Origin of the sequence: Actinospineispora spinosispora DSM 44797 (genome assembly GCF_000429025.1) — a bacterium.
In the GTDB taxonomy this organism is placed as follows: Bacteria; Actinomycetota; Actinomycetes; order Mycobacteriales; family Pseudonocardiaceae; genus Pseudonocardia; species Pseudonocardia spinosispora.
This window is the reverse complement of the sequence record NZ_KE386835.1, coordinates 628,159-669,877: the sequence shown is the minus strand read 5'-3', so window position 1 is coordinate 669,877 and position 41,719 is coordinate 628,159. Positions and strand designations below refer to the sequence as shown.

Here is a 41,719-nt window from a genome sequence, read left to right as displayed (position 1 = left end):
GGAGGCTGTGGCAGAGCCGACGCCAGAGGCGGGTGCTGCGCCGGTCGCAGAGCCAGCTTCGGCGGCCGACGCGGAGTCAGCGCCAGAGACAGCGGCAGACGAGCCTGAGGTCGGGAAGCCGGGCGCGGCGGCCCAGGCGCCGGAGGAGATCGGCGCGGCGGCCGAGACCGTCGTGGCGGTGCCCGAACAGAACATCGGAGAGGGCACGCCGGAGACCACGGAGGACGACGCGGACCCACCCTCCGACACTGAGCCCGCGCCGGAGCAGAGCCTGAAGGACCTGTACGAGACGGCGCCCGAACCACGCCAGGGCCCGGACTCCGCGCTGGCGTTCCTGGATGCGGGACAGTTCCTGTTCGGCCCGGACGACCTACCGCACCTCGGCACCGCGGGTCGCACGTCGATGACCGAGGCGGTGCCCACGCCGCGCCCCGCAGTCGAGGACGTCGAGGAACCCGAGATCGAGGCCCCGGAGCCGGAGCCGCCGAGCGAACCGACGCCGCCCTATCCGGGCGCGGCGCTCGCGGCGGAGGACGGTTCGGCACCGTCCGAGGAGTACACGGTCAAGGCGGACCTGGAGTCCAAGCGCTACTACAGCGGTGACCTGCCCGGAGTCACGGCGCAGGTCTGGTTCCGCACCGCCGAGGAAGCCGAACGCGCAGGCTTCACACCAGCTCAGGAGCCGTGAGTGGCGAGTGGTCCGATAGGACCACTCGCCACTCACGGGTGTACTAGGCCTCTACGGTCCAGGTGTCCTTGCCGCGCAGGAGCGTGGCCAGGTCGCCCGCGCCTGCCGCCTTCGCGTCGGCGACCTGCTGGCGGGCGCCGTCGTCGTAGGTCGGCCGGTCGACGTTGCGGAACACACCGGTGACCGTGTGCGACAGGTCCTGGTCGGACAGCCGGGACAGGGCGAACGCGAAGCTCGGGTCATCGCGCTTCTCGTCGTGCACCACGAGCGCGTCCTCGCCCACCTCGGCGACCGGCGCGACCCGCAGGCCGTAGCCGTCCTCGGAGCGGACCACGCCGAACTCGCCGTCCACACCGAACCGGATGGGCTCGCCGTGGGTGAGCGGGATCAGGCGCTGCTTCGCGTCGTCGCCGCCCTTGCGAATGACGTCGAACGCGCCGTCGTTGAAGATCGGGCAGTCCTGGTAGATCTCGACGAACGACGTACCCCGGTGGGCCGCGGCCGCGGTGAGCACCTTGGTCAGCTCGGCCCGATTCGCGTCGATCGCGCGTGCCGCGAACGTCGCCTCGGCGCCGAGAACCACCGACAGCGGGTTGAACGGCTGGTCCAGCGAACCCATCGGGGTCGACTTGGTGATCTTGCCGATCTCCGAGGTGGGGGAGTACTGGCCCTTGGTCAGCCCGTAGATCCGGTTGTTGAACAGCAGGATCGTCATGTTGACGTTGCGTCGCACCGCGTGGATCAGGTGGTTGCCGCCGATGGACAGCGCGTCGCCGTCGCCGGTGACCACGAAGACCGACAGGTCGGGACGGCTCACCGCGAGACCGGTGGCGATCGTCGGTGCGCGCCCGTGGATCGAGTGCATGCCGTAGGTGTTGAGGTAGTACGGGAACCGCGAGCTGCAGCCGATGCCGGACACGAACACGACGTTCTCGCGGCGCAGCCCCAGCTGGGGCAGGAAGCCGCGGACGGCGGCCAGCACGGCGTAGTCACCGCACCCGGGGCACCAGCGCACCTCCTGGTCGGAGGTGTAGTCCTTCGCGGTCTGCTTGTCCTCGGTGGTGGGGATTCCGTCGAGCCCGCCGAGAGTCGGCAGACCGAGGTCGGTGGCGGTCACAGGAGATCACCCTTCAACGCGTCGATGAACACGTTCTGCAGCTCTTCGGCCTGGAACGGAAGGCCGGAGACCTTGGTGTAGGACTTGACGTCGACGAGGAAGCGGCCGCGCAGCAGCAGCGAGAGCTGCCCGAGGTTCATCTCCGGCACCAGCACCGTGCGGTACTGGCCGAGGACGTCCGCGAGGTTCGACGGCATCGGGTTGAGGTGCCGCAGGTGCGCCTGCGCGATTGACAGTCCACGCGACCGCACGCGACGGCAGCCCGCGCCGATCGGGCCGTAGGTCGAGCCCCAGCCCAGCACGAGCAGCTCCGCGTCGCCGTCGGGGTCGTCGACCTCGATGTCCGGCACCGTGATGTTGTCGATCTTGGCCTGGCGCAGCCGGACCATCCGCTCGTGGTTGTCCGGGTCGTAGGAGATGGAGCCCTTGCCGTCGGCCTTCTCCAGACCACCGAGGCGGTGTTCGAGACCGGCGGTGCCGGGGACGGCCCACGGGCGGGCGAGGGTGTCGTCGTCGCGGACGTAAGGCCAGAACTCGCCGGACCCGTCCGTGGCGTTGACCTCGGTGGCGAAGTTCGGCTCGATCGTCGGCAGGGTGTCGACGTCGGGCACCTTCCACGGCTCGGAGCCGTTCGCCAGCGAACCGTCGGACAGCAGCATCACCGGCGTGCGGTAGGTGACCGCGATCCGGGTGGCCTCGAGCGCCGCGTCGAAGCAGTCGCCGGGCGAGCGGGGCGCGATGACCGGGATCGGCGACTCGCCGTTGCGGCCGAACATCGCCTGCAGCAGGTCGGACTGCTCGGTCTTCGTCGGCAGACCGGTGGACGGGCCACCGCGCTGCACGTCGATGATCAGCAGCGGCAGCTCCAGCGCCACGGCCAGGCCGGCGGCCTCGCTCTTGAGCGACACACCGGGGCCGGACGTCGTGGTCACGCCGAGTGCGCCACCGAACGAGGCGCCGATCGCCGAACCGATGCCGGAGATCTCGTCCTCGGCCTGGAACGTCGTCACGCCGAAGTTCTTGTGCTTGGACAGCTCGTGCAGGATGTCCGACGCGGGCGTGATCGGGTACGAGCCGAGGAACACCGGCAGACCGGACTGCTGCCCGGACGCCACGATGCCGTACGCCAGCGCCGTGTTGCCGGTGATCTGGCGGTACACACCGGTCTTGAGCTTCGCCGGCGCCACCTCGTAGGTGACCGCGAACGCCTCGGTCGTCTCGCCGTAGTTCCAGCCCGCGCGGAACGCGAGGACGTTCGCCTCGGCCAGATCGGGGCGACGGGCGAACTTCTCCCGCAGGAACCGCTCGGTGCCCTCGGTCGGCCGGTGGTACATCCAGCACAGCAGACCCAGCGCGAACATGTTCTTCGAGCGCTCGGCGTCCTTCTTGGACAGCCCGGTCTCGGCGAGCGCACCCTTGGCCAGGGTCGCCATCGCGACCTCGTGGACCTCGTAGGCGTCGAGCGAGTCGTCCTCGAGAGGACTGGTCTCGTAGCCGACCTTGACCAGGTTGCGCTTGGTGAACTCGTCGGAGTTGACGATCAGGATGCCGCCGTGCGGCAGATCCTTGATGTTGGCCTTGAGCGCCGCCGGGTTCATCGCGACGAGCACGTCGGGCCGGTCGCCCGGCGTCAGGATGTCGTAGTCGGCGAAGTGCAGCTGGAACGACGACACTCCGGGAAGGGTGCCCTGAGGTGCCCGGATCTCGGCGGGGAAGTTGGGCAACGTCGCGAGGTCGTTGCCGAACGCGGCCGCCTCGGAGGTGAATCGATCACCGGTCAGCTGCATGCCGTCGCCGGAGTCTCCGGCGAACCGGATCACGACTCGCTGACGGTGTTGCACCTCGACGTCGCGGTGCTGGACAAGTGCTCCGTCAGCCTCGACGGGGGTGTCCGAGATGGTCATATTCAATCTTCCGTCGATCGCGGATAACGAGCGCAGGTACCCGAATTCAGGGTAGTCCCACTACTCATGCCTATCGGTCAAGACCAGGTCTACGTCACATCGTTGTTCCGTTATCCGGAACGGCCGCTGAATGTCCGATGTCATCGTTTCGTCGAGACTTTGGCCTTCAGCGCAGCGAGCCGCTCGGCGAAGGCGGGTGACTCGAGCGACGCGACCTGAGATCGGATCTCGACCTCGACGGCGTCCGCCTGGCTGTCGAGGACGGACGTCACCTTCATGGTGCGCTTCGTCGTCATGACGAGGTCCTTCGGGGCATCGCCGGCGCGCGCCGCCATCTCCAGTGCCGCGGCCACCGGGTCCTCGACCGAGCGCCAGACGAGACCGATGCGCTCGGCCTCCGTCGCGTCGATGATCTCGCCGAAGAGAGTGGCCGCCGCGGCGCCCTGCGGACCGAGGATGCGCTCGACCATCCAGGTGTAGCCGCCGCCCGGGTGCAGGCCCAGCTGCATGAACCGGGAGTCGAAGCGTGCCTTCGGGCCGGCGAGACGCACGTCGCAGGCGAGCGCGAGGTTCATACCGGCGCCCACGGCGGCGCCGTCGACGGCCGCGATGGTGGGCAGCGGCGTCTCGGCGACGGCGAGGAAGCCGCTGTAGATGTTGCGCAGCCCCTCCTCCTTCGACGCGCCGAGCTGACTGAGGTCGGCGCCGGCGCAGAAGCCCGGCTTCGCGCCGGTGACCACGATCGCGCCGATCTCCGGGTCCTTCTCGGCCCTGCGGACGGCATCGACCAGCTGCTCGGCGAGGTCCAGGGCCAGCGCGTTGCGTTTCGCGGGGTCGGACACGGTGATCAACGCCACCCGGCCGTGCGGCTCGTAGTGGACCCCGCGCGCAACACTGGTAGCGGATTCGTCAGTCATGCGAGCATCTTGCCTGCCGAAAGATGCTCGTGACGTTCGGGTCACGGAGGTCACACGGGAGATCACCGGCACACCTCGGGATCACGGGTGCGGAACCAGTGCTCGGCCTCGCTCGTTCATCGGGTGCGGAGAGGAAGTGAATGCTCGTGCACAACCATTTCAACGGGCTGAAGACCGCGGTACTGCTCGGTGGGCTGAGCGCATTGGTACTGCTCGTCGGCGGCCTGTTCGGGCGAGGTGGCCTCGTCCTCGCCCTGTTCGTCGCGCTCGGTATGAACGCCTACGCCTACTTCAACTCGGACAAGCTCGCGCTGCGCGCCATGCACGCGCGCCCGGTCACCGAGGCGGAACAGCCCGCGATGTACCGGATCGTGCGTGAGCTTGCCAACACCGCACGCCAGCCGATGCCGCGACTCTACGTCAGTCCGACCAGCGCGCCGAACGCTTTTGCGACCGGCCGCAACCCACGCAACGCGGCGGTGTGCGCCACGACCGGCATCCTGGAGCTGCTCGACGAACGTGAGCTGCGCGGCGTGCTCGGCCACGAGCTGTCCCACGTCTACAACCGCGACATCCTCATCTCCTGTGTCGCGGGCGCACTGGCCAGCATGATCAGCTTCATGGCGAACATCGCGATGTTCGCGTCCTTCTTCGGCGGCGGCGACGAGGACCGGCCGAACCCGCTGGCGATGATCGTCGTCGCGCTGATCGGCCCGATCGCGGCGGGCGTCGTGCAGATGTCGATCAGCCGCTCGCGGGAGTACCAGGCCGATGCGAGCGGCGCGCTGCTCACCCGGGACCCGCTGGGGCTGGCCTCGGCACTGCGCAAGCTCGAGCGCGGCACCCAGCTGGCGCCGTTGCCGCCCGAGCCCGCGCTCGTCTCGCAGTCGCACCTGATGATCGCCAACCCGTTCCGCTCCGGGGAGAAGCTGGCCCGCATGTTCTCCACACACCCGCCGCTGGAGGATAGAATCCGCCGACTGGAGCAGATGGCACGCGGCTGAAACGAGCTGGTCGTGGACGAGAGCACGGTGGTGGACGCGGTCGCCGCGAGCTGCTCGACGTCCGCCGTCACCAGTGCCGAAGGTCTGCTGAAGGTCTTGCTGGACGCGGCGCACGGTGCCGCCGCCGCGGTCACCTACGTCGATGGGCGGACCGGGCGGCACCACGAACTGGCGACGGTCGGGTACGCGCCCACCGTCGCCAGGTATCTGCTCACCGACTTCGTCGACCGGGACCCCGGCTACCGCCTGGTCGCTCGCAGCCCGGGCGTCCCGATGTGCTGGGCCGACCTGCCGTCCTACCGGGACGGCTACTCGGCGCGGGAGATCCTCACCCCGCACGGCTATCGGGAGGGCAGCTCGACCTGTCTCGCCCGGGACGACGGCAAGGTGGTGGGCGCCGTGCACCTGAGCGTCGTCGACGAGGTCTTCCCGGCCGCAGGCAAGCGTGGCCTCGACGTGCTGCGCGGCGTCCTGACCGAGAGGGTGGCCGAGATGGCCGCTCGTGCGGCGATAGCGCTGACCCCGCGTGAGGTCGAGATCCTGCGGCTGATCACCCAGGGCCGGACCAACACCGAGATCTGCGCGGAGCTGGTCCTGTCCCGCAGCACGGTCGCCACCCACGTCGAACACATCCTGCGCAAACTCTCCGCGACGAACCGGGTGGAAGCCGCCGTCAAGGCAATCCGCCTCAGCCTCTGCCCGTTCTAGCCGGGGCGATGCTGGGACCAGGGGCGGGCACGCTCGAAGTTGGCTGCCGCGCGCAGGACCGCGGCGTCGGCGTGCAGGCGGCCGGCGATCTGCAGACCGACCGGCCGGCCGTCCGAGGTGAAGCCGGCGGGCACCGTGATGGCCGGGGTGGTCATCATGTTGAACGGGTAGGTCAGCAGCCAGCCCAGCAGCTGGTGGCGCAGCGACGAGCCGAGCAGGCCGTCCGGCGTGAACTGGGTGATCGGGAACGCCGCCTCGGTGCAGGTCGGGGTGACCAGGAGGTCGTAGTCGGCCATGAACGCGGCGAACGTGTCCCACATGGCGCCGCGGAACGCGTCCGCGCGCCCCACGTCGACGCCGGTCAGCCTGCGGCCCTCGTGCATCAGCTCGATGAGGTTGTCGTCGACCTGGCCGTGCAGGTTGTCCCAGTCCAGCATGTCGTGCTCGCTGGCGAAGCCGGGAACCCACACGCCGTTCCACATCGCCTCCTCCGGATCGCCCCAGGCCGGGGTCGCCTCGGCGACGTGCGCGCCCAGCTCTTCGAACGCGCCCAGCGCCGAACGGCAGATCTCGGCGACCTCGGGGTCGACCTGCGCGTAGCCGAGGTCGGGGGAGTAGGCGACCCGCCAGCCGGTGATGTCGCCGTCCAGCTCGGCGACGTAATCGACGCCGTCGGCCGGCAGGCTCAGCGGGTCCGAAGGGTCGGGCCCGGCGAGGACGTTCACCATCAGCGCGTTGTCGGCGACGGTACGGGTGATCGGGCCGTGGTAGGCCCAGTGGTAGTAGCGGCCGGCGAGGATCGTCTGCGGGATCCGGCCGGTCGAGGGCTTGAGGCCGACGACGCCGCACAGCGACGCCGGGATACGCACCGACCCGGCGCCGTCGCTGCCCTCGGCGAGCTGACCCAGCCCGGCCGCGACCGCCGCCGCCGCGCCGCCACTGGACCCGCCCGGTGTCGTGCCGTGCTTCCACGGGTTGTGCGTCGGGCCGAACAGGTGGTTGTCGGTGCCTCCGTAGTAGCCGCTCTCCGGGGTGTTCGTCTTGCCCAGGAACAACCCGCCCGCGTGGCGCAGCCGCGCGACCGAGGTGGCGTCGCGCTCGGCGACGTTGTCCTTCAACGGGGACATGCCGAACGTCAGTGGCAGTCCGGCGACCGCGGTCAGGTCCTTGATCGAGTACGGCACACCGTGCAGCGGTCCGAGCTCCTCGCCTCGGCCCTGGGCGGCGGTCAGCTCGGCGGCGTCGCGCAGCACCTGGTCACGGTCGAAGTTGACGAATGCGTTGAGCTCGGGATTCACCGCCTCGACCCGGGACACGACCTGCTCGGCGACGTCGGTCGGGGTCACCTCACCGGCACGGATGCGCCCGGTCAGTTCGGTGGCGGACAGCCAGCACAGATCGTCGGAACTCGCCATGGTGATCAGGCCCCTTTGCCTCATGGTGCGGTCGTTGTGCACGACCGTAGGAAGGGACACACAGCGGCACCATCGGTGAGATGACCGATATTCAGCCGATCGCGCCGGCCGCCTTCGCCACCGACATGACGTACTCGCCGTATCGGGAGCTACCCAGCTTCTCCCCGAGCAGGTAGCAGCTGTCCGGGTCGATGTAGCCCATGTCCAGGGCGATCTCCTCGAGACACGCGATGCGGATGCCCTGCCGATGTTCCAGCACCTGCACGTATTGCCCGGCCTCCAGCAGCGAGTCGTGCGTGCCGGTGTCCAGCCAGGCGAAGCCCCGGCCCAGGTCGATGAGCGTGGCTGTCCCACGTTCCAGGTACACGTGGTTGACGTCGGTGATCTCCAGCTCGCCGCGCGCCGACGGGGTGATCTGGCGTGCGATGCGGAGCACGTCGTTGTCGTAGAGGTACAGCCCGGTGATCGCCCGGTTGGACCTCGGTACGGCCGGTTTCTCCTCGATGGAGATCAGCCGGCCGTTGTCGTCCGCCTCGCCGACGCCGTAGCGGCCGGGGTCCTTCACCGGGTAGCCGAACAGGACGCAGCCGTCCAGGTCGGCGATGCTGCGGCGCAGCTGCGCCGGGAAGCCGGGCCCGTGGAAGATGTTGTCGCCGAGGACCAGCGCGACGCTGTCGTCACCGACGTGGTCGGCGCCGATCAGGAACGCCTCGGCGAGCCCGTTCGGCTGGGCCTGCTCGGCGTAGGTCAGCCGTAGCCCGAGCGCGGATCCGTCGCCGAGCAGCCGCTCGAACTGCGGCAGGTCTGCCGGCGTCGAGATGATCAGGATGTCCCGGATGCCGCCGAACATCAGCACCGACAGCGGGTAGTAGATCATCGGCTTGTCGTACACCGGCAGCAGCTGCTTGGAGACCGCTCCGGTGACCGGGTACAACCTGCTGCCCGAACCGCCTGCCAGCACTATGCCCTTCATCGCCAGCCAACCTACCGTGTGCCGCGCGAGTGAAACTCGGTCGCGTTCCCGAGGCGCGCGGCCCTACGCTGCCGGGCATGTTCCAGAAGCAGCTGTACGGCTGAGAGGCACCTCGCCCCGCCGCCCGGGCCACTGAGGCCCGAGGCACCGGCGGGGCTTTGTCATGCCCTGAAACCCGTACGAGCTCTGGAGAACCCTCGTGTCACACATCCTGATGGCCAGCGTCGGTGCGCACGGCCACGTCAATCCGAACCTGCCGGTGATCGCCGAGCTGGTCGAGCGAGGGCACCGCGTGTCCTACGCGATCCCGGCCTCCTTCGCCGAGGTGGTCGCCTCGACCGGCGCGACTCCGGTCGTCTACCGGACACAGCTGCCCGACGAGTCGGCGGGCGAGCAGTGGCCGACCGACCCGCTCGACGGGATGACGATCTTCTTCGAGGAGGCGACCCGGGTCCTGCCGCAGCTGGAGGCAGCGTTGGAGGACGACCGTCCGGACGCCGTGCTCTACGACATCACCGGCTACCCGGCCCGGGTGCTCGCGCATCGCTGGTCGGTGCCGTTGCTGCAGCTCTCGCCGTCGATGGTGGCGTGGCAGGGCTTCGAGGAGGACATGGCGGATGCGTTCGCGTTCCTCTCCGAGCCCGCCGGTCTCGCGTACCGCGCCCGGTTCGACGAATGGCTCGCCGAGCAGGGCGTCCCGCTGCGGTCCGATGAGTTCACCGGCCGCCCGCCGCGCTGCGCCGTCCTCATCCCGAAGGCGCTGCAGCCGAACGCGGACCGGGTCGACGACTCGGTCTACACGTTCGTCGGTCCCGCGCTGGACCGGCGCCCGCACCAGGGCGGCTGGCCGTCGGGTGACCGGCCGCTGCTGCTCGTCTCGCTCGGCTCGGCCTACACCGATCACCTCGACCTGTATCTGGCGTGCATCGAGGCGTTCCGGGACACCGAGTGGGACGTGGTGATGTCGATCGGGGTGCACGTGAACCCGGCCGACCTCGGTGAGCTGCCGCCGAACATCACCGTGCACCGCTGGGTACCGCAGCTCGCGGTGCTCGGACAGGCCTCGGCGTTCGTCACCCACGCGGGCATGGGTGGGTGTTCGGAGGGTCTCTACCAGGGCGTTCCGATGGTGGCGTTGCCGCAGGCGGTCGACCAGTTCGGCAACGCGGCCATGCTGGCGGAGCTCGGCGTCGGTGCGCAACTGGCGGAGCCGGTCACCGCCGACGCCCTGCGCGAGGCGGTGCTGTCGCTCGCCGCCTCACCGGAGGTGGCGGCCCGCCTCGCCGAGCTGCGCGCGGAGCTGCGTGCGGCCGGTGGCGCCTCGGCCGCCGCGGACATCGTCGAGCAGCTGCTCGCCTGACCCTCGTGAGTGGTACGGGCGCCCCGGGGCGCCCGTACCACTCACGAGCCGGAAATGTCGGTGGTTGCCTTTAGCGTGCTCGGCATGACGACGTTCGTGCTGGTTCCGGGTTTCTGGTTGGGTGCGTGGGCGTGGGACGAGGTGGCCGCGCCGTTGCGCGCCGCCGGGCACGACGTCCACCCGGTGACGCTGCCCGGTCTCGCCGAACGCGCCGGCGAGCCGGGTGTGACGCTCGAATCGCAGGTCGACGACCTGGTCGCCACGTTGGACGGCCTGCGCGATGTGGTGCTCGTCGGACACAGCGGCGCTGGCCCGGTCGTCGCGCCGGCCGCCGAGCGGGCCCGCGACCGGGTCGCCCAGCTGGTCTTCGTGGACACCGGGCCCCTGCCGGAGGGCATCTCGCACCTGGATTTCCTGCCGCCCGACCTGTGTTCCTGGGTGGAGCAGCGGATGGCGGAGAACGGCGGCGACTACCCGATGCCGGACCGCGCGACGCTCGGTCGACACGGTGCCAGCACCGACGGGCTGGACGACGACACGTTCGCCGAGGTGCATCGGCGCAGCACGCCCGAGCCCGGCGGCGCGGTCACCGGATCGGCGCGACGGGCCGAGCCCGACCCGTCGCTGCCGAAGACGGTCATCGCGTGCAGCTTCACCAGAGCGCAGGTCGTCGGCCTGATCGAAGCCGGTGTCCCCGGGTTCGCCGAGATGGGCGGATCGGAGTGGACATTCGTCGAGCTCCCGACCGGTCACTGGCCGATGTTCTCGGAGCCGGAGAAGCTGGCCGCCTTGTTGGCCGGAGTGGGGGCTGGGGCAAGCTGACAGCCATGACCGCAGAGACCACAGCCGTCACCGAGTGCACCCGGTGCGGCCAACCGTTGACGCTGATCTCCCCGGGCCGCGACGTCTGCGAGCGCTGCCGGCTCGGCCGGACCGCCGAAGCGGGTCAGGCGGCCGAAGTGGCCAAGGCGGCAGCGGCCGCCGAAGCCGAGGCGAAAGCCGCGATCGCGGGCGCCCGCCAGCCCTGCAAATCCTGCGGGCGCTCGGAGACCGACGCCGGGCACGTCCTCGGCGTCGCTGACGGCTACTGCCTCAGCTGCCGTGTGGAGGGCAAGCACCTGCAGCCCTGAGCTGGGCTAGCCCAGGTTGAGGACGTGCAGCGCGAAGAACTCGCAACCGTCGAGGTGATCCCGCACCGCTGCGCTGGCGACGTCCGGGTCGCGGGTGCGGAACGCCGCGATGAGCCGTTCGTTCGTGTCATCGCACCCGGAGAGTTCCTTGGGGTGCGTACCCAACCGTCGGTAGTGCGCTTCGAAGTGCGCCGTCACCCGGTGCTGCAACGGCACCACGGTGCTGGTCTCGATGTGGGAGACGCCGGGCACGATCAGCCCCCCGCGCAGCGCCGTGTACAGCTGGTTGACCTCCGTCGGGCTGAACCTGAGCGACGCGATGAGGTCCGCGTTGCGCTCCACCCGATCGAGGTGCTCGCTGCTCAACGACACGGCGGAGCGTCGCGCCAGCGCCGGTTCGATCCGCCGCAGCAGCTGGAAGATAGCGTGGATGTCCTGCTGGGTCAGCCCTTCGCGGCGCTCGCCGTCAGGCGACTGCCTTGCGACTGCGGCGACCCACGAGCCAGTGCCCCCGGTGATGCCCCAGGCGCGCGGGGACGTGAGTGGTCCCGGTGGGTCGGCAGTCGGCGAGTCCTTTGCCAACGGCGGGACGAGATAGAGGGTCATGCGCCTCCGATCTCAGCGCCGAAGAATGTCGATCAACCCGCCCGCAGCAGTACTTCGTGCATCAATTATATCTGACCGCTGGGATTCGACATGAGCGCCGCAGGCCTCCCCGGCCGGTTCGGCCACCGGGACCTGCGGCACCGTCCTCCCACTACCGGTAGTTCGTGAACTGTAGCGCGATGCCGAAGTCCTTACCCTTGAGCAGCGCAATGACGGACTGCAGGTCGTCCTTCTTCTTGCCCGACACCCGCAGCTGGTCACCCTGGATCTGCGCCTGAACGCCCTTGAGCTTCTCGTCCCGGATCGCCTTCGAGATCTCCTTGGCCTTGTCCGACGCGATGCCCTGCACGATCGTGCCGGTCACCTTGTGAATGCGCCCGGACGGCGTCGGGTCGCCCACCTCGAACGCCTTCAGTGAGATGTTGCGCTTGATCAACTTCTCCTTGAAGACCTCGACGGCGGCGCGGCACCGCTCCTCCGTCTCCGCCTCGATCGTGATCGCTTCCTCGCCGGACCAGCTCACCCCGGCGCCGGTGCCCCGGAAGTCGAACCGCTGCGAGAGCTCCTTGGACGCCTGGTTGAGGGCGTTGTCCACCTCCTGCCGGTCGACCTTGCTGACCACGTCGAATGAAGGATCTGCCACGTCTACGCCTCCGATCATCGAGCCCGGTGCGATCGCCTCTGACCGCTGTCGTATTATCTTCACTACGCGATCACCCCGGTGAAGCGCACCCCGGCAGATTGCCCGAGCGGCCAATGGGAGCGGACTGTAAATCCGTCGGCGAAAGCCTTCCTAGGTTCGAATCCTAGATCTGCCACCAGGGTCGGAACAGCCCCTGACCAGCACAAACTGGTCAGGGGCTGTTCTCGTTTCCATGATCACCACGGTGTGGTGGCTGATTTCCCGCGCGGATTCAGCTACCACACCGTGGTGATCATGTTCGAGGCTTCGGGCGGAGCCCGCGTGCCCGACCCGCGGCCGGGGACTACAGCGCCGGGCGTGCGAACAGCGCCGGTTCACGACCGGTACGCGCCCCGCAGGTACTGCACCGGATAGGGCGCGTCCGGCACCGGGAGGCCCAGCTCGTGGGCCGCGCGCACCGGCCAGGTCGGCTCACGCAGCGCGGCTCGGCCGAGGAGGACCGCGTCGGCCGCACCCTCGTCCAGGATTGCCTGGGCCTGGCTGGGTTCGGTGATCAGGCCGACCGCGGCGGTGCGCAGCCCGGTTTCGGCTCGGACCGCTCGTGCGAACGGCACCTGGTAGCCGGGGCCCACGGGAATCCGCTGGCCGGGGTCGTTGCCGCCGGAGCTCAGGTCGACGAGGTCCACCCCGTGGTCGGCCAGCAGGGCCGACAGGGCGACCGTGTCGTCCAGTGTCCAGCCTCCGTCGACCCAGTCGGTCGCGGACAGCCTGACGAACAGGGGCCTGATGTCGGGGATGGCAGCGCGGACCGCGTCGACGACCTCGATGAGCAGTCGCGCGCGGTTGCGGAACGAGCCGCCGTAGGAGTCCGTCCGGCCGTTGGACAGGGGAGAAAGGAACTCGTGGAGCAGGTAGCCATGTGCCGCGTGCACCTCGACCACCTCGAAACCCGCGTCCACCGCGCGCGACGCGGCAGCGGCGAAGGCCCGGACCGTTGCGTCGATGGCGGCCTGAGTCATGGCGATCGGACTGGTCAGGCCTGGGTACGGCGACGGCGAGGGCGCGAGCGGCGTCCAGCCGCCCGCGTCCGGGTCCACCGGAACCCCGCCGCGCCACGGCCGCGTGGTCGAGGCCTTGCGACCCGCGTGAGCCAGCTGCACCGCCGGGATGGCGCCCTGCGAGGCGAGGAAACCGGTGATGCGTTCCCATGCGGTCGCCTGGGCGTCGTTCCACAGCCCCGTGTCGTGCGGCGTGATCCGTCCTTCCGGGGTGACCGCGGTGGCCTCGGTCATCACGAGACCGAATCCGCCGGTCGCCCTCGCGCCCAGGTGGACGAGATGCCAGTCGGTGGGCACGCCGTCCCGCGCGTCGACGGAGTACTGGCACAGGGGAGCGAGCCAGGCCCGGTTGCGTACTCGCGTGCCGCGAACGGTGACGGGCTCGAAGATGCTGGTCACGGTGGAACCCGGTCAGGAAGGGTCGGGATGGGCGGCCGTGGCGCGGATCTCGACGAGCAGCCCGGGGCTGGCCAGCCCGCTCACTCCGATCAGTGACCAGGTCGGGTACGGAGGGGTGATCAGGCGCGCCTTGGCCTTGGCGAAGCCGGGCAGGTTCCGGTGGATGTCGACGTGGTAGCTGGTGACATCGACGAGGGCGGGCAGGTCGAGTCCCTCCAGGCGGAGGATCTCCTCGATGCGCGCGATGGCGATCTCGGTTTGTTCCTCGATGTCGTCGGGGATGGTGCCGTCGGCGCGACGGCCGATCGTGCCAGCGATGAAGAGCAGGCCGTGGGCGCGGACCGCGGCGGAGTAGCCGAAGTTGGCGAAGGCGGTGACGGTCGTGCCGAAGACCTCGGAGTCCTCGGGAACCTCGACGGTGTGGATGGTCATTGCACGGTTTCCTTTCGTGGTGACGGGGGTTCAGCTGCCCCAGCGGGACGAGCCGCAGGCATGCTCCATCCGGGTCCGGCCGTAGGCCTCGCGTTCACGGAGGAACTCACCGGGGATCGAGTAGCGGGGCGCGTTCTTCGGGTTCTTCGCGGCGTGCGCGACGATCGCGTCGGTGAGTGAACGGACCATGTCCAGCCTCGGGTACACCAAGTGCACGGCGTCGGCCTGCTCGTCGGTGAGCGCCTCGACGTGGTTCGCCCCCATCGGGCCGCCGAAGTCGAGTGCGACACCTTCGCGGACGAGCACGCACAGCGTGCCCCGGCGTTCCGCGATGCCCGGCGAGCTGTGCAGCGCGATCGCCTGCCACACCTGGTCGGCGTCCGATGTGGACACCCCTCGACCAGTCAGGAACTCGGCGGCGCGGTCGGCGCCCTCGACCTCGAACCGTTGGCGGTGCGGGCCGTCTGGGGCCACCCCGAGGTCGTGCATCGCGCATGCGGAGAACAGCAGGTCATCGTCGTAGTCGCTACCCCCGGACAGGCCGAGGCGACCGGCGACCAGCCGGGCGAACAGGTAGCTGCGGATGCTGTGGTTGAACACCGACGGCGTCTCCACCGGGTGGATCAGGTTCAGCACGGCTTCGGCGAGCGGTGTACCGGGCAGCGTGATCAGGTCGGCGGTCGCCTTTGGGGTAGGTCCGGTCATGTCTTCAGCTTGCCGAGTCAGCTCTGACCTGGCGATAGGCGAAATTGCCCCACTTCGTTAGAATATTGCCATGGCGGCTCATCGGATCGTGATCCTGGCCCTGGAGGGGGTCATGCCCCTGGATCTGGCGATCCCCGCGCAGATCTTCTCCGCTCGGCCGGAGACCCCGTACGAGACGACCGTGTGCACCGTCGGCGCGACCGTGCACACCACCGGAGGCTTCGCGGTGCTCGCCGATGTGGGCCTGGAGCAGGTGCGCACTGCCGACACCGTGATCGTGCCGGGGGCCGACCCGCCCTGCCGGCGGCCGGCGGCCATGATCGCCGCGTTGGCCGAGGCGCACGAGCGGGGCGCGCGGATGGTGTCGATCTGCACGGGAGCCTTCGCGCTGGCCGAAGCGGGCGTCCTGGACGGTCTGCGCGCCACCACCCACTGGCAGTACATCGAGGATTTCGCGCGCGACTACCCCTCGGTGTCCGTGGAGCGCGACGTGCTCTACGTCGACGAGGGTGAGGTACTCACCTCGGCCGGGGTGTGCTGCGGCATCGATCTGTGTCTGCACATCGTGCGCCGCGACCTCGGGGCGACGGTGGCCAACCGGATCGCTCGAGGTCTGGTCGCCGCCCCGCACCGCGAGGGCGGGCAGGCCCAGTACGTGCCCGCTCCCGTCTCGGTGGCGGGCGATGCGTCGCTGTCCGACACGCGCGAATGGGCCCTGCACCGCCTCGGCGAGCAGGTCACGCTGCGCGAGCTCGCCCGGCACGCGGGCGTCTCGCAGCGCACACTCATGCGCCGGTTCACCGAGGAGACCGGAACGACCCCGCTGCAGTGGCTGCTCGACGCGCGGCTGGGTCGGGCCCGGGAACTGCTGGAGACCACCGACCACTCGATGGACCGGGTCGCGCGTGACTGTGGGCTCGGTACGGCGGCCAACCTGCGGCTGCACTTCCGGCGAGTCCTGGACACCACGCCCACCGCCTACCGGCGCACCTTCGGCGGCTGACGCCACCGAGGACGGCCGACGGGTGCTGGTGGTCGGGCATCCGGGCGTGCACGGCACCGAGCTGTTCGGGGTGCGCGACATGTTCGAGATCGCCTCCCACCTAGCGGTGTCGCAGGGAGGGCCCGCCGCCTACCGGGTGGGGGTCGCCACCTCCGAGGGCATGCCCCTCGACCTCGGCCGGGGCCTGACCCTCGGCGGGGTGACGGCTCTGCGTGAGGGGACCGGCCGGATCGACACGCTCGCGGTCATCGGCGGGATGTCCGCGTGGGACGCCGCCCGCGACGCCGGCCTGATCGACGCGATCCGCGCGTCGGCGGGGCGCTCCCGGCGAGTGGTCTCGACCTGCTCCGGTGCGTTTCTGCTGGCCGAGGCGGGTCTGCTCGACGGACGGCGCGTGACGACGCACTGGGACTGTGCCCAGCGGCTGGCGGCCGAGTACCCGGCCCTCCGGGTGGAACCGGACTCGATCTACCTACGGGACGGCGACGTCTGGACCTCCGCGGGCGTGACCGCCGCGTTCGACCTCACCCTCGCGCTCGTGGAACACGACCTCGGGCCGGAGAGTGCGCTGGAGCTGGCCCGCCAGTTCGTCGTGTACCTGCGCCGCCGCACCACGCCTACCAACCGACGATCAACGCGGTGCGGCGGCCCGCGACCGGTGCGTCGTGAGACCGGTCCAGCGGCGGCGTGCCCGGAGTGAGACGTAGACCAGCGCGACCAGCACCGGGACCTCGATCAGCGGGCCGACCACACCGGCGAGGGCCTGGCCGGAGGTGACGCCGAAGGTGGCGATGGCGACGGCGATCGCCAGCTCGAAGTTGTTGCCCGCCGCGGTGAACGCCAGCGTCGCGGAACGCTCGTAGCCGAGCCCGACTACCCGGGCCAGTGCGAGCGAGCCGAACCACATGACGGCGAAGTAGACCAGCAGGGGCAGTGCGATCCGGGCGACGTCGAGAGGCCGTGCGGTGATCGCGTCGCCCTGCAGCGCGAACAGCACGATGATCGTGAACAGCAGGCCGTACAGGGCGAACGGTCCGATCGCGGGCAACAGCCGGGTCTCGTACCAGTCGCGGCCCTTGGTCCTCTCCCCGATGCGGCGGGTGAGGTAGCCGGCGAGCAGGGGGACACCGAGGAAGACCAGGACCGAGCGGGCGATCTGCCAGGCCGAGACGTCCAGGTCCGTGCGGGGCAGACCGAGCCACCCGGGCAGGACCGACAGGTAGAACCAGCCGAGCGCGGCGAACGCCACCACCTGGAACACCGAGTTCAGGGCCACCAGCACGGCGGCGGCCTCGCGGTCGCCGCACGCGAGGTCGTTCCAGATGATGACCATGGCGATGCAGCGGGCGAGCCCGACGATGATCAGGCCGGTGCGGTACTCGGGCAGGTCCGGCAGCATCAGCCAGGCGAGCGCGAACATCAACGCCGGGCCGACGAGCCAGTTGAGCACCAGCGACGTGATGAGCAGGCGCCGGTCGCCGGTCACGGTGTCCAGCCGGTCGTAGCGGACCTTCGCCAGCACCGGGTACATCATGACCAACAGACCGACCGCGATCGGCAGTGAGACGCCGTCGAGCGAGATCGCGTCCAGCGCGGTGCCCAGGCCGGGGACCAGGCGTCCGCAGGCCAGGCCGATCGCCATGGCGGCGAGGATCCACAGCGGCAGGAACCGGTCGAGCGTGGACAGCTTCGTCACGACCGCGGGGGCCGCGTCGGCCCGGTCGGGGCTCATCCGCCGACCGCCGCCACGTCCGGGACCAGGATCGCTGACAGCCGGCCCAGCGCATCGGGCTCGACCCGGTAGTAGACCCAGGTGCCTCGTCGTTCACCGGTGATGAGACCGGCCTCGCGCAGCACCTTGAGGTGATGGCTGATCGTCGGGCCGCTCAGCTCGAACACCCCGGTCAGGTCGCAGACGCAGGCCTCGCCGCCCGCGTGCGAGGCGATCAGCGACAGCAGTCGCAGGCGCACCGGGTCGCCCATCGCTTTGAACAGCCGCGCCAGCTCGACCGCCTGCTCACTCGACAGCGGCTCCCGCACCAGCGGGGAACAGCACCCCACGGCGTCGGTCGGCACCCGTTCTTGGTTTGACACCCATCTACCTTGACAGCTATCGAATCAACGCGCAAGATCTGTCTAGACAGCCATCGAAACAACAGGGAGTGAAGCAGTCATGTCACGTGTCCAGCTGGCCTTGCGTGTGTCCGACCTCGAAGGCTCGATCGCGTTCTACCGGTCGCTGTTCGGCATCGAACCCGCGAAGCTCCGCCCCGGTTACGCCAACTTCTCCGTCACCGAACCGGCGCTCAAGCTCGTCCTGATCGAGGGCGAGCCGGACCGGCCGACGGTGCTGGACCACCTCGGCGTCGAGGTCGAGACCAGCGGTGAGGTGGACGCCGCGACCGACCGGCTCTCCGAGCTGGGCCTGTTCACCCAGGTCGAGAACGACACCGCCTGCTGCTACGCCCTGCAGGAGAAGGTCTGGGTGCACGGCCCCGGCGCGGAGCCCTGGGAGGTCTACACGGTCAAGGCGGATGCACCCGAGGCGACCACCATCCACACCCTCGGTCAGGACGCGCGATAAGGCCACTCACGTGAGGTGTGTCGCGTGGCTCGTGGGGTAGTCGGTGTAGCCCTCGGCGCCGCCGCCGTAGAGGGTGTTCCGGTCGGCGTCGGCCAGTGGGTGGCCCCCGGCGAAGCGGGCGACGAGGTCGGGGTTGGCGATGAACGGCGCCCCGAAGGACACCGCGTCGGCGAGACCCCGCTCGACGATGTCGTTGCCGGAGTCCCTGGTGAAGCCCACGTTGGCGACGATCGTCCCGTCGTACAGCGAACGGTAGCGGGCGAACGAGGTCAGCCGCTCCGGCGCGGAGGCGGGCCCCATGATGTGTAGGTAGCCCAGCCCGGCCGAGGTGAGCCGGGCGATCAGCCGGTCGTAGTCGGCGAGGGTGTCCTCGTCGGCGGTGAAGGCGCTGCCGTTGGTCCAGTAGGGCGAGAGCTTCACTCCGATCCGCCCGCTGCTCCACACCTCGCCGACCGCCGCGATGACGTCGAACAGGAACCGGGCCCGCCGGTCCTGGCTGCCGCCGTAGGCGTCGGTCCGCTGGTTGAGCCGGGGGTTGAGGAACTGGGCGACCAGCTGGCTGCCCTGCGCGTGCAGCTCGATGCCGTCGAAACCGGCGCGGCGCGCGTTCGCGGCCGCCGCCCGGTAGTCCTCGATGGTCGCGGCGATCTCGTCCGCGCGGAACGCCCGGGGGGTGCCGGTGTCGGTCAGCCCGAGGGTGGGGATGAACGTCTTCTCGCCGGGGTTGACCGCGGACGGGCCGACCGGCTGACGACCGCCGAGATGGTCGGGGTGCGACACGGAGCCGACGTGGCCGAGCTGGGAGACGATCCGTCCGCCCGCGTCGTGCACGGCTCGGGTGACGGCGGTCCAGCCCGCTACCTGCGCCTCGCTGTAGATGCCGGGGACGTTCAGGTAGCCGATCGCCCGGTCACTCACCCAGGTGCCTTCGCTGACGATGAGTCCCGCACCGGCGCGCTGCGCGTAGTAGGCGGGGTGGAGCCGGGTCGGTGCGAGGTCGGTGTTCGCCGCCCGCGCCCGGGTCAGCGGAGCCATGACGACCCGGTTGGGCAGCTCAAGGTCGCCGAGCCGGACGGGGGTGAGCAGAGGTTGCTGCACGGTGGTCATGTGCGGTGCTCCTCAGTCCTGTTTCAGCGCGTGCAGGCCGGACAGCGGTCCGCCGAGCTGCATCAGGCGGCCGCCCTCGCGCAGCGGACCGAGGTCGATCGAGGCGAACCCGAACTCTTCGGCCAGTTCCCGGACGGTGGCCCTGGCGTCGGCGTCGTCGCCGGCGAGGAACAGCAGCTGACGGCCCGCTTCGTGGCGCGGATCGGCGGCGATGTAGCTGCCGTACAGGGTGTTGAAGGCCTTCACGACCCGCGCCCCGGGCAGGAGCGAGGCGATGTACTCGCTGCCGGTGAGATCACCGAGGTCCGCGATGACCGGATGGGGCGGCAGCGAGGTGAACTGGTTGGTCGCGTCGATGACGATGCGCCCGTCCCAGTCCGGCAGGTCGGCCACCGCGGCCGGGACCTGGGTCCAGTGCACGGCGAGCAGCACGACCTCGGCCCGCGCCGCCTCCAGCCGGGTTCCGGCGGTGGCCGGTGGACCGATCTCGGCGACGACGTCGCCCAGGGTCTCGGGCCCGCGACTGTTGCTGAGCACGACCTCGTGCCCGTGGCGAGCGGCGTGCCGGGCGACGGCGCGCGCGATGGTGCCCGCTCCGATGGTTCCGATCTTCATGGTTTTCCTCCGTGAGGTCCGAGTTGGTCAGGATGCGGGGCTGGTGAGCAGGACCGTTCCGGTCCTGCCCGGACGGCGGACGTGGGCGAGCGCGTCGAGGTAGTCGGCGAGGTCGTGGGTCCCGGCGACCGCGAACAGCTCCGGGTCGGTCTGGGCGAGGCGGCGGGCGAACGCGACGTCCTCGGCCCGCTCGGCCGGCTCGCGTCCCAGCCAGTGGCCCACCGACACGCCCCGCACGGTCAACCCGCGCGGCGTCAGCGCCAACGAGTCCAGCGCCGTCGTACCCGCGCCGAGCCGGCCGTAGGTGATCAACGTGCCGCCGTCGGCGAGCAGCGCGACCAGGTCGCCGGTCAGCTCGCCGCCCACCGCGTCGAGCACCGTCGGCGGTCCCTGTCCGCCCGCCGCGGCCCTGACCTGCTCGCGCCAGCCGTCCCACGACGTCGAGATGGCCGGAAGGGCGGGGAAGCGGTCGCGCAGCGCGGCCGCCCCGGCGTCGCTCCGGACCAGGTTGATCACCGGAAAGCCGTGGCGCAGCGCGGCGGAGCTGACCAGTGCGCCGATCGAGGAACCTGCCGCGGTCTGCAGCAGCGGGCGACCGGGAACGCCCGCGCCCGCGTCCCGAACCGCTCGCAGCAGCATCGTCAGGGTCAGCGGGTTGACCAGCATCAGCGCGGCCACCGAGTCGCTGACGTCGTCGGGGACCGGGACCACCAGGTCGGCCGGTGCCGTGACGTACTCGCTCCACGCCCCGGGCACGGGGAAGAACGCCACCCGCGTGCCCGGTGCGAGTCCGTCGGCGGCGGTGGCCTCGACGACGCCGTAACCCTCCAGGCCCGGCGAGCGCGGCGGGTCGAAAGTGGCACTGGGCAGGCCGGGGAAGCCCTCGATACCCGCGAGGTCGCCCGGGTGGACCGGTCGGGCGAGGACGCGGATCACCACCTGCCCCGGTGCCGGGGCGCCGGGCGGATCGGTGGTCTCCAGGCGCAGGACCCGCGACGGGTCGCCCTGACGGTCGCACACGATGGTGCGCATGGCGGTCACAGCCTTATTAATGTTGCTCGTCATTAATAGTATGATTACAGCCATCATCAAAAGATGGCAAGCCGGGAGTGGGACATGCCACGCATCACCCAGACGGAGAAGGCGCACAACCGCCAGCGGATCGTGGACGCCGCGAGCCGCCTGTTCCGTTGCCGAGGCATCGACGCGGTGGGCATCGCCGACCTGATGAAGGCCGCCGGGCTCACCCACGGCGGGTTCTACAACCACTTCGCGTCGAAGGACGCCCTGGTGACGGAGGTGTGTGACGCGGCGTTCGCGGACTCGCTCGGCCTACTGGCCGACCTGCTCTGTCAGGACGCCGAGGGCGAGCCCCTGGCGCGGGTCGTGGACGACTACCTGTCTCCCGCCCACCGGGACGCCGTCGACGGCGGCTGTCCCTCGGCGTCCCTCGTGGGCGGTGTCCGTATCCAGAGCGATCAGGTCCAGGCCGCCTACGCGCGGGGCGTGGAGGGCTATCTGACCGGTTTCGCCGACCAGATCACCCGGGATGCGGCGCGGAACGGGCAGGACCTCGACCCCGCCGAAGCCCGGCATCAGGCCGTCCGGCTGTTCAGCGAACTGGTCGGCGCGATGGTGCTGTCCCGCGCCGTGCGCCGGGTCGAGCCCACGCTCTCCGACGAGTTCCTCCGCCTGGCCGAGTACACCCGCACAGCGGCGCGGGCCTGACTGTGTCGCCTCGCAGAGCGTCGCGACATGAAGCTCTGCGAAGCCGGGCTCAGCGGGGCCTCTGCGCGAGGGCGGTCTGGGCGGGCGGGGCGCCTGCCCAGCTGGTCAGGGCTGCGGTCAGGCCGGCCGGGGTCGTGTCGTCGGTCGCCCAGGCGATGACGCCGTCGGGGCGGACCAGCACTCCTGCCGGTTCCGTGCTGGTGTCGGTCACACAGGTCACCCGGTCCGCCCAGGGCGAGGCGATATGGGTGAACGTGGCGCCGGGGGTGCGGTCCAGCAGCAGGAACCCACCTGCGTGGCCGTGGTCGGCCAGGCGGGAGCCGTCGCGTAGCCACAGGTCGGGGACGTAGCGGCCGACCAGGGGATGGTTGCCGGGCAGGTCGATGCGCTGCGCCACGCCGGAGATCTGCTTGACCGCGTACGTCGTGCCGTTCCGGGTGCTCAGCAGGTCGGCGACGACCGCCCGCAGCGCAGCGGACTTGGCGTCACCGCGCAGTACCCCGATCTGCGCCCTCGTCCAGTCCAGCACCCAGGCGCCGAGGGGGCGGCGCTCGGCGTCGTAGGTGTCGAGCAGCCCTTCGGCGGCCCGCCCGGTGACGACGGCGCCGAGCTTCCAGCCGAGGTTCATCGCGTCGCCGAACCCGAGGTTCAGCCCCTGACCGCCGAACGGCGGGTGCACGTGCGCGGCGTCGCCGCCCAGCAGGACTCGCCCGGACCGGTAGGTCGCCGCCTGGCGGCAGTTGTCGGACCAGCGGGTCGCGGGCCCGCGCAGCGCGGTCAGCGTGACGTCGGTCCCCGAGACCCTGCGCAGGCTGGCCTGCAACGCGTCGAGGGTGACCGGCGCGGAGCGGTCCGAGGGGCCGCCGTCGAACTCCGCGGTGACCACCCGGCCCGGGCCGGGGCCACAGCGGTACGTCCCGAGGGGAGACCACGACCACCCGTCCGCGAGCTTCTCCGGGTCGGCGATGTCGACGACCGCCAGGTACCCGGTCAGCTCGGGATCGGTGCCGGGGAAGTCGATGCCGGCCAGCCGTCGCACGGCGCTGTGCCCGCCGTCGCATCCGACGACCCATCCGGTGCGTACCGAGCCCTGGGTGGTGCCGACGAGCACGTCGTCGCCGGTGTCCTCCAGCGCGGTGACCTCCACCCCGCGACGCACGGTCACGCCCAGTCGCGCGACGTGCTCGGCCAGCAGCGCCTCCAGGTCGGGCTGCGGCACCATCCGGGCGCCGTCGACCGAGGTGTGCGCCGCGAGGTCGGGGTCGGCCCAGTCCACGAGGTCGGCGTCGAGGGTCATGCCGGCGAAGTGCCCGGTGAACCGTGCTCCCGATCCGGGCGCGAACGGCCCCACCCGCTCCAGCGCCCGTCGCTGTACCTGTTCGGCCGCGGCCAGCAGCCCCCTCCGGTCGAGCGCCTCGGCAGTCGGCACGTTGATCGACATCGCCTTGACCGACATGTCCGGCTCGGTCCGTCGCTCGACGATCTGCACCGTCGCGCCGGCCAGCGCCAGCTCAGCGGCGAGCGCGAGGCCCACCGGTCCGGCGCCGACCACGGTCACGTCCACATCAGTCATCACGAACACCGTTCTATCTACGAACAGCGTTCGTGTCAAGCTAAGGTGACGGGGTGAATCCGAGAGAGCGGCGCGCGGCGCGCCACCGGCCGTCGACCTCCGAGAGTGATGTCAGGCCGCGGCGCCGCACGACTCCGATCACTCCCGCGCAGGTCATCGACGTCGCTCTCGGTCTCGTCGCGGGGCAGGGGTACGAGGCGCTGACCATGCGCAGGCTGGCCGACGCGCTCGACACCGGACCCGCGTCGCTGTACGCCCACGTGGTCAACAAGGCCGACCTCGACGAGCTGCTGATCGGGCGGCTGTGTGCCGAGCTCGTACTGCCCGAGCCCGAGCCCGCCGCCTGGCGGGAGCAGGTTCGCGACGTGTGTACCCAGCTGCGTGACCGGTATCTGGCCTACCCCGGGATCTCCCGCGCGGCGCTCGCCATGGCGCCCACCGACCTGGAGGTCCTGCGGGTCAACGAGGGGCTGCTGGCCATCATGCTGGCCGGCGGGGTCACGCCCCGGAGTGCCGCGTGGGCGATCGACGCGCTCCTGCTGTACGTGGCGGCGTACTGCCTCGAGGTGTCGATCGCGCGCCAGAGGTCGACCGGTGACGACGACGCGTGGGTGCACGACCGCGCTGAGCTGCTCCGTCGATTCGCCGCTCTACCTGCCGAAACGTTCCCGCACACGACCCGCAACGCCGCCGACCTCACGGCGGGCGAGGGGCACGAGCGGTTCGAGTTCACGCTCGCGCTGATGACCGACGGGCTCTAGCCGACGGCTGTGGCGGGTCACAACGGGAGGGTGGCCCAACTGTGCGGTGGGCCTAACCCGCGGGGCCGTTCGGGGGGACACAGCTGTGATCAGAATTAAACTAGAATTTAGCGGATATATCTTCTAGCGACAGAGTAAATCGTCGCATGGAATTGAGGTCCCGCACATGAGTCGGGCACACAGTATGGAGGCGACCGGCGAAAAGCGGGCAGCCGTGACGCCGAAGATCAGTAAGGGATTGCGCTCTCTGCAAGGAGCGGCGAGCCGGCCGCTGCAGCAAGCGGGGGAGATGTTCCAGCTTCTCCTCGAGGTCGTCGTCAGCGCGGTCACCAAGCCGACCGGCTACTGGGGCGACGTACGCGAGCAGATGTTCGACATCCTCAAGCTCTGCTGGCTGCCGATGATCATTTCGACCACCGCGTTCGGGTTCGGCGCGCCCGGTCTGCAGGGTGGCAACATCTTCCTGCTGTTCGGCATGCCTGAGCGGCTGGGCTCGTTCTTCCTGATGGCGAGCGTGCGCGAGTTCGCGCCGTGGATCAACGCCATGGTCGTGGCCGGCGTGATGGGTACCGCGATCGCGGCGGACCTGGGCGCCCGGCGGATCCGCGAGGAGTTCGACGCCATGGAGGTCCTCGGCGTCGACCCGGTCCGGTCGATCATTCTTCCGCGCGTCATCGCGCTGACGATCATGACCGGTCTGATGGACGTCGTGGCGCTGTCGTTCGGCGTGTTCGGTGGCCTGTTGGCGTCCTGGGAACTTGACGCCAACCCCAGCGCCTATTTCGGCAATTTCTGGAACAACGCGACCACGACGGACATGTGGTGCAGCGTCGTCAAAACAGCATTGTTCGGCGTCATTATCGGCGTTGTCTGCTGCTACAAGGGCTATCGCGCCGAGGGTGGTCCGATCGGTGTGGGTCGAGCGGTGAACCAGGCCGTGGTCGTCGCATTCGCCGGTATCTGGATGTTCAACTTCGCGTTCACGGCCCTGATGCTGGGCCTGAACCCCGACATGCAGGTCTACCGGTAGAGGGGCTGAATTCATGACGGTCACAGACGAAGGCCCCAAGACACCGGGCCCGGACAACAAGGCAGCCGCTCCCAAGACGGTCAACACGTCGAACGGAATCGACGGCATCAAGAGCGTCCTGGCCTCGGTCGGTGAGATCGCGCGCTTCTCCGGCAGCGTGATCCGCACCCTGCCGATCGTGCGCAAGTACAGCACCGAGGTCCTGCACCAGGCAGGCGTCCTGATCCTGTCCAGCGGCCTGATCATCTGGGTCATGCAGTTCGTCATCGGACTGCAGTGCGGCACGGAGGCGGCGTACACGCTCAAGCAGATCGGCGCGCCGATCTACTCGGGTGTGTTCAACGCCTGGTGCGGCATCCGGGAGATGGCCCCGTACATGTGGGGCTACATCTTCGCCGCGAAGGTCGGCTGCGGCATGGTCGCGGAGATCGGCTCGATGCGGATCTCCGACGAGGTCGACGCACTGGAGGTCATGGGCGTCGAGTCCAAGCCCTACCTGATCGGCACTCGCGTGCTCGCGGTGTGGATCGCCATGCCGTTCCTCTACACGGTCGGCCTCGGCGTCATGTACACCGCCGAGTACCTGATCACCGTGGTGAACCTCGGCGGCGTGTCCTCGGGTGGTTACCTGTACATCTTCTGGCTCTTCCAGAACCCGTTGGACTTCCTCTACTCGATGATCAAGATCATGTCGATGGGTACGGTCATCACGTTCGTCGGCTGCTACTACGGCTATACGGCCCGGGGCGGCTCGGTCGGGGTGGGGCGAAATACCGCGAAATCGATGATGCTCAACATGGTGTTGATCCACATCATCGGTGTGCTCGGGACCCAGCTGTTCTGGGGTCTGTCGCCGAATGCGCCGATCGCCAACTGAACACGGCCCCTGCCCGGCGCGAGCCGGGCAGCCTTCTCGGCCGGAGGCGTCTCCGGCGACTGTGCACACCTTCGTGCTGCGTCGCACATGTTCGGACATGTGCGACGCAGCACGAACGCATGCAAAGTGGGCACCGCTGGTTGCCGACTAGCTGAACAGGGCGCCGATCCGCTCGGCGGCGAGCTGGCCGCTGCGCACCGCGCCCTCGACCCAGGGCGCGGTCATGTGGTCACCCGCCAGGTCGATCCGCCCGGCCGGTAGCTGTGTCCGGGCCGAGGCGAGCCGGCGGATCGAGCCGGGTCCGAAGGTCGGCGTGTACGGATGATGGCGCATCACGACCCGCTCGGTGACCTGGCCGACCAGCTCGGGATGCAGCTTCTCGGCCTCGGTCTGCAACCGGTCGGCGAGCTCGGCGTCGTCGAGCCGCTCCGCTCCCGCCGACGGGGACGCGGTGACCAGCAGCAGCCCGCCCCGCTCCGCCCATGTGTTGGCGTAGTAGATGCCACCGAGGACACCGCCGTTGACCTCGGGTTCGGTGACGACCTCCATGCCCACCGGCTTTCCGCCCGCGTTCATCCAGACCCGGCCCTGGGTGCGCAGGTAGACGTAGTCGATGCGGGAGTAGCCCATGGACGTGAGGTGCGCGCGCACGGCGTCAGGTGCGTGCGGCCACAGTCGCGCGGCCTCGTCGGCCGGGACGGCGAGGATGCACGCGCCCGCGCGCACCGGTTCCGCTCCTTCGAGGTGGACCGTGACGCCCTCGGCGGTCTCCTCGATCCGCTCGACCGTCGTGCCGGTGCGGACCTCCAGCTCCGACGCGATCGCGTCCGTCAGCCTGCCGATGCCGCCGCGAACCTCGCGCAGCTCGCCCTTGTACATGTGCAGCTGCATGGCGAGCATGGCGAACGAGAGCCGGTCGGTCGGGGTGCCCCAGAGGAACTCGTGGGGTCCGGCGGTGAAGTAGGTCGCGGCGCGCCGGGTCAGCCCCGCCGAGGCCGAGCGGGTGTCGAGCCGGGCGAGCGTGGTCAGGTCGCCGAGGTCGGCTGGTCGGGTGAGCAGTGCGGGCGCCGCGGCACGCAGGATCGACAGGCGGTCTTTCCAGGTCAGCGCCCCGAACCGGAGCGGCCCGGTCAGCGAGCCGTAGTCGACGTGTTCCCAGCCGCCGTGGTGGCGGACCGCGCAGCCGAACCCGGTCTCCGTGGCGACCACGTCGTCGGCGAGCCCGACCTCGTCGAGCAGCCCGAGCATCGCGCGATAGCCGTGCGTGTGGAAGATGCCGCCGTGTTCGAGGTACACGCCCGGTCGTCGCTCGGTCTGGATCCGCCCGCCGACGTGCGCGTCGCGTTCGAGTATCAGCGTGGACAGACCCCGCGCGGCCAGCCGCCGCGCGGCGCTCAGGCCCGCGATTCCCGCGCCCACCACCACGACGTCGACGTCCCCGGGAGCCGTGTTCATGACAGAACAACCTACGAGGCCCTGACCTCGGTCGCGCCTGCCATGGGGGCGGTATTTCCCTCCCGATGGGAGGGCACGCTCACGCCGGGAGGACGTCCGCGTACACGAAGCCGTCGCGGTCGGTGATGTCGCCGACCCGGACGTCCAGCGGGTGAGCGAAGTCCGGGCCGTCGACGACGAACGTGTGGAACTCCCCGTTCTCGCCACACGGATCGACACCCGGCGGGAGGCCGTCCACCAGCGTCCGGTCGTACCAGCGCCCGGCCAGCTCGCGCGGCGCCTGCCTCGGATCGACGCAGGTGATGACCGCCCGGATGCCACTGCGCAGCACCTGGCCGGCCAGCTCGGTGGTCGGCCGTTCCCACAGCGGGAAGACCGCGGTCAGACCGGTGCCGGCCAGCGACTGCTCACGGTAGGCACGGATGTCCGCGAGGTACAGGTCCCCGAACGCCAGCAGTCGCGCGCCGGAGTCCTTGGCCGCCGCGAGCGCCGGGGACATGCGTTGTTCGTAGACCTCGTTCGGGCACGGCCACGGCAGCTCGACCAGATGCAGCGGCAGCCCGAGCGCGTCGGCCTGCGCCTCCACCAGCGCGCGGCGCACCCCGTGCATGGCGACGCGGTCCGCCTCGACGTCGAGCGTCGTGACCAGACCGGTCACCTCGCGGTCACCCGAGGCGCGCAGCTCGTGCAGCGCCAGCGCGCTGTCCTTGCCGCTCGACCAGCTCAACCAGGCCTGCTCCACGCGTCACTCCGTCCCCGCGAGCGCGCCGAGGAGCAGCGCCTGCGCGGCGGCGTAGGTGAGCAGCACGAACGCCTCACCGGCGCGGCGTCCCGCCGAACCCGGCGACAGTCGTCCGCTGAGCATGATCGCGCTGTCCGAGGCGAAGAACAGGGCCGCGCCCGCCCTGGCCGGGCCGCCCGCGTCGATGCCGAGCGACACCATCGCGGCGAGCGTCAGCCCGTAGCCGACGAGCACGGGGTCCGGTCCGTCCTGGCCTGCCGAGTCGACCGCCGCGAGGCCCAGCAGTACGGCGAGCACCGGGACGGCGACGCGGGGCCGCACCCGTGCCCCGGCTCCGGCGAGCAGCGCGGAGTAGCCGATCTGCTGGACCGTGAAGCCCGCCGCGCCCAGCCGCAGGAACCGGTGGGCGTCGGTCTGCCCGGCGACCAGGCAGCGCTCGTCGTAGCGCAACATGAACCAGTCGCCGACCGTGGCGCCGGCGCCCGCGACAACCAGAGCGCTCCGGCGGCGTCGAGACCGAGCCAGCGCACCGGCCAGCAGCGACGGCACGATGATCGGCTTGCTGAACCGCTGCCGGTCGTGACGATGGGTGGCGCCCGCGATGACCGCCGCCGCGGTCAGTGCTCCGGTGAGGAGAAGCTCCGTGCGCCGTGACGTCATCGGTCTCAGCGTACTCGGCCTGACTTATCGCGATAAGTACTGTTATGCTGTTCGGGTGATCGGATACCGGGAGATCGCGGACTCGCTCCGGGCACGGATCCGCGCGGGCGAGTTCCCCGTCGGCGCGAGGCTTCCCGGCATCAGTGCGCTTCAGGCCGAGTACGGCGACTCGGCGCTCAACACCGTCCGGGCGGCTCAGCAGGTACTGGTCAAGGAGGGCATGCTGGCCACCAGGCGTGGCGTCGGTGCCTTCGTGACCAGGGTCGATCCGGTCGAGGACGTCGATGTCCTCGGCACGCTCCGGCAGGCGGGCGCCGCGCTCGGGCTGGCGATCGCCGCGTTGGAGGCCTCCGGTGTTCAGCCGGCGGCGGTGGTCGCGCCTGGCGACCAGGACGAGCCCGAGCCGGAGGCGGGCCTGACCACGCGCCGGGGTCAGATTCTCGCCGCCGCGTGCCGGGTGATCGCCCGGTACGGGGTGCGCGGGCTGCGCATCGAGGCGGTAGCCGAGGAGGCCGGGGTCTCCACGGCACTGATCTACCACCACTTCGGTGACCGATCCGGGCTGGTCACCCACGCGATGATGGACATCAACGAGCGGCTGGCCACCCGGTCGGAGTCGCCGGCCGGCGGCACCGGCAGGCAGCGGCTGATGCGCCGGATGGTCAACGAGTTCAGCGACGAGGGCCGGACGAGGGAGAACTCGGCGGTCTGGGGCGAGATTCGAGGGGCCGCCGTCTTCGACGAGAAACTGCGCCCCACCAGCCGCGACGCGACCGAGCACTGGGTGGGTCAGCTCGCCGAACTCATCGCGCAGGGGCGGGCCGACGGCAGCCTCGCCCGCGAGGTCGACCCCCGGGATGTGGCGACCAGGCTGACCGCGATGGTCGAGGGACTCAGTAACCGGTGGCTGGCCGGGCTCATGACCACCGAGGAGGCGCACCGCCACATCGCCGCGACCGTGTCCGTCGAGCTGGACTGAAACGGAGTATTGACTGAAATTTTAGTTAGTGCCTACACTCCTGAGGTCCCAACGCCGGGAGAGACCGAGGTAGGCCATGCTCGAGCGACCTCACAGCACCCCTGACCGGTTCGGCACGGTGGAGCAGGCCGGAGTCGAGTTCATCCCGGACGGCGAGCGCGAGTCGGGCCCGCGCAACCTGTTCACCGTCTTCTTCAGCGCGAACCTCGCGTTCGGTGTCATCCTGTTCGGCTGGCTGCCGGTCACCTACGGGCTGAGCTTCGTCGACGCGGTCAGCTCCAGCCTGGTCGGCATCACGATCGGCGTGCTGCTGGTGGCGCCGCTCGGGCTCATCGGGCCGCGAACCGGTACCAGCACCCCGGTGTCGAGCGGTGCGCACTTCGGTGTCACCGGGCGGCTCGTCGGGTCGAGCCTGTCGCTCATGTTCGCGCTCGCCTACGCCGCCGTCGCGGTCTGGATCTCCGGGGACGCGCTGGTCGCTGTCGGTCATCGGCTGCTCGGGCTGTCCTCGGGTGAGGGCGTGCGGGCCGTCGCGTACGGCCTCATCGTCATCGAGATCGTCGTCGTGGCGCTGTACGGGCACGGGACGGTCGTGGCGATGCAGCGTTTTGTCCTGCCCGTCGTCGGCGCGATCCTGCTGCTCGGCGTGTTCGCGTTCGCATCCGGATTCCGGGCGGTCCCGGAAGGCACCGGCCACTACCTGCTGGGCGGGTTCTGGTCGACCTGGGTGTTCGCCGTCGTCATGGGCATCGGCGGCCCGCTGTCCTACGCCGTGGCGATGGGGGACTACTGCAGGCGGGTCAGCCGCCGCCACGGCGACCGGCGGACCCTGCTCGCCTGCGGCGGAGGGCTGTTCCTCGGACTGTCGTCGACCTCGGTGTTCGGGTCGTTCACCGCGACCGCGTTCGGCGGCCTCACCGGCTCCTACGTGGAGAACCTGGTGACGGTCGCGCCCACCTGGTACGTGCTGCCGATCCTGGTGATCGCGCTGGCCGGGGGACTGGGGCAGGGCGTGATGAACGTGTACTCCAGCGGGCTCGACCTCACCGCCTTCATCCCCCGGCTGCGCCGCGTGCACACCACCCTGATCACCTCGGTCGCCGCGCTCGCGCTCGTGTATCTGGGCGCCGTCGCCACCGCCGCGGTCGACTCGATCACCGCGATGACGGTGGTGCTCAACGCGTTCACCGGGCCCTGGGTGGTCATCGTGCTGATCGGGTTCCTGCGTACCCGTCACCACGGCTACGACCCTGCTGACCTGCAGGTCTTCAACGAGCGGCGGCGGGGTGGCCGGTACTGGTTCACCGGCGGCTGGAACCTGCGCGCGATCGTCCCGTTCTTCCTCGGCTCCGGCTTCGGGCTGCTCGCGGTGGACAGCACGCTCTATCGGGGACCCCTCGCCGGGCTCGCCGGCGGGATCGACCTGTCGGTGTCCGGCTCGCTGATCATCGCCGCCGTCGGCTATCTCGTCGCCATCCGGCTGTGGCCGGAACACACTGTCATCGGGCAAGGAGTACGCACATGAGGACCATCACCAACCTGAACCCGCCCGAGTCGCTCGCGCGCGGCTCGCGGTCGCGGAGGGCGCCGTTGCGGGTCGGGCTCGTCCAGCACCGCTGGGACGCCGACGTCGATGCTCTCGAAGAACGGCTGACCGAGGCCGTCGGCGCCGCGGCGCGCGAGGGCGCGGCCGCGGTGTTCCTGCCCGAGCTGACCCTGTCGCGCTACCCGGCGTCGGTACGGGGCGGCTCCGAGGCGTGGCGCGGCGCGGAGGATCTGCACTCCGGACGGACGTACGCGTTCGCCGCCCGCGCGGCCAAGCAGCACGGGGTCCTCGTGCATGTCTCGCTCTACGAACGGGCCGACGCGGGCGACGGCCTCGGGCTCAATACGGCGATCCTCGTCGGCGCGGACGGTGAGCTGATCGGACGGACCAGGAAGCTGCACATCCCGGTCAGCCCCGGCTACCACGAGGACACCTACTTCCGTCCCGGGGACGCCGCCGACCCGTACCCGGTCTACCGCCCCTCGGCGCTCGACGGCACCGCGATCGGCCTGCCGACCTGCTGGGACGAGTGGTTCCCCGAGGTCGCGCGCAGCTACTCGCTCGCGGGCGCCGAGGTGCTCGTCTACCCGACCGCGATCGGTTCCGAGCCCACCTTCCCCGCGTTCGACACGCAGCCGCTGTGGCAGCAGGTGATCGTCGCCAACGGGATCACCTCGGGGACCTTCATGGTCGTGCCCAACCGCACGGGCGACGAGGGCGACCTGACGTTCTACGGTTCGTCGTTCATCTCCGACCCGTACGGCCGGGTCCTGGTAGCCGCCCCGCGCGACGAGGAGGCGGTGCTGGTTGCCGACCTGGACCTGGACGCACGCAAGGACTGGCTCGACCTGTTCCCGTTCCTCACCACCCGGCGCCCGGACACCTACGGTTCGCTGACCGAGCCGGTGGACGTCGAGCGTCCGTACGGACGGCAGCCGTCATGACCTGGCGCATGCCCGCCGAGACCGAGCTGCAGGACCGCGTGTGGATGGCGTTCCCCACCTCGGGCTACACACTCGGGGAGACGGCCGCCGAGGCCGAGGAGGCGTACCGGGCGTGGAGCGCGGTGGCGCTCGCCGTCGCGGAGTTCGAGCCGGTCACCATGCTCGCCGACCCGGCTGACCTGGCGGTGGCGCGCCGCTGGGTCGGCACCGCCGTCGAGCTGGTCGAGCATCCGCTGGACGACGCGTGGATGCGCGACATCGGCCCGAGCTTCGTCGTCGGCGAGGACGGCGGGCTCGGCGCGGTCGACTGGCGGTTCAACGGCTGGGGGCAGCAGGACTGGGCCCGCTGGGATCTCGACGCGCTCGTCGGGGCGTCGGTCACGAAGCTGGCCGACGCCGAGCTGGTGGCGTCCGACCTGGTCAACGAGGGTGGCGGAATCCAGGTCGACGGGCTCGGCACGGTCCTGCTGACCGAGACCGTGCAGCTCGACCCGTACCGCAACCCCGGGCTGTCGAAGGCACAGGTCGAGGCCGAGCTGGCACGCACGATCGGCGCGACCAACCCGATCTGGCTGCCCCGGGGCCTGGCCAGGGACGCCGAGCGCTTCGGCACCCGCGGCCACGTGGACATCGTCGCGGCGATTCCCGCACCGGGGACGCTGCTCGTGCACACCCAGCGCGACCCGGCGCACCCGGACCACGAGATCTGCGGTCGTGTCCGGGACACGCTCGCGGCGTCCCGGGACAGTGCGGGCAAGCCCTGGACTCTCGTCGACCTGCCCGCGCCGAGCGTGCTGCGCGACGAGGAGGGCTGGGTCGACTACAGTTACGTCAACCACCTGGTCGTCAACGGGGGCGTGATCGCCTGTTCCTTCGACGATCCGGTGGACGCCGAGGCGGCCGAGGTCCTGGCCGAGGTGTATCCGGGCCGCGAGGTCGTGACGGTCGACGCGCGCCCGATCTTCGCCCAGGGCGGCGGTATCCACTGCATCACCCAGCAGCAACCCCGGGCGAGGTGAGCAGTGCGCTACGTCAACGGACGGCTGTTCACCTGCGACGACGGGCAGCCGTGGGCGCAGGCTCTCGTCGTCGAGGGCGACCGCATCGGGTACGTCGGCTCGACGGCGGGCGCGCGGGAGTACGCCCCGGCCGCCGCCGAGGTCGACCTCGGCGGCGCGACCGTGCTGCCCGGGTTCGTCGACGGCCATGCGCACCTGCTGATGACGGGTGAAGCGCAGCTGCGTGCCCATCTGACCGACGCAGGCGACCTCGGTGAGATTCAGCGCAGGCTGCGCGCCTGGGCGAAGGAGAACCCCGACGCGCCCCGCGTGCTCGGCCGGGGCTGGCTGTACGACGCGGTTCCGGACGGGACACCGTCCCGGCACATGCTCGACGACGTCGCCCCCGACCGGCCGGTCTACCTCGATGCGAACGACTACCACTCCGCCTGGGTCAACACCGCCGCGCTGGCCGAGCTGGGCATCACCTCGGCCACCCCCGACCCGGTCGGTGGCCGGATCGCGCGGGACCCGCTGACCGGCGAACCGACCGGGCACCTGATCGAGACCGCCGCGCTGGAGATCGTGTGGCCGTTCCTGGACTCCGTCCGGAGCGATACCGACGCCGACCGCGCTCTCGCCGCCGCCGTCGACGCCTTCCTCACGGCCGGTGTCACCGGTGCGGTCGACATGGCACTCGACGAAGCCGGACTGGCGGCGATGGTGCGGGCCGGTGACCTCGGCCTGCGGGTCGCGGCGCACTGGCTGATCCAACGCGGCGGCGACGCACTCGCGCAGGTCCGTAGGGCGGCCGAGCTCGCGGCCGAGCACCGCTCGCCGTGGCTGCGGGTCACCGGGGTCAAGTTCATCGTGGACGGGGTCATCGACGGCTGCACCGCGAGCATGACCGCGCCGTACGCCGACGGTTCGAACGCCGACCCGATCTGGGACCTCGACGCGCTCGCGCCCGCGGTGGCCGCCGCCGACGCCGCCGGGCTGCAGGTCGCGCTGCACGCGATCGGTGACCAGGCGGTCCGCATCGCGCTCGACGCTCTCGAATACGCCGCCGGGGTCAACGGCCCGAAACCCAGGCGTCATCGCATCGAGCACCTCGAGTACGTCGACGAAGCCGACGTGCCCCGGCTCGCCGAGCTGGGGGTCACCGCCTCGATGCAACCGGTCCACGCCGATCCGGCGATCCGGCCCAACTGGGCGGCGATGCTCGGCGACGCACGGGCTGAGCGGGGTTTCGCCTGGCCGGAGATGACCCGGGCGGGTGCGCGCCTGGCGTTCGGCACCGACGCGCCGACCGCGCCGCACGCCGCGCTGCCGAACATGTTCATCGCAGGCACCCGCCGATCCGCGCTGTCGCCCGACCTGCCCGCCCTGCAGCCGCACCTCGCGCTGCCGGTCGCGCAGGCGATCATCCACGGCACGGCCGACTCCGCATGGGCCTGCCGCGCCGAGGCGCACCAGGGCCGGCTGCGCGCCGGGCTGCTCGCGGACTTCGTGGTGCTGGACCGCGACCCGTTCGCCGACCCGAACACCCTCCTGCGCACCACCGTGACCAGCACGGTCGTAGGTGGCCGCACGCCCCGCGGCTGACGAACGCCCAGCCCACGACCCGTGAGTGGCAAGTGGTCTCAGAGGACCACTCGCCACTCACGGGGTCCGAGGCCCGCAAACGAGTGATCCTTTTGCGCGGCGGCGGTCGAGTGGCGGTGGTTGCATACGGTATGAGCCTGGAGCGATCACACGACGAGACGGTCAGGGCAGAGGAAGGGAGACTGCGCCGCAACCTCGGCGTCGTCAGCCTGACCGCCATCGGGTTCTCCAACATCGTCGGATCCGGCTGGTTGTTCTCCGCGATGTACGCGGGGCAGATCGCCGGACCGGCCGCGCTGCTGGCCTGGGTCGGCGCCGGCCTGCTGTGCGCGCTCATCGCCATGGTCCTGGTGGAGCTGGGCGCGTCCAGACCGGAGGGCGGCGGCACGGTACGTTGGCCGCTCTACGCCAACGGCCGTCTCGTCGGTTCGATCGTCGGCTGGTCGACGCTGCTGGCGGTCGGCTCGAACACCGCGGAGATCATGGCGATCCTGCAGTACGCGGCGCACTATCTGCCGTGGCTGCTGCACGGCAAGCTTCTGAGCTGGTACGGCGTGCTGTGCGGGGTCGTGCTCGGCGTCCTGCTGACCACGCTCAACTGGTACGGGGTGCAGCTGTTCGGGCGGGTCAACAACCTGATCACGATCTTCAAGATCGGGGTGCCGCTGCTCACCGTCGTCGCGCTGCTGGCGTCCGGTTCCCACGCCGGTCGGCTCACCGACCACGGCGGGTTCGCGCCCTACGGCTACGCGGCGGTGCTGGCCGCGCTGTCCGGCGGCGGGATCATCTACGCGGTCAGCGGCTACCAGGCGCCGGTCGACTTCTCCGGCGAGGCGATCAACCCGCGACGCACGGTGCCGCTGTCGGTCCTGCTGAGCATCGGCCTAGCGGTGCTGACCTACATCGGGCTGCAGGCGGCGTTCCTGTTCACCGTCCCGGACAGCCAGCTGGCGGGCGGCTGGGCAGGCGTGCAGTTCGACTCACCGTTCGGGCAGCTCGCGCTGATCCTGAACCTGTGGTGGCTGTCGGTTCTGCTGTACGCGGACGCGATGGTCTCACCGGGTGGTTCGGGCTTCGTGGGCATCGCGATGAACGCGCGCCACACCTACGCGCTGGCGAAGAACCGGCTGCTGCCCACCTACTTCATGCGGGTGCACGACGGTTCCGGCATCCCCCGGCGGGCGCTCGCACTGAACCTGGCGATCCTGGTCGTGCTGCTGCTGCCGTTCGGCGGCTGGCAGGACATCGTCAGCGTCATGGGCACGATGTACCTGATGCTGTACTCGTCGGCCGCCGTGGCCGCCGCCGTGTTCGCCAGGGTCGAACCGGAGCGGTTGTCCGGCTGGGTGCCCGGGCTGCCGTGGATCGCGCCGCTCAGCTTCGTCGCCGCCACCGAGTGCGTGTACTGGTCCGGCTGGGACGAGCTGCGCTTCGCATTGCCGCTGCTGCTGTTCGGCGTCCCGCTGTTCCTGCGGACCTGGTACGCCGACCGCGACTTCCCGCTGCTCGCCGAGCTGCGCAAGGGCGGTTGGCTGGTCGGTTACCTGATCGTGCTGACCCTGCTGTCCTGGCTCGGCACGTTCAAGGGATCCGGCTACCTCCCGGCGCCCTACGACTCGATCCTGGTCGCCGTTCTGGCCATCGTGGTGTTCCGGCTCGCCGTGCGATCCGGAGCGGCGCACCTCACGGCGAACCCGTCGCCACTGATGGCCACCGACCGGCCGGCCTGACTCAGCCGATACCGAGCAGCGTGTCGGTGAGGGTGTCGGTCAGCTTGTCGACGGCATCCGGGTTGTCGAAGTCCTCGTCGAAGTCGCTGTCGTCGGAATCGTCGGAGCTGGACCGAGTCGCGTGGCCTCGGTGCTCGGACGCGCTGTCCTCGCGGTGCGCCCGGGGCGACTCGACGACCGGCTTGTGCTCGGTGGTGGCGCTCGACGCGGCGGGCGTGCTCTTCTGGCCGGCGGCGGGCGCGGTGTGGGTCGGGTTCTTGCTCGCTGCCTGACCCGTGGCGGCCGGGGTGGCCTTGGCCTGGTGGTGGGACGGGGTCTGCGCGACCGGCGCCTGATCGATGATCGGCGGGTGCTCGGCGATGTGCAGCTTCGGCGCGGCCGGGTCCAGCCCCGCGATGGTGAGCGCGGTCGCGGGCTCACCCGCGACGTCCGCGATGGCGACCGGCTGCTGGCGGGCGCTGGAGGCGATCACCAACATGCTCGCGGTGCCCAGCACCAGGATGACCCCGGCGATCACGGCGGACATGCCGGCGGGCACCGGCCGGTGCGGACCGAACGCGGGGGCGTGCGCCTCCTGCTCGACGGTCAGCCACTTCGGCTTGGCGATCCACTCGGGCTGGGTCAACCAGCCCGGCTCGTCGAGCGAGGGCCCGTTGACCGACGGCTGGGTCGGCGCGTCCGCCGCCGCGTCCGCGACCCGGGGCGTGACCTCACGCTTCGGGGGCGACCACTGGGTGGGCATCCAGTCGTGAGCGTCCTCGATGGGCTTGCGGGGCTCCATCGGGTCGCGGAACAGGTCGGCGGCGTCATCGGGGGTCTCCGGCGCGGCCAGCTCCTCGATGGCATCCGGCTGCCCGAGCGGCAGCGCGGTGCGCACCGGCAGCTTGCGCAGCTCAGAGCTGGTCGCGGCGCTCACGACACTGTCGTTGATCAGGTCACGCAAGGTGTTGCCGAGTTCGGTCGCGCGGTTCTCGGGGCCGGAGGCGACGCCGTAGAGCATCCAGCCCTGCCCGTCCATCCCGATGAACAGCGACTGGTCGCCGTTCGACCGCGCGATGATCTCCTGGCCCCATGCGCCCTGCTCGGAGCTGACCAGCGCGCCGTCGTCCTTGCGGGCGACGGCGATCTCGTCGGCCATCTCCAGCCACAGGCTCCCGGTCTCGGGGGCGACCAGCACGCTGATGCTGATCCGGCCGGACGGCACGATCAGCTGGATCGAGCACGGGTCCCCGGTCTCGTCGACGTTCTGCAGCTCGGCACCCTCGGGCACCTGGAGCCAGACCGAACCGAGATCGATAGCGCTCTCGCTGTTCTCGGTCGCGGGGTCGGCCTGGTCGGCGACGCGACGCAGGGTCGTCTCCAGGGGCTCGGCCAGCGTGAAGCCTCGGTAGCCGGCCAGCGGCGGGACGACGACTTCCTGGTCCCGGTACGCAGTCTCGATCATTGCACCCTCACCGTCGAAATTTCCGGAGCTCGTGGTTCACACCGTCAACGTCTGTCACATTGATCACTGTTGGGAGAAACGAGCAGGGAGTGACGGAGTTACGGGTGTGACTCACTCATCTGTGTCCGTTCGGACGGCTCAATCGTTGATCCGCACACGTTCTGTACACTCAGTTAAATCGATCTGACGCTCCGTAGTGGCCACATTAGGTGCTCTGACCTGCGCAAATGATCACATCGGTGGGGGTGACGGAGATCCGCTCGGCGAAACACGGGCGTGACACGATCTCTCGGGAAACTCTGTCAAACTTTCTTCGATCTTCGGCGTGTCGCGCGGTGCGTCGCGGGGCATGTCGCGGCCGGCCGTCCAGGCTGAGAGCGTTCACAAGGGCCTCATAGGTCGCACACAGCTGGTCGGCCGACACTGAGTTCGTGAGCCACTCAGCCCAGATTCAGCGCAGGTCGGTCCGGTCCCGCTCCGCGAAGGCAGCCGCGGTGCTCGGTGCCGTGGTGGTGCTCGCCTGCGGTTGCTCCAAGTCGGCACCACCGCCCCCGGCCCCCGGCGAGCAGCCGCCGCAGGCGGGGGCGCAGAAGCAGCTGAACATCTGGCTGACCGGCTACTCCTGGCAGGACAACACGCCGCCCGGTTCGTCGATCGTCGGCGAGCCGGTACTGCACAAGGAAGCGGGCGGCCAGGGCACGTTCGCCGACCCGATCACCGTCGCGGCCCCCGGTCACAAGGGCGACATGGACTGGAAGCCCGGCACGAAGTTCTACCTGCCCACGGTGCAGCGCTACGTGATCGTCGAGGACTCCGGCGCGGCCAAGGCCCCCGACGGCACCGACACCCACCTGGACATGTGGATCGACGGTCAGAGCGGCACCAAGCAGGCGACCGACGACTGCGAGAACAGCTTCACCGGCACCGTGCCCGCGCAGCTGAACCCGCCGGACAACCTGCCGGTCATGGCCGGTCCGATCTTCGCGGCCGGTAAGTGCAACGTCCCGGCGCAGGCCGCCAACATGGGCACCTACCAGGATGCCGGGGGCGATTCCAGCGGCGACTCCGGCGACTCCGATGACTCCGATGACTCCGGCGACGGCGACAGCGGCGGGCACCACTCGCATCACCACGGCCATCACGGCGATGACAACAATGATGATGACGACAACAACAGCTAGTACCCGCTATCCTCGATGAAATGCGCGAGGACTTTCACGGCGAACTGGATCAGCTGCGGGACGAACTGGCCCTGATGTGCGGGCTGGCCTGCTCGGCCATGGAGCGCGCCGTCCAGTCGCTGCTCGACGTCGACCTGTCGCTCGCCGAACAGGTCATCTCCGATGACGACGAGATCGAGCGGCTCGCCATGCAGTGCGATGAGCGAGCCTGCACGCTGCTCGCGCTGCAGTCCCCGGTTGCGCGCGACCTGCGCACCGTCATCAGCGGGCTTCGCGCCGCCGAGAAGATCAAGCGCATGGGTGACCTCGCGCAGCACGTCGCCGAGGTGGTCCGTCGCCGCCACCCGGAGCCGGTCGTGCCGGAGGAGCTCGCCGTCAAGTTCGCCGCGATGGGGCACAATGCGGTCGCCGTCGCCCGGGCGACCCAGCGAGCGATCACCGCGCCGGCCAAGGTCCGCGCGCCCAGCCAGGAACGTGCCGACGACCGGACCGACGAGCTGCAGGCCGAACTGCTCGCTGACGTCAGCCGTGCGGAGTCGGGGTATTCGGTGCGGATCGGGGTGGACGTCGCGTTGGTGGCGCGGTTCATCGAGCGGTTCGCTGATCAGGCTGTGGCTGTCACCCGGCAGTTGGACTACGTCGTTACCGGTGAGCCTCCGCATCAGGTCGTCTAGATCTGCTCGGGTCTTCCTCGGTGGGCCGTCCCCGCTGGCCATCGAGTGTGCTTGGCGTGGCCGCCCGCTCTCAACCCCCGGCTTCGCCGGCCTCGCGCGGGTTCCTGGTTGCACGTAGTTCGGGGGCGAGGTTTCAGGGTTGACAGCGGGCGGCCACGCCAAGTGCTGGCCAGGATCGCGGGGATGGGGTGGTGTGCGTGCACGCCGTAGGCGGTGTGCACGGCTCGCTTCGGGTTGTGGCTTGCTGGCCTGGATATATCACCCTTTTGGCCGAGTCTCTGGCGCCGGTTTTTGTCGGGGGTCGGCCGTAGCGTCTGGGTTGTGGCAGCGGCTGGTGTGGTTCCGGAGGGGTTGGCGTCGATGGCGCCAGGCCCGGAACTCGCCGCTGCCCTGGCTCGGGTTGATCGGTCCTCGGTGTGCAACGGTGACCTGGTCGAGGTGTTGAAGGCTCGGTATCGCCTGCAGGCGCATGTTGCTGCTCAGCTGGCGGCGGACATTGCCGCGTTGGGTGGGCGTGACCCTGAGGTCGATCCGCGTGAGGTCGCCTTTGTGGCCGAGCCGGGCCGGTATGTGGCTGATGAGTTGCGGGTGGCGTTGTCCTGGACCCGGCGCAAATCGGATGCGGAGCTGGATTTCTCCTGGCTGCTGCTCTCGCGCCTGCCCCTGGTCTTCGATGCTCTCGACACGGGATGGATCGACCTGCCCAAAGCCCGCATCTTCGCCACCTACCTCGCCGACCTGCCCGAGGCCCAGCGCACCGAAATATGCGAAGCGGTGCTGCCCAAGACCCCGCCGTGGACCACCGGGAAACTGGCGGCCTACCTGCGCAAGCTGGTCATCGGCTCCGACCCCGACCGTGCACAAGACCTGTACGAGAAGGCGTTCGAGCGCCGCAGCGTGGTCGGCTATCTGAACGAGGACGGCACCGCCACTCTCTCCGCCTCGAACATCGCCCCAGAAGACATGGCCGCCGCCTGCACCCGCGTCAACGCCCTGGCCCGGGCGATCAAACGGGCCGGGTACCCGGCGCGGGTGGATCAGATTCGCGCCGATGTGTTCTGCGGGCTACTCGACGGCACCCTGCACGGTCTAGATCGCGCCGCAATCGTCGCCCACTTCCGCGATGAAGCCCCGGCAGGAAAGCCCCAAGGGATCGAGATCCGCGCCGAACTCGCCACGCTGTTGGAGCTGAGCGAGCGCCCGGGCGAGCTACCCGGGTGGGGACCCATCCTCGCCGGCAACACCCGCCGCACCGTCCTGCAACAACGGGGCGGGTCGTGGACCTTCGCCGTCTGCGACGAACACGGCTACCTCCTGGTGCCCGGGGTCCTGCGCTCCCGCCCGACCCACGCCACCCGAGGGCGTGCCGGTGGCGCGGTCGAGCTGCAGCTCACCGCCGGCTTGTTGGCGGAACTGGTGAAGAA

At 70.2% G+C, this 41,719-nt stretch carries 42 protein-coding genes and 1 tRNA gene; 23 read left to right on the top strand and 20 right to left on the bottom strand.

The features are described from left to right. On the top strand, window positions 1-688 hold a 688-nt coding region (locus G406_RS0136930), incomplete at its 5' end, for a sunset domain-containing protein (protein WP_483826429.1). A gap of 43 nt (window positions 689-731) precedes the next feature. Here the strand turns inward: G406_RS0136930 and G406_RS0136925 are convergent. The 3 genes from G406_RS0136925 to G406_RS0136915 all read right to left on the bottom strand — a co-directional run bounded on the left by G406_RS0136925 (window position 732) and on the right by G406_RS0136915 (window position 4,626). Then, window positions 732-1,805, bottom strand: a complete 1,074-nt coding sequence (locus tag G406_RS0136925; protein WP_028937735.1) for a 2-oxoacid:ferredoxin oxidoreductase subunit beta — start codon at window positions 1,803-1,805, stop codon at window positions 732-734. Beyond that, complete coding sequence (locus G406_RS0136920; RefSeq protein ID WP_028937734.1) at window positions 1,802-3,709, bottom strand: 2-oxoacid:acceptor oxidoreductase subunit alpha; 1,908 nt, start codon at window positions 3,707-3,709, stop codon at window positions 1,802-1,804. Before G406_RS0136920 ends, G406_RS0136925 begins: the two co-directional genes overlap by 4 nt. Window positions 3,710-3,849: 140 nt before the next feature. After that, complete coding sequence (locus tag G406_RS0136915) at window positions 3,850-4,626, bottom strand: enoyl-CoA hydratase (protein WP_028937733.1); 777 nt, start codon at window positions 4,624-4,626, stop codon at window positions 3,850-3,852. Between the two features lie 146 nt (window positions 4,627-4,772). Between G406_RS0136915 and htpX the strand changes: the two genes are divergently transcribed. After that, window positions 4,773-5,630: a zinc metalloprotease HtpX gene (htpX, locus tag G406_RS0136910; protein ID WP_028937732.1), complete on the top strand. Its 858-nt coding sequence runs from the start codon at window positions 4,773-4,775 to the stop codon at window positions 5,628-5,630. A gap of 12 nt (window positions 5,631-5,642) precedes the next feature. Then, on the top strand, window positions 5,643-6,338 hold the full coding sequence (locus G406_RS0136905) for a response regulator transcription factor (protein WP_051343166.1): 696 nt from the start codon (window positions 5,643-5,645) through the stop codon (window positions 6,336-6,338). Here the strand turns inward: G406_RS0136905 and G406_RS0136900 are convergent. Further along, window positions 6,335-7,777, bottom strand: a complete 1,443-nt coding sequence (locus G406_RS0136900) for an amidase (RefSeq protein ID WP_211241374.1) — start codon at window positions 7,775-7,777, stop codon at window positions 6,335-6,337. The two genes, G406_RS0136905 and G406_RS0136900, sit on opposite strands and share 4 nt — an antisense overlap. 67 nt (window positions 7,778-7,844) lie before the next feature. Then, on the bottom strand, window positions 7,845-8,726 hold the full coding sequence (rfbA, locus tag G406_RS0136895) for a glucose-1-phosphate thymidylyltransferase RfbA (protein ID WP_028937729.1): 882 nt from the start codon (window positions 8,724-8,726) through the stop codon (window positions 7,845-7,847). A 214-nt stretch (window positions 8,727-8,940) separates the two neighbouring features. Between rfbA and G406_RS0136890 the strand changes: the two genes are divergently transcribed. The 3 genes from G406_RS0136890 (at window position 8,941) to G406_RS0136880 (ending at window position 11,216) form a co-directional block, all read left to right on the top strand. Further along, complete coding sequence (locus tag G406_RS0136890) at window positions 8,941-10,086, top strand: macrolide family glycosyltransferase (RefSeq protein WP_064743146.1); 1,146 nt, start codon at window positions 8,941-8,943, stop codon at window positions 10,084-10,086. A gap of 84 nt (window positions 10,087-10,170) precedes the next feature. Continuing rightward, window positions 10,171-10,908 (top strand): alpha/beta fold hydrolase, encoded by a 738-nt coding sequence (locus tag G406_RS0136885; RefSeq protein ID WP_028937727.1) that lies wholly within the window; start codon window positions 10,171-10,173, stop codon window positions 10,906-10,908. A 5-nt stretch (window positions 10,909-10,913) separates the two neighbouring features. Continuing rightward, the gene (locus tag G406_RS0136880) at window positions 10,914-11,216 is read left to right on the top strand and encodes a hypothetical protein (RefSeq protein WP_028937726.1); all 303 of its coding nucleotides are present in this window, start codon (window positions 10,914-10,916) and stop codon (window positions 11,214-11,216) included. A 6-nt stretch (window positions 11,217-11,222) separates the two neighbouring features. On the opposite strand, the gene G406_RS0136875 is transcribed toward G406_RS0136880, so the two are convergent. Both G406_RS0136875 and G406_RS0136870 read right to left on the bottom strand, forming a co-directional pair. After that, window positions 11,223-11,822: an FCD domain-containing protein gene (locus G406_RS0136875; protein ID WP_028937725.1), complete on the bottom strand. Its 600-nt coding sequence runs from the start codon at window positions 11,820-11,822 to the stop codon at window positions 11,223-11,225. Between the two features lie 151 nt (window positions 11,823-11,973). After that, window positions 11,974-12,465 (bottom strand): YajQ family cyclic di-GMP-binding protein, encoded by a 492-nt coding sequence (locus G406_RS0136870; RefSeq protein ID WP_028937724.1) that lies wholly within the window; start codon window positions 12,463-12,465, stop codon window positions 11,974-11,976. A gap of 92 nt (window positions 12,466-12,557) precedes the next feature. On the opposite strand from G406_RS0136870, the gene G406_RS0136865 reads away from it, so the two are divergent. After that, window positions 12,558-12,643, top strand: a tRNA-Tyr gene (locus G406_RS0136865). A 196-nt stretch (window positions 12,644-12,839) separates the two neighbouring features. On the opposite strand, the gene G406_RS0136860 is transcribed toward G406_RS0136865, so the two are convergent. From G406_RS0136860 to G406_RS0136850, 3 genes are read right to left on the bottom strand one after another with little or no spacing between them, the layout of a single operon-like run. Next, entirely contained in the window at window positions 12,840-13,922 is a 1,083-nt protein-coding gene (locus G406_RS0136860) for an NADH:flavin oxidoreductase/NADH oxidase (protein WP_028937723.1), read from the bottom strand. A gap of 12 nt (window positions 13,923-13,934) precedes the next feature. Continuing rightward, window positions 13,935-14,354 (bottom strand): Rid family hydrolase, encoded by a 420-nt coding sequence (locus G406_RS0136855; RefSeq protein WP_028937722.1) that lies wholly within the window; start codon window positions 14,352-14,354, stop codon window positions 13,935-13,937. A 30-nt stretch (window positions 14,355-14,384) separates the two neighbouring features. Then, window positions 14,385-15,059: an HD domain-containing protein gene (locus G406_RS0136850; protein ID WP_028937721.1), complete on the bottom strand. Its 675-nt coding sequence runs from the start codon at window positions 15,057-15,059 to the stop codon at window positions 14,385-14,387. Between the two features lie 70 nt (window positions 15,060-15,129). Here G406_RS0136850 and G406_RS0136845 point away from each other — a divergent pair, with 70 nt between their 5' ends. After that, window positions 15,130-16,062 carry a GlxA family transcriptional regulator gene (locus G406_RS0136845; protein ID WP_028937720.1) on the top strand — a complete coding sequence of 311 codons (933 nt, stop codon included), beginning with the start codon at window positions 15,130-15,132 and terminating at the stop codon, window positions 16,060-16,062. Between the two features lie 22 nt (window positions 16,063-16,084). Beyond that, complete coding sequence (locus G406_RS52180; RefSeq protein WP_051343165.1) at window positions 16,085-16,762, top strand: AraC family transcriptional regulator; 678 nt, start codon at window positions 16,085-16,087, stop codon at window positions 16,760-16,762. Here G406_RS52180 and arsB read toward each other — a convergent pair. Beyond that, window positions 16,694-17,794 carry an ACR3 family arsenite efflux transporter gene (gene arsB, locus G406_RS52175; RefSeq protein ID WP_037080329.1) on the bottom strand — a complete coding sequence of 367 codons (1,101 nt, stop codon included), beginning with the start codon at window positions 17,792-17,794 and terminating at the stop codon, window positions 16,694-16,696. The genes G406_RS52180 and arsB overlap by 69 nt on opposite strands. Next, window positions 17,791-18,156, bottom strand: coding sequence for an ArsR/SmtB family transcription factor (locus G406_RS0136830; protein ID WP_028937719.1), 366 nt, complete (start codon window positions 18,154-18,156; stop codon window positions 17,791-17,793). Before G406_RS0136830 ends, arsB begins: the two co-directional genes overlap by 4 nt. Before the next feature lie 79 nt (window positions 18,157-18,235). On the opposite strand from G406_RS0136830, the gene G406_RS0136825 reads away from it, so the two are divergent. Next, entirely contained in the window at window positions 18,236-18,646 is a 411-nt protein-coding gene (locus G406_RS0136825; RefSeq protein ID WP_028937718.1) for an ArsI/CadI family heavy metal resistance metalloenzyme, read from the top strand. Between the two features lie 6 nt (window positions 18,647-18,652). Here the strand turns inward: G406_RS0136825 and G406_RS0136820 are convergent, their stop codons facing one another. Genes G406_RS0136820 through G406_RS0136810 form a run of 3 tightly spaced genes read right to left on the bottom strand, consistent with a single transcriptional unit; the run spans window position 18,653 to window position 21,433 of the window. After that, entirely contained in the window at window positions 18,653-19,753 is a 1,101-nt protein-coding gene (locus tag G406_RS0136820; protein ID WP_028937717.1) for an alkene reductase, read from the bottom strand. 12 nt (window positions 19,754-19,765) lie between these two features. Further along, on the bottom strand, window positions 19,766-20,368 hold the full coding sequence (locus G406_RS0136815; protein WP_028937716.1) for an NADPH-dependent F420 reductase: 603 nt from the start codon (window positions 20,366-20,368) through the stop codon (window positions 19,766-19,768). A 27-nt stretch (window positions 20,369-20,395) separates the two neighbouring features. Then, window positions 20,396-21,433, bottom strand: a complete 1,038-nt coding sequence (locus tag G406_RS0136810) for a zinc-binding dehydrogenase (RefSeq protein ID WP_211241373.1) — start codon at window positions 21,431-21,433, stop codon at window positions 20,396-20,398. A 30-nt stretch (window positions 21,434-21,463) separates the two neighbouring features. Here G406_RS0136810 and G406_RS52170 point away from each other — a divergent pair, with 30 nt between their 5' ends. Continuing rightward, window positions 21,464-22,096: a TetR/AcrR family transcriptional regulator gene (locus G406_RS52170; protein WP_211241372.1), complete on the top strand. Its 633-nt coding sequence runs from the start codon at window positions 21,464-21,466 to the stop codon at window positions 22,094-22,096. A 49-nt stretch (window positions 22,097-22,145) separates the two neighbouring features. On the opposite strand, the gene G406_RS52165 is transcribed toward G406_RS52170, so the two are convergent. Beyond that, complete coding sequence (locus tag G406_RS52165; protein WP_037080595.1) at window positions 22,146-23,669, bottom strand: FAD-dependent monooxygenase; 1,524 nt, start codon at window positions 23,667-23,669, stop codon at window positions 22,146-22,148. A gap of 53 nt (window positions 23,670-23,722) precedes the next feature. On the opposite strand from G406_RS52165, the gene G406_RS0136795 reads away from it, so the two are divergent. The 3 genes from G406_RS0136795 to G406_RS0136785 all read left to right on the top strand — a co-directional run bounded on the left by G406_RS0136795 (window position 23,723) and on the right by G406_RS0136785 (window position 26,337). After that, on the top strand, window positions 23,723-24,430 hold the full coding sequence (locus tag G406_RS0136795; protein ID WP_028937714.1) for a TetR/AcrR family transcriptional regulator: 708 nt from the start codon (window positions 23,723-23,725) through the stop codon (window positions 24,428-24,430). Window positions 24,431-24,614: 184 nt separating this feature from the next. Further along, window positions 24,615-25,460: an MlaE family ABC transporter permease gene (locus tag G406_RS0136790; protein WP_245607341.1), complete on the top strand. Its 846-nt coding sequence runs from the start codon at window positions 24,615-24,617 to the stop codon at window positions 25,458-25,460. 13 nt (window positions 25,461-25,473) lie between these two features. Then, window positions 25,474-26,337 carry an ABC transporter permease gene (locus tag G406_RS0136785; protein WP_084216640.1) on the top strand — a complete coding sequence of 288 codons (864 nt, stop codon included), beginning with the start codon at window positions 25,474-25,476 and terminating at the stop codon, window positions 26,335-26,337. 147 nt (window positions 26,338-26,484) lie between these two features. Here the strand turns inward: G406_RS0136785 and G406_RS0136780 are convergent, their stop codons facing one another. From G406_RS0136780 to G406_RS52160, 3 genes are all read right to left on the bottom strand, one after another. Next, window positions 26,485-27,792, bottom strand: coding sequence for an NAD(P)/FAD-dependent oxidoreductase (locus tag G406_RS0136780; RefSeq protein WP_028937711.1), 1,308 nt, complete (start codon window positions 27,790-27,792; stop codon window positions 26,485-26,487). 79 nt (window positions 27,793-27,871) lie between these two features. Continuing rightward, complete coding sequence (locus G406_RS0136775) at window positions 27,872-28,534, bottom strand: adenine nucleotide alpha hydrolase (protein WP_245607340.1); 663 nt, start codon at window positions 28,532-28,534, stop codon at window positions 27,872-27,874. 3 nt (window positions 28,535-28,537) lie between these two features. After that, entirely contained in the window at window positions 28,538-29,194 is a 657-nt protein-coding gene (locus tag G406_RS52160) for a lysoplasmalogenase family protein (RefSeq protein WP_051343164.1), read from the bottom strand. 55 nt (window positions 29,195-29,249) lie between these two features. Here G406_RS52160 and G406_RS56325 point away from each other — a divergent pair, with 55 nt between their 5' ends. The 6 genes from G406_RS56325 (at window position 29,250) to G406_RS52155 (ending at window position 36,996) form a co-directional block, all read left to right on the top strand. Then, window positions 29,250-30,173: a TetR family transcriptional regulator C-terminal domain-containing protein gene (locus tag G406_RS56325; protein WP_169736860.1), complete on the top strand. Its 924-nt coding sequence runs from the start codon at window positions 29,250-29,252 to the stop codon at window positions 30,171-30,173. A 76-nt stretch (window positions 30,174-30,249) separates the two neighbouring features. Continuing rightward, window positions 30,250-31,698: a purine-cytosine permease family protein gene (locus G406_RS0136760; protein WP_028937708.1), complete on the top strand. Its 1,449-nt coding sequence runs from the start codon at window positions 30,250-30,252 to the stop codon at window positions 31,696-31,698. Then, window positions 31,695-32,663 carry a nitrilase-related carbon-nitrogen hydrolase gene (locus tag G406_RS0136755; RefSeq protein WP_028937707.1) on the top strand — a complete coding sequence of 323 codons (969 nt, stop codon included), beginning with the start codon at window positions 31,695-31,697 and terminating at the stop codon, window positions 32,661-32,663. Before G406_RS0136760 ends, G406_RS0136755 begins: the two co-directional genes overlap by 4 nt. Beyond that, on the top strand, window positions 32,660-33,682 hold the full coding sequence (locus tag G406_RS0136750; protein ID WP_028937706.1) for an agmatine deiminase family protein: 1,023 nt from the start codon (window positions 32,660-32,662) through the stop codon (window positions 33,680-33,682). The genes G406_RS0136755 and G406_RS0136750 overlap by 4 nt, the downstream gene beginning before the upstream one ends. A 3-nt stretch (window positions 33,683-33,685) precedes the next feature. After that, on the top strand, window positions 33,686-35,266 hold the full coding sequence (locus G406_RS0136745; protein ID WP_028937705.1) for an amidohydrolase: 1,581 nt from the start codon (window positions 33,686-33,688) through the stop codon (window positions 35,264-35,266). Between the two features lie 131 nt (window positions 35,267-35,397). Continuing rightward, a complete protein-coding gene (locus G406_RS52155; protein ID WP_037080325.1) occupies window positions 35,398-36,996 on the top strand; it encodes an APC family permease in 1,599 nt (532 codons plus the stop codon). Window position 36,997: 1 nt separating this feature from the next. Here G406_RS52155 and G406_RS54915 read toward each other — a convergent pair whose 3' ends face one another. Further along, window positions 36,998-38,440, bottom strand: a complete 1,443-nt coding sequence (locus tag G406_RS54915) for a DUF3710 domain-containing protein (protein WP_051343163.1) — start codon at window positions 38,438-38,440, stop codon at window positions 36,998-37,000. Window positions 38,441-38,871: 431 nt separating this feature from the next. Between G406_RS54915 and G406_RS54910 the strand changes: the two genes are divergently transcribed. From G406_RS54910 to G406_RS52140, 3 genes are all read left to right on the top strand, one after another. Then, window positions 38,872-39,621: a hypothetical protein gene (locus G406_RS54910; RefSeq protein ID WP_051343162.1), complete on the top strand. Its 750-nt coding sequence runs from the start codon at window positions 38,872-38,874 to the stop codon at window positions 39,619-39,621. A gap of 20 nt (window positions 39,622-39,641) precedes the next feature. Beyond that, window positions 39,642-40,295, top strand: a complete 654-nt coding sequence (gene phoU / locus G406_RS0136725; RefSeq protein ID WP_028937704.1) for a phosphate signaling complex protein PhoU — start codon at window positions 39,642-39,644, stop codon at window positions 40,293-40,295. Window positions 40,296-40,616: 321 nt separating this feature from the next. After that, window positions 40,617-41,719, top strand: a 1,103-nt coding sequence (locus G406_RS52140; protein ID WP_156935337.1) for a DUF222 domain-containing protein, incomplete at its 3' end; no start/stop codon positions are given.

What these genes read in the sequence shown, in the direction of transcription:
- G406_RS0136900 (WP_211241374.1), bottom strand. Translation starts at nt 7,777, where the DNA reads ATGAGGCAAAGGGGCCTGATCACCATGGCGAGTTCCGACGATCTGTGC.
- G406_RS0136890 (WP_064743146.1), top strand. Translation starts at nt 8,941, where the DNA reads ATGGCCAGCGTCGGTGCGCACGGCCACGTCAATCCGAACCTGCCGGTG.
- G406_RS0136780 (WP_028937711.1), bottom strand. Translation starts at nt 27,792, where the DNA reads ATGAACACGGCTCCCGGGGACGTCGACGTCGTGGTGGTGGGCGCGGGA.
- G406_RS0136760 (WP_028937708.1), top strand. Translation starts at nt 30,250, where the DNA reads ATGCTCGAGCGACCTCACAGCACCCCTGACCGGTTCGGCACGGTGGAG.
- G406_RS52155 (WP_037080325.1), top strand. Translation starts at nt 35,398, where the DNA reads ATGAGCCTGGAGCGATCACACGACGAGACGGTCAGGGCAGAGGAAGGG.
- G406_RS0136790 (WP_245607341.1), top strand. Translation starts at nt 24,615, where the DNA reads ATGGAGGCGACCGGCGAAAAGCGGGCAGCCGTGACGCCGAAGATCAGT.
- G406_RS0136810 (WP_211241373.1), bottom strand. Translation starts at nt 21,433, where the DNA reads ATGACGAGCAACATTAATAAGGCTGTGACCGCCATGCGCACCATCGTG.
- G406_RS0136815 (WP_028937716.1), bottom strand. Translation starts at nt 20,368, where the DNA reads ATGAAGATCGGAACCATCGGAGCGGGCACCATCGCGCGCGCCGTCGCC.
- phoU (WP_028937704.1), top strand. Translation starts at nt 39,642, where the DNA reads ATGCGCGAGGACTTTCACGGCGAACTGGATCAGCTGCGGGACGAACTG.
- G406_RS0136875 (WP_028937725.1), bottom strand. Translation starts at nt 11,822, where the DNA reads ATGACCCTCTATCTCGTCCCGCCGTTGGCAAAGGACTCGCCGACTGCC.
- G406_RS0136885 (WP_028937727.1), top strand. Translation starts at nt 10,171, where the DNA reads ATGACGACGTTCGTGCTGGTTCCGGGTTTCTGGTTGGGTGCGTGGGCG.
- G406_RS0136825 (WP_028937718.1), top strand. Translation starts at nt 18,236, where the DNA reads ATGTCACGTGTCCAGCTGGCCTTGCGTGTGTCCGACCTCGAAGGCTCG.
- G406_RS0136820 (WP_028937717.1), bottom strand. Translation starts at nt 19,753, where the DNA reads ATGACCACCGTGCAGCAACCTCTGCTCACCCCCGTCCGGCTCGGCGAC.
- G406_RS52165 (WP_037080595.1), bottom strand. Translation starts at nt 23,669, where the DNA reads ATGACTGATGTGGACGTGACCGTGGTCGGCGCCGGACCGGTGGGCCTC.
- G406_RS0136755 (WP_028937707.1), top strand. Translation starts at nt 31,695, where the DNA reads ATGAGGACCATCACCAACCTGAACCCGCCCGAGTCGCTCGCGCGCGGC.
- G406_RS0136920 (WP_028937734.1), bottom strand. Translation starts at nt 3,709, where the DNA reads ATGACCATCTCGGACACCCCCGTCGAGGCTGACGGAGCACTTGTCCAG.
- G406_RS52160 (WP_051343164.1), bottom strand. Translation starts at nt 29,194, where the DNA reads ATGACGTCACGGCGCACGGAGCTTCTCCTCACCGGAGCACTGACCGCG.
- G406_RS0136850 (WP_028937721.1), bottom strand. Translation starts at nt 15,059, where the DNA reads ATGACCGGACCTACCCCAAAGGCGACCGCCGACCTGATCACGCTGCCC.
- G406_RS0136880 (WP_028937726.1), top strand. Translation starts at nt 10,914, where the DNA reads ATGACCGCAGAGACCACAGCCGTCACCGAGTGCACCCGGTGCGGCCAA.
- rfbA (WP_028937729.1), bottom strand. Translation starts at nt 8,726, where the DNA reads ATGAAGGGCATAGTGCTGGCAGGCGGTTCGGGCAGCAGGTTGTACCCG.
- arsB (WP_037080329.1), bottom strand. Translation starts at nt 17,794, where the DNA reads ATGAGCCCCGACCGGGCCGACGCGGCCCCCGCGGTCGTGACGAAGCTG.
- G406_RS0136750 (WP_028937706.1), top strand. Translation starts at nt 32,660, where the DNA reads ATGACCTGGCGCATGCCCGCCGAGACCGAGCTGCAGGACCGCGTGTGG.
- G406_RS52170 (WP_211241372.1), top strand. Translation starts at nt 21,464, where the DNA reads ATGGCAAGCCGGGAGTGGGACATGCCACGCATCACCCAGACGGAGAAG.
- G406_RS0136915 (WP_028937733.1), bottom strand. Translation starts at nt 4,626, where the DNA reads ATGACTGACGAATCCGCTACCAGTGTTGCGCGCGGGGTCCACTACGAG.
- G406_RS0136845 (WP_028937720.1), top strand. Translation starts at nt 15,130, where the DNA reads ATGGCGGCTCATCGGATCGTGATCCTGGCCCTGGAGGGGGTCATGCCC.
- G406_RS54915 (WP_051343163.1), bottom strand. Translation starts at nt 38,440, where the DNA reads ATGATCGAGACTGCGTACCGGGACCAGGAAGTCGTCGTCCCGCCGCTG.
- G406_RS0136855 (WP_028937722.1), bottom strand. Translation starts at nt 14,354, where the DNA reads ATGACCATCCACACCGTCGAGGTTCCCGAGGACTCCGAGGTCTTCGGC.
- G406_RS0136785 (WP_084216640.1), top strand. Translation starts at nt 25,474, where the DNA reads ATGACGGTCACAGACGAAGGCCCCAAGACACCGGGCCCGGACAACAAG.